Annotated in this window: 52 protein-coding genes and 1 pseudogene (1 of these 53 running past the window's edge); 22 read left to right on the top strand and 31 right to left on the bottom strand. The window is 44.7% G+C overall.

Annotated elements, in window-relative coordinates; all coding sequences use genetic code 11:
* Positions 1-220: 220 nt before the first annotated feature.
* The 3 genes and pseudogenes from K9J17_14940 (at position 221) to K9J17_14950 (ending at position 2,056) form a co-directional block, all read left to right on the top strand.
* Positions 221-421 (top strand): hypothetical protein, encoded by a 201-nt coding sequence (locus K9J17_14940; GenBank protein ID MCF8278028.1) that lies wholly within the window; start codon positions 221-223, stop codon positions 419-421.
* A gap of 244 nt (positions 422-665) precedes the next feature.
* Positions 666-1,352, top strand: a pseudogene (locus K9J17_14945) (16S rRNA (uracil(1498)-N(3))-methyltransferase).
* Between the two features lie 20 nt (positions 1,353-1,372).
* On the top strand, positions 1,373-2,056 hold the full coding sequence (locus K9J17_14950; GenBank protein MCF8278029.1) for a DUF4159 domain-containing protein: 684 nt from the start codon (positions 1,373-1,375) through the stop codon (positions 2,054-2,056).
* Here the strand turns inward: K9J17_14950 and hutH are convergent, their stop codons facing one another.
* The gene (gene hutH, locus K9J17_14955; protein MCF8278030.1) at positions 2,057-3,538 is read right to left on the bottom strand and encodes a histidine ammonia-lyase; all 1,482 of its coding nucleotides are present in this window, start codon (positions 3,536-3,538) and stop codon (positions 2,057-2,059) included.
* On the bottom strand, positions 3,528-5,072 hold the full coding sequence (locus tag K9J17_14960; protein ID MCF8278031.1) for a hypothetical protein: 1,545 nt from the start codon (positions 5,070-5,072) through the stop codon (positions 3,528-3,530). The genes hutH and K9J17_14960 overlap by 11 nt, the downstream gene beginning before the upstream one ends.
* A gap of 236 nt (positions 5,073-5,308) precedes the next feature.
* Here K9J17_14960 and K9J17_14965 point away from each other — a divergent pair, with 236 nt between their 5' ends.
* The 3 genes from K9J17_14965 to K9J17_14975 all read left to right on the top strand — a co-directional run bounded on the left by K9J17_14965 (position 5,309) and on the right by K9J17_14975 (position 13,706).
* A complete protein-coding gene (locus tag K9J17_14965) occupies positions 5,309-6,643 on the top strand; it encodes a tail fiber domain-containing protein (GenBank protein MCF8278032.1) in 1,335 nt (444 codons plus the stop codon).
* Between the two features lie 68 nt (positions 6,644-6,711).
* Positions 6,712-7,857 carry a hypothetical protein gene (locus tag K9J17_14970; protein MCF8278033.1) on the top strand — a complete coding sequence of 382 codons (1,146 nt, stop codon included), beginning with the start codon at positions 6,712-6,714 and terminating at the stop codon, positions 7,855-7,857.
* Complete coding sequence (locus tag K9J17_14975) at positions 7,854-13,706, top strand: DUF2341 domain-containing protein (protein MCF8278034.1); 5,853 nt, start codon at positions 7,854-7,856, stop codon at positions 13,704-13,706. Before K9J17_14970 ends, K9J17_14975 begins: the two co-directional genes overlap by 4 nt.
* Before the next feature lie 243 nt (positions 13,707-13,949).
* Here the strand turns inward: K9J17_14975 and K9J17_14980 are convergent, their stop codons facing one another.
* Both K9J17_14980 and K9J17_14985 read right to left on the bottom strand, forming a co-directional pair.
* A complete protein-coding gene (locus K9J17_14980) occupies positions 13,950-15,020 on the bottom strand; it encodes a hypothetical protein (GenBank protein MCF8278035.1) in 1,071 nt (356 codons plus the stop codon).
* A gap of 204 nt (positions 15,021-15,224) precedes the next feature.
* A complete protein-coding gene (locus K9J17_14985; protein ID MCF8278036.1) occupies positions 15,225-15,686 on the bottom strand; it encodes a redoxin family protein in 462 nt (153 codons plus the stop codon).
* 26 nt (positions 15,687-15,712) lie between these two features.
* Here K9J17_14985 and K9J17_14990 point away from each other — a divergent pair, with 26 nt between their 5' ends.
* Positions 15,713-17,062: a hypothetical protein gene (locus K9J17_14990; GenBank protein ID MCF8278037.1), complete on the top strand. Its 1,350-nt coding sequence runs from the start codon at positions 15,713-15,715 to the stop codon at positions 17,060-17,062.
* Positions 17,063-17,112: 50 nt separating this feature from the next.
* Here the strand turns inward: K9J17_14990 and K9J17_14995 are convergent, their stop codons facing one another.
* Positions 17,113-19,128, bottom strand: coding sequence for a ComEC family competence protein (locus K9J17_14995; GenBank protein MCF8278038.1), 2,016 nt, complete (start codon positions 19,126-19,128; stop codon positions 17,113-17,115).
* Positions 19,129-19,246: 118 nt separating this feature from the next.
* Between K9J17_14995 and K9J17_15000 the strand changes: the two genes are divergently transcribed.
* Positions 19,247-20,104, top strand: coding sequence for a transglutaminase-like domain-containing protein (locus K9J17_15000; protein MCF8278039.1), 858 nt, complete (start codon positions 19,247-19,249; stop codon positions 20,102-20,104).
* 48 nt (positions 20,105-20,152) lie between these two features.
* Positions 20,153-21,082, top strand: a complete 930-nt coding sequence (locus tag K9J17_15005; protein MCF8278040.1) for a GNAT family N-acetyltransferase — start codon at positions 20,153-20,155, stop codon at positions 21,080-21,082.
* 64 nt (positions 21,083-21,146) lie between these two features.
* Here the strand turns inward: K9J17_15005 and rny are convergent, their stop codons facing one another.
* The 3 genes from rny to K9J17_15020 form a co-directional block, all read right to left on the bottom strand.
* Positions 21,147-22,739, bottom strand: a complete 1,593-nt coding sequence (gene rny / locus K9J17_15010) for a ribonuclease Y (GenBank protein MCF8278041.1) — start codon at positions 22,737-22,739, stop codon at positions 21,147-21,149.
* A gap of 283 nt (positions 22,740-23,022) precedes the next feature.
* Positions 23,023-23,310 (bottom strand): cell division protein ZapA, encoded by a 288-nt coding sequence (locus K9J17_15015; GenBank protein ID MCF8278042.1) that lies wholly within the window; start codon positions 23,308-23,310, stop codon positions 23,023-23,025.
* A gap of 16 nt (positions 23,311-23,326) precedes the next feature.
* On the bottom strand, positions 23,327-23,617 hold the full coding sequence (locus K9J17_15020) for a hypothetical protein (protein MCF8278043.1): 291 nt from the start codon (positions 23,615-23,617) through the stop codon (positions 23,327-23,329).
* A 107-nt stretch (positions 23,618-23,724) separates the two neighbouring features.
* On the opposite strand from K9J17_15020, the gene K9J17_15025 reads away from it, so the two are divergent.
* Complete coding sequence (locus K9J17_15025) at positions 23,725-25,485, top strand: M23 family metallopeptidase (GenBank protein MCF8278044.1); 1,761 nt, start codon at positions 23,725-23,727, stop codon at positions 25,483-25,485.
* Here K9J17_15025 and K9J17_15030 read toward each other — a convergent pair.
* The 4 genes from K9J17_15030 to fabG all read right to left on the bottom strand — a co-directional run bounded on the left by K9J17_15030 (position 25,479) and on the right by fabG (position 29,028).
* Positions 25,479-25,775, bottom strand: coding sequence for a type II toxin-antitoxin system RelE/ParE family toxin (locus tag K9J17_15030; protein ID MCF8278045.1), 297 nt, complete (start codon positions 25,773-25,775; stop codon positions 25,479-25,481). The two genes, K9J17_15025 and K9J17_15030, sit on opposite strands and share 7 nt — an antisense overlap.
* Positions 25,760-25,999, bottom strand: coding sequence for a hypothetical protein (locus K9J17_15035; GenBank protein MCF8278046.1), 240 nt, complete (start codon positions 25,997-25,999; stop codon positions 25,760-25,762). The genes K9J17_15030 and K9J17_15035 overlap by 16 nt, the downstream gene beginning before the upstream one ends.
* A 55-nt stretch (positions 26,000-26,054) precedes the next feature.
* Positions 26,055-28,139 (bottom strand): hypothetical protein, encoded by a 2,085-nt coding sequence (locus K9J17_15040; protein MCF8278047.1) that lies wholly within the window; start codon positions 28,137-28,139, stop codon positions 26,055-26,057.
* Between the two features lie 142 nt (positions 28,140-28,281).
* Positions 28,282-29,028, bottom strand: a complete 747-nt coding sequence (gene fabG / locus K9J17_15045) for a 3-oxoacyl-[acyl-carrier-protein] reductase (protein ID MCF8278048.1) — start codon at positions 29,026-29,028, stop codon at positions 28,282-28,284.
* Between the two features lie 100 nt (positions 29,029-29,128).
* Here fabG and K9J17_15050 point away from each other — a divergent pair, with 100 nt between their 5' ends.
* From K9J17_15050 to K9J17_15075, 6 genes are all read left to right on the top strand, one after another.
* Positions 29,129-29,416 (top strand): hypothetical protein, encoded by a 288-nt coding sequence (locus K9J17_15050; protein ID MCF8278049.1) that lies wholly within the window; start codon positions 29,129-29,131, stop codon positions 29,414-29,416.
* Positions 29,417-29,490: 74 nt separating this feature from the next.
* A complete protein-coding gene (locus K9J17_15055) occupies positions 29,491-30,513 on the top strand; it encodes an endonuclease/exonuclease/phosphatase family protein (protein ID MCF8278050.1) in 1,023 nt (340 codons plus the stop codon).
* Positions 30,514-30,581: 68 nt separating this feature from the next.
* The gene (locus K9J17_15060; protein MCF8278051.1) at positions 30,582-31,223 is read left to right on the top strand and encodes a hypothetical protein; all 642 of its coding nucleotides are present in this window, start codon (positions 30,582-30,584) and stop codon (positions 31,221-31,223) included.
* 6 nt (positions 31,224-31,229) lie between these two features.
* On the top strand, positions 31,230-32,051 hold the full coding sequence (locus K9J17_15065) for a thymidylate synthase (protein MCF8278052.1): 822 nt from the start codon (positions 31,230-31,232) through the stop codon (positions 32,049-32,051).
* On the top strand, positions 32,048-32,527 hold the full coding sequence (locus tag K9J17_15070) for a dihydrofolate reductase (protein ID MCF8278053.1): 480 nt from the start codon (positions 32,048-32,050) through the stop codon (positions 32,525-32,527). The genes K9J17_15065 and K9J17_15070 overlap by 4 nt, the downstream gene beginning before the upstream one ends.
* A 37-nt stretch (positions 32,528-32,564) precedes the next feature.
* Positions 32,565-33,428 (top strand): hypothetical protein, encoded by an 864-nt coding sequence (locus tag K9J17_15075; GenBank protein ID MCF8278054.1) that lies wholly within the window; start codon positions 32,565-32,567, stop codon positions 33,426-33,428.
* Between the two features lie 27 nt (positions 33,429-33,455).
* On the opposite strand, the gene K9J17_15080 is transcribed toward K9J17_15075, so the two are convergent.
* Together K9J17_15080 and mqnB are read right to left on the bottom strand one after the other, a co-directional pair.
* Positions 33,456-34,286, bottom strand: a complete 831-nt coding sequence (locus K9J17_15080; GenBank protein ID MCF8278055.1) for a 1,4-dihydroxy-6-naphthoate synthase — start codon at positions 34,284-34,286, stop codon at positions 33,456-33,458.
* Entirely contained in the window at positions 34,276-34,896 is a 621-nt protein-coding gene (mqnB, locus tag K9J17_15085) for a futalosine hydrolase (GenBank protein MCF8278056.1), read from the bottom strand. Before mqnB ends, K9J17_15080 begins: the two co-directional genes overlap by 11 nt.
* A 121-nt stretch (positions 34,897-35,017) precedes the next feature.
* On the opposite strand from mqnB, the gene K9J17_15090 reads away from it, so the two are divergent.
* Positions 35,018-36,691: an AMP-binding protein gene (locus tag K9J17_15090; GenBank protein MCF8278057.1), complete on the top strand. Its 1,674-nt coding sequence runs from the start codon at positions 35,018-35,020 to the stop codon at positions 36,689-36,691.
* A 75-nt stretch (positions 36,692-36,766) separates the two neighbouring features.
* Here the strand turns inward: K9J17_15090 and K9J17_15095 are convergent, their stop codons facing one another.
* From K9J17_15095 to K9J17_15115, 5 genes are all read right to left on the bottom strand, one after another.
* Positions 36,767-37,216: a cold shock domain-containing protein gene (locus K9J17_15095; protein MCF8278058.1), complete on the bottom strand. Its 450-nt coding sequence runs from the start codon at positions 37,214-37,216 to the stop codon at positions 36,767-36,769.
* A 165-nt stretch (positions 37,217-37,381) separates the two neighbouring features.
* The gene (locus K9J17_15100; GenBank protein MCF8278059.1) at positions 37,382-38,422 is read right to left on the bottom strand and encodes a WG repeat-containing protein; all 1,041 of its coding nucleotides are present in this window, start codon (positions 38,420-38,422) and stop codon (positions 37,382-37,384) included.
* A 67-nt stretch (positions 38,423-38,489) separates the two neighbouring features.
* Positions 38,490-39,545 (bottom strand): hypothetical protein, encoded by a 1,056-nt coding sequence (locus K9J17_15105; protein MCF8278060.1) that lies wholly within the window; start codon positions 39,543-39,545, stop codon positions 38,490-38,492.
* 4 nt (positions 39,546-39,549) lie between these two features.
* Entirely contained in the window at positions 39,550-40,524 is a 975-nt protein-coding gene (locus tag K9J17_15110; protein MCF8278061.1) for a WYL domain-containing protein, read from the bottom strand.
* Positions 40,525-40,605: 81 nt separating this feature from the next.
* Positions 40,606-41,502, bottom strand: a complete 897-nt coding sequence (locus tag K9J17_15115) for an NTP transferase domain-containing protein (GenBank protein ID MCF8278062.1) — start codon at positions 41,500-41,502, stop codon at positions 40,606-40,608.
* A gap of 134 nt (positions 41,503-41,636) precedes the next feature.
* Here K9J17_15115 and K9J17_15120 point away from each other — a divergent pair, with 134 nt between their 5' ends.
* Positions 41,637-42,941, top strand: a complete 1,305-nt coding sequence (locus tag K9J17_15120; protein ID MCF8278063.1) for a DNA photolyase family protein — start codon at positions 41,637-41,639, stop codon at positions 42,939-42,941.
* 55 nt (positions 42,942-42,996) lie between these two features.
* Here the strand turns inward: K9J17_15120 and K9J17_15125 are convergent, their stop codons facing one another.
* The 3 genes from K9J17_15125 to K9J17_15135 all read right to left on the bottom strand — a co-directional run bounded on the left by K9J17_15125 (position 42,997) and on the right by K9J17_15135 (position 44,327).
* Complete coding sequence (locus tag K9J17_15125) at positions 42,997-43,359, bottom strand: hypothetical protein (protein ID MCF8278064.1); 363 nt, start codon at positions 43,357-43,359, stop codon at positions 42,997-42,999.
* Positions 43,360-43,489: 130 nt separating this feature from the next.
* Positions 43,490-43,867, bottom strand: coding sequence for a hypothetical protein (locus K9J17_15130; protein MCF8278065.1), 378 nt, complete (start codon positions 43,865-43,867; stop codon positions 43,490-43,492).
* Positions 43,857-44,327: a hypothetical protein gene (locus tag K9J17_15135; GenBank protein MCF8278066.1), complete on the bottom strand. Its 471-nt coding sequence runs from the start codon at positions 44,325-44,327 to the stop codon at positions 43,857-43,859. Before K9J17_15135 ends, K9J17_15130 begins: the two co-directional genes overlap by 11 nt.
* Positions 44,328-44,524: 197 nt before the next feature.
* Between K9J17_15135 and K9J17_15140 the strand changes: the two genes are divergently transcribed.
* The 3 genes from K9J17_15140 (at position 44,525) to K9J17_15150 (ending at position 47,629) form a co-directional block, all read left to right on the top strand.
* Positions 44,525-44,944, top strand: a complete 420-nt coding sequence (locus K9J17_15140; GenBank protein MCF8278067.1) for a nucleoside-diphosphate kinase — start codon at positions 44,525-44,527, stop codon at positions 44,942-44,944.
* Positions 44,945-44,995: 51 nt separating this feature from the next.
* A complete protein-coding gene (locus tag K9J17_15145; GenBank protein MCF8278068.1) occupies positions 44,996-45,184 on the top strand; it encodes a hypothetical protein in 189 nt (62 codons plus the stop codon).
* 273 nt (positions 45,185-45,457) lie between these two features.
* Positions 45,458-47,629, top strand: a complete 2,172-nt coding sequence (locus tag K9J17_15150; GenBank protein MCF8278069.1) for a T9SS type A sorting domain-containing protein — start codon at positions 45,458-45,460, stop codon at positions 47,627-47,629.
* Between the two features lie 148 nt (positions 47,630-47,777).
* Here the strand turns inward: K9J17_15150 and K9J17_15155 are convergent, their stop codons facing one another.
* The 9 genes from K9J17_15155 to K9J17_15195 form a co-directional block, all read right to left on the bottom strand.
* The gene (locus K9J17_15155) at positions 47,778-50,615 is read right to left on the bottom strand and encodes a TonB-dependent receptor (GenBank protein MCF8278070.1); all 2,838 of its coding nucleotides are present in this window, start codon (positions 50,613-50,615) and stop codon (positions 47,778-47,780) included.
* Positions 50,616-50,708: 93 nt separating this feature from the next.
* Entirely contained in the window at positions 50,709-52,055 is a 1,347-nt protein-coding gene (locus K9J17_15160) for a hypothetical protein (GenBank protein ID MCF8278071.1), read from the bottom strand.
* Between the two features lie 217 nt (positions 52,056-52,272).
* Positions 52,273-52,569, bottom strand: coding sequence for a thioredoxin (trxA, locus tag K9J17_15165; GenBank protein MCF8278072.1), 297 nt, complete (start codon positions 52,567-52,569; stop codon positions 52,273-52,275).
* A 2-nt stretch (positions 52,570-52,571) separates the two neighbouring features.
* Positions 52,572-53,183 (bottom strand): DUF3365 domain-containing protein, encoded by a 612-nt coding sequence (locus K9J17_15170; GenBank protein ID MCF8278073.1) that lies wholly within the window; start codon positions 53,181-53,183, stop codon positions 52,572-52,574.
* Between the two features lies 1 nt (position 53,184).
* Complete coding sequence (locus tag K9J17_15175; GenBank protein MCF8278074.1) at positions 53,185-53,595, bottom strand: rhodanese-like domain-containing protein; 411 nt, start codon at positions 53,593-53,595, stop codon at positions 53,185-53,187.
* Between the two features lie 39 nt (positions 53,596-53,634).
* Positions 53,635-54,426, bottom strand: a complete 792-nt coding sequence (locus K9J17_15180) for a sulfite exporter TauE/SafE family protein (protein MCF8278075.1) — start codon at positions 54,424-54,426, stop codon at positions 53,635-53,637.
* Positions 54,427-54,503: 77 nt separating this feature from the next.
* Positions 54,504-55,526 carry a c-type cytochrome gene (locus K9J17_15185; protein MCF8278076.1) on the bottom strand — a complete coding sequence of 341 codons (1,023 nt, stop codon included), beginning with the start codon at positions 55,524-55,526 and terminating at the stop codon, positions 54,504-54,506.
* Between the two features lie 9 nt (positions 55,527-55,535).
* Positions 55,536-56,336, bottom strand: a complete 801-nt coding sequence (locus K9J17_15190) for a hypothetical protein (GenBank protein MCF8278077.1) — start codon at positions 56,334-56,336, stop codon at positions 55,536-55,538.
* A 62-nt stretch (positions 56,337-56,398) separates the two neighbouring features.
* On the bottom strand, positions 56,399-57,463 hold the full coding sequence (locus tag K9J17_15195; GenBank protein ID MCF8278078.1) for a cytochrome-c peroxidase: 1,065 nt from the start codon (positions 57,461-57,463) through the stop codon (positions 56,399-56,401).
* 38 nt (positions 57,464-57,501) lie between these two features.
* Between K9J17_15195 and K9J17_15200 the strand changes: the two genes are divergently transcribed.
* A protein-coding gene (locus tag K9J17_15200; GenBank protein ID MCF8278079.1) for a glycoside hydrolase crosses the window boundary here: on the top strand, positions 57,502-57,671 show its 5' end (the start). The gene runs 1,027 nt beyond the window's last position; only the first 170 of its 1,197 coding nucleotides appear in the window; it begins with the start codon at positions 57,502-57,504; its stop codon lies beyond the right edge, outside the window.

Consider the following 57,671-nt stretch of genomic DNA (forward strand, 5'->3'; position numbering starts at 1 on the left):
AAAACCCCATGAGCGAAGCGAATCCTTTGCGTCTTAGTGTCTTTGCGTGAAAAACCCTTGAGCGAAGCGAATCCTCTGCTTCTCTATACCTCCGCGTGCAACAAACAGGAGCGCCTGTGCTGAGCCCAGTCGAAGTATAGCGAGTGCCCTTTGCGTCCTCAGCGCTTCCTTTGCGTCATGGCGGTTAAAAAACCCATGAGCGAAGCGAACCCTTTGCGTCTTGGCGGTTAAAAAAACCATGAGCGCCCGTGCTGAGCCCAGTCGAAGTATAGCGAATGCCCTTTGCGTCTTGGCGGTTGCCCCCCTCGTGAACATCATCCTGAAACGCGTGAATTTTATCTCCCAAGGCGTGAACATCATCCTGAAAGCAATGAAAATCATTCTGAAGATCCCGCTCAATCATCTTGAAACGAATCCATAGCCTCTCCCAAGGAGTCCAGATCATCCTGACCTTCGTGAAACTCATCTCCCAACAAATCCACAGCATCCTGACCCTCGTGAAACTATTCTCTCAAAGAATCCATTGCCCTTGCTAAGAAACTCAACGAGCCAAAGACCAAGCACAAGGCAGATTCAATTCAATAGCATCCACAACCTTCGCCACAGAACAGCAGTCTCTACCATAACCTTCACTACACTTCAAAAGGGTTTCTTACTTTTCGGCCATGCACCTTTTTTATCAACCAGATCTGCAGAATGGGTCACTTCAATTGAGTGACGAAGAAACCAAACATGCCACCCGTGTGTTGAGACTTAGCGTTGGAGATAGCATTCAGTTATCGGATGGCAAGGGCATGAGGGCATCAGCACAGATCACAGACATCTCTAAACGGAATTGCAGTTTTCAAATTCTAGAACAGGTAATAGAGCCTATGGTGAAATTGCCCAAAGTGGCCATTGCACCAACCAAAAGCATTGACCGTTTTGAATGGTTTCTGGAAAAAGCAGTGGAGATCGGTGTGGCTGAGGTCTGTCCGATTCTGTGTGCCAATTCCGAAAGGAGGATTTTAAAACAAGACCGTTCTGAAAAAGTGCTTTTGGCTGCCATGAAGCAGAGTCAGCGCAATTGGCTACCGAAATTACATGAGCTTACCCCCTATTCAACATTCATACAACAGGCAGATTCGCCTTTGCTGATTGCCCATTGCAGAAATGGCAACAAGTCGGCTTTAACGCAAAAGATGGAACAGGATTCGTGGATCATGATCGGCCCTGAAGGCGATTTTACGCAGGAAGAAATTGAAAAGGCACTGATTAAAAACGCCACTGAAATAGATCTTGGAAAAAGCCGTTTACGCACCGAAACCGCTGGATTATTCGCTCTGTCGGTGATAAATTATTTGAACACATGAAAAACAGGAAAAGCAAGAGAATGGCTTGGCATAAAGGAATCTCTCTGGCAGTCTTAATGTTGTTTGCTGTGTCAATGGCCGGCTCTGCCCAGAACTTTAAGCTGGCGGTGCTGAAATACAATGGCGGAGGCGATTGGTATGCGAACCTCACCACATCAGTTCCGAACCTTATTCAGTTCTGCAACCAACAGCTTAAAACAGATATTGATGTTGAACAGGAAGTGGTAGAGGTCGGCTCTAAAGAGCTTTTCAACTACGCTTTCGTACACATGACCGGTCATGGAAATGTGATCTTTTCCGATACGGAAGTTCAGAACCTGCGCAAATATTTGCTTTCTGGAGGATTCCTACACATAGATGACAATTACGGAATGGATCAATTCATTCGAAGTGAGATCAAGAAAGTATTTCCAGAATATGAATTGACGGAACTTCCATTCTCGCATCCCATCTATCATCAGAAATTTGATTTCAAGAATGGTCTACCGAAGGTTCATGAACACGATAACAAGCGCCCCGAAGGTTTAGGGATTGTTCACAACGGCCGTTTGGTCTTATTCTATTCGTACGAATGTGACCTTGGCGATGGCTGGGAAAGTCCGGAAGTGCACGGTGACGGAAGTGAAACGCACACCAAAGCATTGCAAATGGGCGCGAATCTGATTCAATACGTGCTGATGGGAAACGACCCTGACAGACTCTGATCAGAGCGAAGGCAACTCCACTTTCATCAGGAACTCTTTGGTGTTCACCATATGCGGATGCATTTGTTCGTCTTCATGAAGGAATGGAACGATCTTTCGATATTCAACCATGAACGATTCAATAATGGAAGAACTTGTTTCTGGACGTCTGAACTCAAGCGCCTGCGCGGCTGTAAAAAGTTCGATGGCCAATACCTGATACACGTTCTGCACCACTTCATATAGCTTGGTAGCGGCATTTGCTCCCATGCTCACGTGGTCTTCCTGACCGTTGGAACTGACAATGCTATCTACGGATGCTGGAGTGCACAATTGTTTGTTCTGACTTACAATGCTTGCTGATGTGTACTGCGGGATCATGAACCCGGAATGCAATCCTGGCTTTTTGACGAGATACACAGGCAATCCATTTTTCCCCATGATCAACTGAAAAGTCCTTCGTTCGGAAATATTGGCTAATTCGGCCAGAGCTATGGCCAAATAATCGAAGGAAAGCGCTAGCGGTTGTCCATGGAAATTCCCAGCCGAAATCACCTTGTCTTCATCAGGAAAAACCAATGGATTATCTGAAACGGAATTCAATTCGCGCTCAACCATTTCCCTCACATGATCAATAGCGTCAATGCTAGCACCATGTACCTGCGGAATGCATCTGAAAGAATATGGGTCTTGGGTCTGCAGTTTCTCTTCATTGGCCAATTTACTATCTGCCAAAATGGCCCTTATTCTCCGCGCAGAAGTAATCTGTCCTGGATGAGGCCGTACCTGATGAACCAAGGCATCGAACGGAGCAATCAAACCTCCATAAGCATCGAGTGCAATTGCACCAATGAGATCTGCTAGTAAACTGATACGTTCGGCATGAAAAACAGCATATGCACCATATGAAGACATGAACTGTGTGCCATTGAGCAAAGCCAAGCCTTCCTTCATTTTAAGTTGAAGCGGCTCCCAACCTTTTTCCGCTAGTACATCAGATGCGGGCCTTAATTTGCCATTCACAACAACCTCTCCTTCACCGATCAACGGAAGACTGAGATGCGCCAATGGTGATAGATCGCCACTTGCACCTAAAGATCCCTGCGTGTAAACAACAGGAAGCACATCTTCATTGAAAAGGTCTATCATTCTGAGCACCGTGGTCTTTTGCACTCCACTATGTCCAAAAAGCATATTCCAAACCTTAAGACATAGCATTGCCCGAACAATGTCATCTGGAACACGCTTTCCCGTTCCGCAAGCATGCGACAAGATCAAATTCTTCTGAAGTTCCTCAAGCTCATGATTTTCAATTCGGATGTTGCTCAAAGACCCAAAACCTGTGTTGACACCATAAACGGCTTTATCAGAGGTCTTCACCTTATTCAGCAAATAGTCGGCAGACCGTTGAATGACATCCAAGGTTGAATCGTCCACGCTGAGCTTGCCGCTACCCAATAGCTCAGACAGCTTAGCCACTGTCAACTTAGATCTAAGCACTATGTTTCTCTTTTAGGATTTGACGAACTGGAATGTCCATTATCTTAGAATCGACCCATGCCTGAATATCCAAAGTAGACAATGCATTTCGGTCTCCTGGCTCATACCCTACCGTTTGTAGCTCTTCCTTGAGTTCCCTGAACGCCTCCTTTTTGTCGGAAATTGACTTTTTCTTCGATGCCTTTTTCATAAACATCAATAGGATTTCTTCGAATGCATAAATTCCTTCCAACTTATTTAGAAAGCGATAGGTTGAACGTGCGAGATATTCCAATAACTCACTCCTTCCAAGTTCATATTGCAATATCATCGTCAATATTCTGGTTGATGAGTGAAGGTCTTCAGCAGATTTGATATCCGTATCGTTCAGCACTTTATTCAACCATCTGATTGAAGGAGAATACTGACCAATTGTAAAAAGGAAATAGGCGATATTGTAATAGAGATGAAGTACTACATACTTACGATGATAATTCACGAATTCTCCTTTTCTAAGATCGATCTCAGCAACAATCGCCAATCCCTTTTCCATCTCACCGATTCTCGTGTATAGGGCTAATCGCCCAATGGCAGATTGAATCAGTATACGATGCTTCAATTCTTCGGAAAAATGAGATTTCAAGGACCGCTCCTCAATTGAATCCATTAGGTCCAATAAAGACTTTGTTTCTTCCCATTTTTTCAGCTTGATACAAATGGGAATCAAGTTGTTCAATGCCACGAAATATCGCTTAAGAATATCACCACTATAGTTGGTACCGAAATGTTCGTCTACCAATTCAAACAGTTCTTTCCGATAGCGATAAGCTTCTTCCCAATTTCCGTTTATCTTGTTGTATTGCGCATGAATATTGAGGAAACAGCATTGTGACTTGAATGTGAGCGCACGATTTCTGTCCTTCAGGGCAAATTGGTTTACAATTTGATCGTTGGTTTTGTAATCGTCATTCTTGCGCTCTATTCCTATCTTATAATAGTTGTTGAAAATCTTCGACTGCAGGTCGGTGTACTCGCGCTCATTCTGCAGAAAACCTAAGTTCTCATAGAATTCTTCAGATACTGAATCTATGTCAAATTCATCTTTTCCGACATAAAAACCTTCGGCCAGCATTCGTGCTTCCCACTCTAAGGCGCTAAGCACAATCAGAAACCGATCGTTTTTGACTGCTACTTTGTGCACTTTTCGTAAAAGTTCGGTCGATTGCTCAAAAAGCCCTTTTTCGTATAGAAATTGGACATCCTGAAGCATTCCTTGCAAACTGAAGTCTATACTGCGCTTCAAATGATAAGAGCGCATCGACTTTAAAATGAGTTCGTACAGATGGTTCTGAGTTACAGCCAACTGGTCCAAGAATTTCTCTCCGTCAAATCGCAATCTGAGTTCATCTTCATCAAACTCTTTCGATTCGACATAGAAATCAAATAACCTCGCCAAGTTGCTTTCCCTCTTCTGTAAAGAAGCTTGAAGCTTGAAATATCGCTTTTCATTGAGTTCCAAAGAATGGACCAACCGGAATAACTTATCTCCTTTAGACATGGCTGCTTATTGCATTGACGGCTGAAATTAAGACAATTTTAAGATTTGAAATTTAAATAATATAAATCTGTAGTTCTAAAAAAGAACCAATTTAGTTGCACGAATCATTACATTTGTTTCAATTCAAATTCAAAATTAATTTATTGAAGATTCAACAATCCACCACACCGAGAATGAAGCATTATTACTTGACGTTTATTCGCTTAGCTTGCTTGCTACTGTTAATCACCAGCTCAATGGCTTCTTTGGGTCAGGCTGTTTCAATAAATTCAACAGGAGCAGCACCGGACGCACAGTCAATATTGGATATTTCTTCGACAACAAGAGGTGTGTTTCTTCCAAGAATGACCACTGCTCAAAGAGAATCGCTTATTGCTCCGTTGACTACCCCAGCGGATAATCACGGCCTTACTGTATATGATACATCCACTAAATCCTACTGGTACTGGGATGGATTGGTTTGGAGGGAAATTCCAAACACATCAGTTGCGGGAATAACCGCTAGTAACGGTCTTTCTGAAGTAAGCAATGACGTTCAACTTGGAGGAACGCCATTAAGTCATAATACGACTGTTGACCAAGGCGCTTACACCTTGGACTTCGCCTCAACTGCAGTCGATGGTTTTAGTATAGATGGCACCACATTTTCTATTGATGCGGCCAACAACAGAGTAGGCATGGGAACGAGTATTCCGTATACCAATTTACACTTAGAAGTAAGTAGCACGGGGTTCAATATTCCATTGGTGCTTCGTAATAAGAATGGTGGAGGAACCACAAGTGGAGCTACTGTTGGAATCGGATTCGCAAATGAACCTTCGAACTACGGAAACTTCTTCAAAGCTGCAATCGTTCATGAAAGACTTGGAAACTTTGGCGTTGGATCAATGCATTTCCTTCTAGATAATGTTGGAAATGGGACTTCAGCCACCATGGCTTCCGCAAGAATGACAATTCAGTCAGATGGAAATGTTGGAATAGGCGATCAAACACCTGATGCCAAACTTGATGTTGATGCTGCAAGTGGCAATCTGCTGATCTTAGCGCAAACTGGCACTACTAAAGCAATTGTTGACATCAACGGAAACCTCACTATTACAGGAAAATTCAATTCAAATGGCATTCAAGAGGTTTCTGATGCTCGGTACAAAAAAAATATAGAAAAATTAAATGGCGCTCTATCAAAAGTGATGAGAATTGAAGGTGTGACATACAATTGGAGACAAGATGAATTCCCTGAAAGAGCCTTTGGGCCTCGCACAGAAATTGGGTTTATCGCACAAGAATTGGAGAAAATATATCCAGAATTGGTAAATACAAATACTGATGGCTACAAATCAGTCCAGTACAGTCATATGGTACCAGTCCTATTGGAAGCAATGAAAGAACAACAACAATTGATAGAAACTTTAATGGCAAATGTTTCTACTTTGAATAGTGACTTGAAAGCATCAAACGAAAGAACAAATGAAGCTAACGGAAAAATTCTTTACCTCACCGCCAAGTTGGAGTCTATTGCCGAGAAATTTGACGAAATCGCTTCACCATCTACACTAACTTTGAAATATTAATAAGAATAATAAATTTGGCAATACATATTTACTTGCTCTAAATTACATTCTCGAAACCCAATCAAATGATGAATAAACTCTCACCATACTTCAAGCAATTATTGGTTTTGCTGCTGTTCTACACATTTCACACGACCTCTGAAGCTCAGACTAGGGTAAGTAGTCAATCTGAAGAACCATCTCTAGACGTGATTTGGACCTCGCTACTTGATTATGCTGGAATTTCGGAATCTGAGTTGCTTTCAGAATTTCCTTCTTTCCCAATCCGAGGAAAACAGGTTACGGGAATAGGAACTTGGTTACAGAAGAACAGGAATGAATCTGAAAACTTGCTAGCCCTTTTAGAAAAACATAAGATCACTCCCTCCAGAATACAGTTGGGACTCGGGGAGCGAGCCCTGCGATATACTGATGTTGTTCCATATTGGAGCAATGCTTTTGGTGCTTACGGGTCTGAAGCCGAGATTAGAAAACAACTGATTCATATGCCTGACCCTAAAGACTATTGCGAAGTAGGTGCATACTCAGCTGACATGAAGAAATTCGAAAGCTGGCGAGATGAGTTCGGTTTCGGTCCAGGTGCAAATGAGAGAATTGTAATTGAAAAAGCTCCTGACCCTCAATCGCTTTACGATGAAGACATTTATCCTTGCATTGGAAAATATTATGTTGCGATTGAAAAGTGGATCTGGGAATACCCAAAAGAGTATCATACAATGATGGCTGCATGTAATTGCAGTGATGTAAATTGGGTTGACATGCCTGTCATGCCCGATTCCCTTAGACAACCTTACTTGACGCCCAAAGAGAGAATTGCCTCAGCCATTCCTGTAGGATTTGACCCTGGTAGCGATGATCATGCATCAACCGAAACTATAACAATTGTCACATCTAACAACCCAATTGATGTTCTTAGCAAGGTCAATTCTAAACTAATAAGATCTGACTTGGAAACTACACTGATGAGCTCAGGTGATCAAGCGTTTGGAGATGCGCTAGTGGAAATAGTAGCAAATGAAGGCGAATTCTGGTTTATTTATCATTCATCATTGATTTGGTATTTCGAGCATGACCGCAGATTGTTTGATCTATTGTCTCCTATTGAGACGAAACATGGATATGACCTTAGTGGCATGCTAATTCGAGGTAATGCGAGTATCACTACGGTTGACGACAACGAGTTAATTGCGAAATTCAAATTGATATCACAATGAGAAATTACAGACTTTTATTCTTTTTAGCATCACTAATCACTGTCTTTTCTGCTACAGCTCAGACAGATTCTGATGGGGCTATGCGTGTATTCATGTACACCGTTTACATTTATACGGATAATAATGATGAATGGGGAACAGATGAGCACACTCATAAACTGTGGAGACAGGAATGGGGAGATGCCAGCGGTAACGGAACAGGCTGGGATCAATCTGCTTGTTGGGGAATGAACTGTGGTGGTGGATGTCAGGGTACTGTTAACTGGGGGCTTGATTACAACTACTATAACCAATCTACCGTGCCAACCCAAAACCGCATCTATTCTGAATATTGGGAAGATGATTGGGGAGATAGATGTACTTACGACACACCTTGGTATGCTGATAACGATGATGACCGCAACACGTGGGATCAAAATTACAATGTGCGTACTGGGTGCCCCTATGTATGGACGTATTTAGACTGGCAGGGAAGCTATTGGAGAAATGTACATTATTCCAGATTCTACTATTCATCGCCTAGACCAGACAACGCTTACGCAAATGGCACATCAGGTACTTTAGACCTCTGTGGCGCTCAGAATATTTCACTTACTTCAGCTGGTAAGCAATGTGGAAGCAGCACCTACTATTGGTATAAAGATGGTGTCTACATTGGTCAAAGCACAGGTACTTTAACATACTACGCAAGTACCAGTGGAACATACACGGTATACACCAATGATCAAAGCACTAACAGTATTTGGGGACGTGACGTTATTGTGAATATAGCATCTCCACCAACTGCCAATGCAGGTGCAGACGTCACTAACTGCGGCACCACTGGAATGATAACTGCTGGTGCAACTGGATCGGCAGGAACGGTAGCTTGGACCTGGTCTGGCACCGCTGCTACTCTAGGCAGCGCAAGCTCGCTCACAGGATGTACTATCAATCCTACCTCTTCAACAACTGCAGGTACGGGCACACTTACATTAACTATTAGCAGCGCAGGTTGCCCAAATGCCACATCCACTCGTACCGTTACTTGGCACGTGAAGCCAACAGGTACTGCGGGCTCCAATATTTCGCAATGCTTTGATTCTACTCCATTGGCTGCTATTGCCATGACAGGAGCCACTATGAATGGCAATGGTCAGACTTCAACTGGCACTTGGTCAACTACCAGTGGTACTGGAACTGGAACATGGTCGCAGAATACTGCAAATCCGGCAGCTGCAACTTTCACACCCACTTCTGAAAGTGGTTCATTAACTGTTCGTTTAAGGTTACAAGCTACAAGTGGATATTGTAATGGCCAGTTTAACGATTACACAAGAACAATTACTTGGAGCAGAATAGGCGGCTCTGCAGGATCGGCTGTAAGCCAATGTGCCACAACGAATATAACTACCGCAGACGCTTCTATATATGGAGCGGGAACAAGTGTTAGCTGGCAGTGGCTACCAGCAACAGGCTCTGCGACATTAAATAGCAATACTTCACTTACAGGTTGTTTCCTCAGTGGTCTTTCGGCAAGTGGCTCTGGAACACTAAGGTTAAGAATTATTGGCGTGGCTCCATGTAATGACAAATATTTGGATAAAGCTATTTCTTGGTCCTCTACCCCGCTTGGTAACGCTGGATCTGCTATCTCAGTCTGTACAGGATCGGGAACACCAATACCAATGACCGGTGCCACCGGTGGTGGGCTTACTGGAACACCTACTTGGACAGGAGGGGCCGGACTAGGCACTTGGACAAACGGAGGCTCTGACCCCGCAGCTTGGACATTTACTCCAAATGGTACAAATCCATCAGGAACATTTACAGCAACATTAGATGTTGCAGGTATTTCGCCTTGCTCTGGTAGCGCTCCAACTACAACACGTACTGTAAGCTGGTCAACGCCACCGACTATCTCCATTGGCAGCGCAGTTAACTCTTGCAACGGAAGTGCTGCTGTCACACTTACAGGAGCGGCTGCAGGAGGCTCCATTAGTGGTTTCTCTTGGACCGTTCAATCTGGCGGTGGTTCAATTACTGGATCTGGTTCAAATCCTGCCACATATTCTTATGACACCCCAGGTGCTAACGGAACAGCAGTAGTGCGACTTACTGCCAATGCCAACGGAAATTGTACCGTAAGTCCTTACCTGGAACAAACCATACAATGGGGTTCAATTTCAGCATCTTCTCCAGCTACTATCACTTCTTGTGGTAATGTTGCCAACATTGCCATGTCTGGCACAGCTACTGGTCAAGTGGATCACGTAACTTGGTCTGGACAAACTGGTGGAAGCTGGGCCACAACACATGCTACCAATCCATCAGCTTGGGTATTTGACCCAACATCTACTTCGGGCAATTTCAATGCAACACTCACTGTTTACGGTGCTGGCGGATGTGTAGGACAGACCACTACGTCAGTAACAAATGTAGATTGGGATGTGTATCCTACGGTTGAAGCAGGCACTCCAATAGTGGTGTGTACAGGTGCTGGAGTTAATATTCCAATGGGCGCTTCTCCTAACGCTGCTGGTCAATACACTACAGTTCAGTGGACGACATTATCAGCTGCATATGGATCTGGAACTTGGAACAACGGAGGTACAAATCCTGATAACTGGACTTTTACTCCAAGTACAGACGAGGGAGCAATTGTTGCACAATTACAAGTGAATGGTAATGGAAGTTGCACAGGAACGAATGTTACGGACATTAGAACCATACAATGGTCCAAGGCCCCTGTAATAAGTTCAATTGCAACTACTTCAAATTCTAACTGTAATTACGCAAACGGTGCCATAGCTATAACCGCTACAGGTAATGGTCCATTAAGCTACTCATCTAACAATGGTGGACTTTATCAACCTCTTAGCACCATACCTGGGTTAGCTACAGGAAACTATACAGTAGTTGTACAGGACACGGTTGGTTGCTCTACACCTTACGCATCTAATCCTGTTAACGTTGGTGGACTTACTCCAATAACAGCCTCATCTGTTGTTGTTACTAGCGGTAATCTTTGCGCTGGTGGTTTTTCGGGTGTTATAACCGTTACTGGAATGAGCGGTGGTGGTGGTGGACCATTTACCTACGCCCTTGATGGTTTGGGGAGTTCCCGTACTTATGACGTAACCTCTGACCCTATGGTGATTGACAGTCTTCCGACAGGTGCTGTCAGCCTTGTGATACTTGATCAATTTGGTTGCGAATCAGTAGTTTATCCGAGAACGATAACGTCTCCATCCCAAATAAACATCAATACACTCAACGTGGTAGATGTGGTTGGTTGCGGATCTAGTGGAACAGGTTCCATTACAGCAGCAGCAACTGGTGGTTTTGGCACATTAGAGTACTACCTCAACGGAACTCCTAACTCACCAACTACTTCTGGATCTTTCAGCGCCTTACCTGGTGGTAGTTACGAAGTTATGGTGCAAGATGCTAACGGTTGCCAAACACTGGCGCAAACGCAGATAAATGCACCCTGGACCGTTACTGCTGGTAACGAACGTTACAAATGTGGGACAAGTAACACTCCATTGGCTGGGGAAATAATAGGGACACTCCCCGCTACATGTACTTCAACCAGTACTTGCTCTTCTGGTTGTGGTATGCCTAGTGGTTACTGTGCTTATGCTTCATCCAACAGTGGTGATGAACGAATAACATCTGTTACCTTCAATGGTGCGACACAAACTAGCGGTGCGAGTTTCTACACAGACTATAGTGGTTCGATGTTTACTACTGTTGACAAAGGCTCTACATACACAATATCTGTGAGTATGTCGGTTGGTGGTACCTACACAGAGTACTTCAGAGTTTGGATAGACTGGAACAGAGATGGTACTTTCGATGATACGGGAGAAAACATGCTGATATTTGGTGGGTCAACTGGGTCTTCTACAAGATCATTGAGCATTACCATCCCTTCGTATGCTGTTCTTGGTGAAACCAGAATGCGGGTAGGTGTAAGATATAATGGTGATATGAGTGCAAATGCCTGTGGAACACATGGTACCTATGGCGAGGTTGAAGATTATCGTATCAACATTATAGATGTAACAACAACCACTGCCACTCCAACCTATACTTGGTCGGTCGTATCAGGTCCTGGTACCCTTCCACTTGGTGCAAGCTCATTATCGGCAACAGCTAACGCTTCTGCAACCACAGACTACAGACTTACAGTAAATGATGGTTGTGGATGTGTACAAAGTGATGATGTACGTGTTAATGTAAGTGCTGCAACCACTAGCACCAGCCAAACAAACGTAGATTGCTTTGGAAATACAAATGGTTGTGTAACACTTAATCCAAGCAGCGGTGTTCAGCCTTATCTATTGTTCGGACCATCAAGTCAGGTTCAAGTTTTTGGTGGCAGCATGAGACCTTTCACTGTCAACAATACATCTGGAACGGCATACACAAATCATCCGGTTAAAATGACCATTCCATATTCTGCTGGAATGCGTGCAGATTTCGGAGATATACGGTTCTTCAATTCCAGCCAAGCTAAACTCAGCTATTGGGTAGAATCGTATACCTTAAGTTCAAGTGCAGTTGTTTGGGTTAAGATGCCATCCTTACCAACAGGAAACTCTACCATTTACATGACATTTGGTAATGTGAGCCTTAGTTCAGAATCTGAAGGAGATGATGTCTTCCAATTCTTCGATGACTTCAATTCTTACAACGTAGCCAAATGGCAGCGAGGTGTAATTGCAGCAACAGGCGGAACTGACTGGTCATACTATGGTGGAAGACTTGTTGGAGGAAATACCAATCGCTATCAGCAGACTGTAAATACCTTCAGTGGCAACTTAATCAACGAGGCAAGAACCTATGAGACAGCATCTGCCGGAAACGGATATACGAGTGCGGGTTTCTTCTCAACAACAACTAATTGCCTGAACATTCTGAACCATGCCGGCACTAACTATTGCAGGAATGATGGTACGTGGCCTAACTTCACAGGTGGTGGTGCTGGTCAACTAAACGTGTGGATAAGAGAATACGTTCGAGCCAATGGAACCTCTGCATACGTAAGTAGAACAATTGAGGGTGGTTCGACCTACGGTTCGGCTTACACTAACTCTGGTATATCAGCAGAAAGAATCCGCTTAGGATCACGTGGCGATAACTCTGCTTACGACCAGAATTTCACAGGTCAGTGGGACTGGATGTTCGTACGACCATACATTTCTGTAGAACCAACGGTAAGTGCGGGAACGGTTCAAATATCTGACAATGAGTTTTGCGGGTTTGGAAGTGGTGCTTACAACTTCAATATTGTTGATGTTGCAGGGTGCAATAATCTGAAGAATGTAACGATTACTGCTCCGGCAGCAGCCTTGACTTTATCTACTGCCGCAACTACTGTAAATTGCTACCCTCCAGTAGATGGAACAATCAATCTTACCGTTACTGGAGGGACTCAGATTACACCTGCTCCACCTTACTTCTATAATTGGACAGGTCCGAGTGGCTACTCGAATAATATTGAGGATCTGTCGGGATTGGGTGCTGGCTTGTATAACGTTACGGTTGCTGACGATAATGCATGTACAGCCAGTACATCCGTGACTTTGTCACAACTGGTTCCAATAACGAGTGGTTATTACACCTTTACAGGTAATGTAAGCCGCCTTTGGGAAGTTGCAGACAACTGGGATTGCAATGTTCCGGATGCCGCATCTCAAGTGATCATACCTGCTGTTCCAATTGGCAATAGAACCCCTCTAATACAGCTTGGAGTTACAGCGCAGTGTTTGAACATCCAAATACAAGGAGGTACGGCAGACTTACTTGAAATTCAATCACTGCCTACCCCTGGAGGAGGGGTGTTGATCGTGAATCAATAGGATTGAGTCTCACGAACAGGTACTTAAAGGCCACCATTGCATATACAATGGTGGCCTTTTTTCTTATTGCTGACTGAATCAACCAGTAACTGTTAAGATAAACTATACTCGTGCATTGATTAGTGAGTGTTCAAGCTTATCCCGTCAAACTGCCTGCATACGGCCAAGAAAATCGCTTCCAACCCAGATTAGGGACGGCATAAAAAAGCACTATAGCTTATAGTACCAAAGCCTACAACTGAATTAATAATTCTCCCAACTAAAGCTTTCACCAAACGGATCTGAATAATCTGGATTGTTCAAGAACAAAGGGTCATCGAATAAAGCAAAAAGCTCTTCGGCATGATCAATATCATACTGTCTTATACCCTGATTAAAATTAAACTCTAGTTGAGGATTTAGCTTCCCCAGATCTACTAGATGCTCATCATAATGCTCCATTACCTCGCATATTGTAGCAAACCTCCCATCGTGCATGTATGGGGCCGTTTTTAATATATTGAGCAGGCTAGGAACCTTAAACATAATTGTGTCTTCATCTATTGCATTCGTTGCCATTAGTTCGCCACCATAAACATTGCCACCATGGCACTGATTACAATTTTCCGACAACCTTATGAAGCTACCTTTCAACGTATTGCGGTTGGAAACCGGGCCTTCCGTCCAAAAACTTTTATCGTTAGGATCACTCGTTACTTCAAAATATTCTTCTGGTTCAAGCCCCATACTCACTAGCGTTCTCATAAACTGTGCTAGAGCTTTTGAAACAGCTGACATAGTAAGCTCCTCATTAGGAAACGCTTTGGAAAACAGACTTGGATAATAGGTGTGCCTTTGCAATTCTATGATCAACTCAATTGTGTCTTGATCCATTTCGAATTCATTGGTGAGCGGCTCTCTAACCAACCTTTCCAGAGATTTGGATCTGCCATCCCAAAAAAAGAAATTAGCCCATGCCAGATTCACCAAGGTCATGGTGTTTCGCGCAATAGTATCCCCATAAGTCCCAACAGCCGTTCTTCTTCCATCAGTAAAACCTTTGGATTGAATGTGGCAGGAACCACAAGACATCTGGTTGTTCGCAGAAAGCATCGGGTCATAAAATAGAAGCCGACCTAAACGAACTCCCTCTTGTGTCATAGGATTGCCAGGTGGAATATACGGTGGACTAAACTCTTCATTGAACCTAATAATATACGGAGTAGGCTCAGAATACTCCAACTTACGATTCGTAAGGCTTATTGCCCCGATCGCAACAACTCCAAGAGAAAAAACTCTCAGGTATTTGAAATTTCCACTTAAATCAATACTCATTTACAAATATTACAACAACTATACGAGGACCAACAATCATGACAATAAAATCATGTACTAATCTTAAAAAAAAATGTGAATCAATAAATTCATTTTCCCTGCTCCTCACTCACGATGAAAAACATAGAATTTGATTGCTACCAACATTTACAATACCAACAGAGGTTTGTAAGAATAGTTAAGCAGAACAAAACAAATTCAATCCTACTCAAGTACACAGCCAACTGGATTGGTCTTTTTGTGCACAATCTCCCTGTTTCCAATCATCGATTGAATCGCATCAAGCAGATAATGTGAAGTTGTCTTATTTGAAGACTTACCTATTTCATAAAACCAGTCATCAATTAAACCTCGGTAGTAAACTGAATCACCAATAGACAATACAGCTTCTGGCGTAACTGTTGCATTCCATCTGTCTCTCTGAACGTAATTTGAATCAATAAGAATGTTGTATTCTATATTAAACTTCGACACAAACCTATCAACCATATCTTGATTGTAGTAGGTACCCGAAACAACACCAATCATCTTAATATCATGACTGTTTGTAAGTTTATTAATGTCATTCAAAATCACACTATATTGCTGACAAATAGGGCAATGTGGAGAGATAAACACGGTCAAGACCGTATCAACTTTACCGGTTTTAATTATGATATTGTCCATCTCCCCTGCAATCAAAGAATACTGAAATGCAAAAAATGCAACTAAAATCGACAATAAATTTCCCCGTATCATTTCGACTGTTTTGCTTATTTCTTTTTTTCTCGAGTCCTACCAGTGCTCAAGTTAAATATTATCCTGATGTTGCTGATGTATTGGAGCTTAAATGTGGCATTTGTCATGTAGAAAATGGCGTTGCGCCATTTACCATAAATTCGTTTGAAGATGTCATGGGACACTTAAAGACCATAGACAAAGTAATTCGAATAGGATACATGCCTCCTTGGTATGCAATTGAAGAGAAAATTGAGTACTCAAATTCGCTAAGACTTTCAGAAGATGAAACAATGTTAATTCAAAAATGGATCAGCGATGGGTGTATCAAAGGATCCCTTTCCAAACATTTAGCTAAAAAAAAGGATGACACCAAAAGAGAAGACTACCCGTATTATAGGGATTATACCGTTTTCCAGTCATCAACGGTAGTTGCTTCAAATCAAGACAGGTACTTTCGTGTAAGTCTAATTCCAGTGTTTGGAATACATGAAGAAATGGATATTGTAGGAATAGACATTATTCCTGACAACACCAACATAGTTCATCACGCTGAGGTATACGCAGTATTATCAAGAGATTTTGATAGCGAGATCTACCTTGAATCGGATTACTTCTTTATGAAAGGCCAACAGACCATGCCTGGAAGTTACTACCGATTCGTGTCTTCTTGGCTACCGGGACAGGACATGGACTTATTCCCTGAAGGAACGATTAAAAAAATCACTCAGGATGAACTCCCAGTACTACTTCTACATTATAGCGCGTTTCCGTTGCTCCAGAAAGACAGCACAACTGTTCGATTCTATTTGAATGATCCAGCAAAACAGAATAGTGTAGAACAGTGCAAGGAGTATACCGTCATTGATTCTCGAGCATGGAATCCTGACCGAGTCTTCATACCAGCTGGAAGGGTCGTAACTAAAACCCTTTTACGTAATTTGGAAGATGATGACGATGTATCCATTTTTGCCATAAGACCACACGCTCATCAACTTTGTGTGGCAATGAAAGTTGAACTGATTACACCTCTCCAAGACACCATTCTATTACTCGATTTACCGAAATGGGATTTTGATTGGCAACATATTTATCGTTTGAAAAATTACGTCAAAGCACCAAAAGGGAGTACAATCCTCTTTAAAGCCACCTATGATAATTCAGCTAGTAATCCAGAAAACCCCAATAATCCGCCTGAAGATGTTTATAGCTCATTTAGAGCTAATGACGAAATGATGGTGTGTTTCATTCTTGGGAAAAAGTATGTAACTGATGATGAGAATCAACTTGTCAAATATCCTTCGTTGAACTTTACTCGACACTAACCTGCTTACGGTTCTTTAACGCTTATACAAGTATCAATAGAAGGCTACTTTCAATGAATTTTCACGTAGCTAACGCTTCCTGTTGTTTCACCGTTTATTCTAAGCGATACACTACGATTACGCAGAGGTTCAAGAATTCCTTTATTCCGCCAATGAACTTGATGAACCACCACGAAGTCTAAGGAGTCTAAATTATTCAGATTAACTTTTTTACCGAGCCGCTGCGGAAGGTTTACGATTGAATATCGGAATTCTCCGAACTCCATCTTCCTATTGAAAACCGAATCATCCAACGCTACAAACTGCTCGTTTTCAATTCCTTTGCACCACCAGTGATGGCGGATGTGGAAAAGCATGGAGCTCTCATTATTCCAAAGTTCTTCGCTTGAGAGAAATGTCACATCTGTTCCGTTAACAAGGGCGATGGCCGTTTCATTTCTGACGTTATAGACGGTAAGGAACTGTTGGTTTTTCTGCTGATAGACCTCCACCGTTTGCATAACCATAAAAATCACTGCCAGGATCAAACTGGAATAAAAACCAAGGCGCTGTTTCTGCAACACGAAAATGAGGAAACATGATATTACTCCATAGATAATCAATGCTTCCAAGGTTGAAATATCAATTCCAGAAAGAACAGAGTATGGAATCTGTTCAATCCATACTACTACTTGGTTGAGAATGGAAATGACGGTTTTAAGGAACCATCCGAACAAAAGCAACGCTTGTTGCCACAAACAGACAACGAAAAGCGAAAATCCGAGATATAGAATCAGAGTCGCTGCGGGGATAACCAGAAGATTCGAAATCGGGAACAGAATTGGGAACTGGTGGAAGTACAAAAGGCCTAAAGGGAAAGTGCCAATTTGTGCTGCAACCGAAACACAGGTAATAGACCATGCCCAATCAAGAATCCTGTTCTCAAACACGATCAACTCCACCAATTTCGGCTGGATCAATACAATACCGATAACGGCTGCGTACGACAATTGAAAACCAACCTGCATCACGATCATCGGGTCGTAAAGAACCAATCCAAACACTGACACCGCAAGCGTGTTGAAAATATTGGAATCTCGGTTCATCGCTTTGCCAATGGCTACAAACGAGAACATGGTGGCAGCTCGTGCTACGGAAGGCGAAAATCCTGTAAGTGCCGCATAACTGAACAGCAGAAAAACAAGCAAAACGGTTTTCAGAATGCGACCATTCCTGTACCTATCCATGAACAACAGAAGCTTGCTAAGTATAATGTAAACAATTCCCACGTGCAGTCCAGAAACGGCCAGCACATGCGTTGCCCCTGCCCCTGCGTAGGCGTTCATCAATTCCCTATCCAATTCGGCCCGAAAACCTAGAATAAGCGCTGAAGCCACGGAAAGCTCGTTTCCCTGAAGACCAGCCTCCTTTAGTTTGCCAATAAGAATGGAGCGCAGATCCAGAAACCATCCATAGATACTCGGATTTCCGGCTGAAAGCCATTTCCAATCGGAAGATTGTACATACCCGCGATGGCTGATATAATGGAACCGTAGATAGCGTGGGTAATTGAATTCATTCGGATTACCCAAAGCCTCAACTTCTTGAATGTTTGTCCTTAGCAATAGTTCATCACCATACTTGATCTGTTTACTTGCCGAATCAGTCTTAAAATAGAGAATCACCTTGCCGAATTGTTGTTGATCAACATCGGTCACATTTGCTACAACCTCTATAGATTTTTGCTTTTGTCGAGGCTGATCGTCCACAACTGCGATGAATGATTGAACCCCATTTGTTTCAAATGATTTTAAATGATCCGGAAAAATGCGATCAGAAACCGAGATGGTGAGCATTGACCCGATAAGGTAGGATGCTGGCCAAAGAGCCATCCCGAACCTGTGCGTGATGCGCTTTTCGGAGCCAAAAAGGACAGTTGCCAGCGCAATCAAACCAGCTGCGACTGAACCGAAGATCAACTGCGTAGAGGTAATTTCAATTTCCTCTAGCAGGAACGCCCACGATACGATACCCCCTAAAAAAGGGATAAGCACTCGGAGCATGGGAAATGAGTTCCAAACCTTCATGAGACAAGTTCATTCCTTGTTATGAATTTAGAGATTTATCAATAATTAACAAGTGGGTGATGAAAACTGTGATTTCCAATCAATTAACGGGGCTTACGCTTAGCGTAATTTGCATCAAATGCGATTCTCATTGGCCGACACCGAAGTACAGGCACTCATCCGATTACTGGATGACCCTGATGACCATGTGTTCAAAAGTGTTAGTCAGAAGCTTGTTTCGTACGGTAAAACAGTGATTCCGCACCTCGAAACTGAATGGGAGGTGAACGCGCAGAACGGAATTCAAGACCGGATAGAAGAGATTATTGATCAGATTGAATTTGACGCCTGCAAAACGGCATTGACCATTTGGAAAGACAACGGGGCAAAAGATCTATTGGAAGGAGCCATTATTGCCTCCATGTTTCAATATCCGGACCAACCGATCGAGTTTATTAAGGCGCGCATCGAATTGCTGCGAAGAGATGTTTGGATTGAGCTCAACGACCATCTTACTTCGTTAGAGAAGGTTCGTGTGATAAACCACATACTCTATGATGTCTATCATTTCGGACCATTTCTAAAGTATCATTCATCTGACCAATCTTGGTTCATCGCCAACGTGCTGGAGCACCTTAAGGGAAGTCCAACAACGATGGCAATTCTGTACAAGGCAATTGCTGACAGATTAGAACTTCCGATTGTTGGCATCAATCTTCCTGATCATTTCATTCTCGGATACTTGGACATGAACAATGCCACAGGAAACGACCTGTTGTTTTACATCAACCCTTTCAGCAAGGGCGCTGTTTTCGGCAAAGGCGAATTGGAACGCTATATTGAGAAAATGGGAATTGAAATGCATGCGGATGACCTTAAACCGCAAACCAACGACCAGATCATCAAACGGCTACTGACCGATCTGAAAGCTTGCTATCGCAGACTAGGGAAATATCGTAAACTTGACCAGATCGATCAGTTGCTGAGCATCTTTTGAACGCGCAATAACTTGAACTTTCCACCGTAGTAAACGCGGAAACCCACCATGAGCAACAAGGACATTTTCAAGCAATGGTGTAAAAATCACCCTGAAATTCCATTGTTCCTGCAGTATGACTGGATGGAAATTGTGGCCAAACCCCAGCAATGGGATGTGGCTCTGGTCGGTTCCGAAAATGACGTTCAGGCCTTTATGGCTTACTTCAAAAAGCGTAAACTACAATTCGACATCATAACTGTTCCGCCACTTACACCTTACATGGGACCGTGGCTGCATTATCCCGAAGGACAGAAGGAAGCAACGCGCCTTTCGTTTGAGAAAAAGATGATGGAACAACTGATTGCTCAGTTACCGAAAACCGACAAATTCATCCAATATTTCCATCCAGAGATCACCAATTGGTTGCCCTTCTTTTGGAAAGGATTTGAGCAATCAACCCGTTACACATACATCATTGATGATCTTTCCGATCCATCCGTTCTGTATGAAAATCTTCAAAGCAATGCGCGAAGAGAGATTTCCAAAGCGCAGAAAACACTCAGCATTTCAGAATGCAAGGATGCGAACATACTTCACGAATTGAAGACGAAAGATTACAAAGCGAAAGGCGAAGAAATCAACTATTCGGCCGCTTATTTCAATAGCGTTTTCGAAAAACTCAATACAAAACAAGCATGCAAGGTTTGGCTTGCCTCCGATGCTGATGGAAATCCTGTAGCTTCTCTCCTACTCGTTTGGGATGATGAATCTGCTTATTACTTGGCTGGCGCGGCAGACCCGAATAACAGAAGTACTGGCGCCATGAGCCTACTGCTGTGGACTGCCATTCTGTTTTCCTCAAGCGTAACAAACGCCTTTAATTTCGAGGGCAGCATGATTGAACCCGTAGAGCGCTTCTTCCGATCCTTTGGAGCTAAGCAAACGCCTTATTTCGAGATAAGGAAAACGGATTCTAAACTCCTCAAATTGCTCTAAACAAAAAGCGTCCGACCAAGGTCAGACGCTTTTCCTAATTAGCAACGAACTAATTCCAATCGCCTTATTTAGCGTAAGCTACAGCTCTCTTCTCACGAATTACTGTTACTCTCACCTGACCCGGATAAGTCATTTCATCCTGAATCTTCATCGAGATATCCAGTGCCAACTGATCTGACTGTGCGTCAGTTACTTGCTCACTTTCTACGATAACGCGCAACTCACGACCAGCCTGAATAGCATACGTTTTTGTAACTCCTGGATAAGCTAAAGCCAAGGCTTCCAACTCGTTGATACGCTTGATGTAGCTCTCAACGATCTCGCGTCTTGCTCCTGGCCTTGCACCAGAAATCGCATCGCACACCTGAATGATAGGAGAGATCATCGTGGTCATTTCTATCTCATCATGGTGAGCTCCAATAGCGTTGCAGATGTCTGGCTTCTCGCCATATTTCTCAGCCAATTTCATCCCAAGAATAGCATGTGGCAATTCTGGTTCCTCATCTGGCACTTTACCAATATCATGCAATAGACCAGCACGTTTCGCCTTCTTCGGATCCAAGCCCAATTCGGCCGCCATGATCGAACACATGTTTGCAACCTCACGGCTGTGTTGAAGCAAATTCTGTCCGTAAGAAGAACGATACTTCATTCTTCCCACCATTCGGGTCAATTCTGGATGCAGACCGTGAATTCCAAGGTCGATGGCAGTTCGTTTACCGATCTCCACAATTTCTTCCTCCAATCGTTTTTTGGTCTTAGCCACCACTTCCTCAATACGAGCTGGGTGAATTCGTCCATCAGTTACCAATTGGTGCAAAGCCAATCGGGCCGTTTCACGTTTAACTGGATCGAAACCAGAAAGAATGATTGCTTCTGGTGTATCATCTACAATGATCTCAATGCCTGTAGCAGCTTCCAATGCTCTGATATTCCTTCCTTCACGACCGATGATGCGACCTTTAACCTCATCACTTTCTATTCGGAAAATTGAAACGGCATTCTCGATGGTGTGCTCCGTAGCCACTCGCTGAATGGTCTGAATCACAATCTTTTTCGCTTGTTTATCAGCTTGAAGTTTGGCCTCTTCAACTGTTTCATTGATAGCAGCCATGGCAGCAGTCTTAGCTTCAGCAGTTAACGCCTCAACCAATTGAGCTTTGGCCTCTTCCGCCTTCATTCCTGCCACTTTCTCCAAACGCTCCACTTGCTTCTGTCGGTCGCGTTCCACTTCTTCAATCTTCTTATTGAAGATCTCTAACTGTCCATCAAGCTTTTCTTGCTTGCGTTTGGCCTCATCCACCTCACGTCTGGCAGCTTCTCTTTCGCGTTTTACCTCTTCAAATTTCTGATTGAGTGAACCTTCTTTCTGCTTAATTCGGTTTTCGCCCTCTACCATCTTCTGGTTACGTAGGTTCATCTCTTCAGCCAATTTCTGGTTACGCTGATTCACTTCCTTCTCATAGCTATCCTTCAGATCATGGAACTTTTCCTTTGCCTGAAGAATTCGTTTCTCTCTGATCACCTCTGCCTTTTCTGTGGCCTCCTCAATGATCTTATTGGCCTGCGCATGCAAGGCTTTCTTGTTGTAGGCCATCATGCCTGCACCTCCAAGAATCACCCCGACCAAAGCGGCCATCAATCCTACTATTACCATCTTCTTACTTCGTTTTGGTTAAAAAAAAACCCGCACAGATCCTTGGTCTAATTAAACTCCAATATGACATGATTGGGACTGCCGAGCGCATCAGAGGTCCACTGTCCACTCCAGCAAGCTGGAACGAAACCATGTCGAAACATGGTTGAGGCCTTTCTTTAACACCCTTGAGCTTAATCCCAATTTTTTAAACGTTGAGTTTAACAAACATCGATCTATGCGGGAAATCGTTGCAACGCCTTACAGCGTTGTGTATACTTATATAAAGAACGAACTAATTAAATCAAGTGGTGGCATCGAGCAATTGCTCCACTGCCTTAAGCTTACTGAGTACATTCTGCTCTACACTACAGGCTTTCTCCTCAAACTCCATCGCCTCTGTAGCAAACTGCAAAACACACATGCTCAATAAATCCCTAATATCTGTAACGGCATACTTGTCCTCATACATCTTCAGCCTCTCCCGTATCTGCCGCTCAGCCTTTCTTATGGTTTCTTCTTCCTGTGGTGTTTCCACCGTCATCGGGTAACTCTTACCTGCTATCCTTACCGTTATTGCCTGAGTTCCCATTCAAAAAGAATGTGCCTTAATTATTAAGAAGTGCTATACACTTGTCAACCTCCCGCACCAATTCATTCAACCTCTTTCTTTGCTCCTTACGGTCCTCATCATCTTCGGTTACCGCATTTGCAATTTTAACAACTTTATTCTTTTCCTCCAGTTTGCTCAACACATTTTTTTGATCACTTATCACCTGAACCAATTCCTCATTCCGAGTCTTTAATTTCAGATTCTCCGACTTCAATTCAGCTTGCATTCTGGCCAGTTTTTCAACTTTGGCTGCAAGTCCGCTTATGTATGTGTCCAAGTTCTCCATCCGGAAATTTGAATATACAAACATACCGTTTTAAGTGCTGAGATTTCAGCTACAAAAACGTAGAATCGATGATTATTCACTTTCCAGTCTACGATATTGAAGTTTAGATGATTGATCGTGTTTATCCGTTGCCGATTTCGGTCCGATCATTGTTCTTTGCTCCCATCATGCGACCACTCATTTTCATCTGTCTTCTGCTTCTAAACTTTTCGGTCGTGGCGCAGGAAACCACCTACGCCAACCCACTTGATGGCGAATTGATTCTCTCCGGAAATTTCGGAGAAGTACGCACCAACCATTTTCACTCTGGCTTGGATATTAAAACAGGCGGGGTTGAAGGAAAATCGGTCTATGCGGTGGCAGATGGTTTCGTTACACGGATTTCGGTTGGCGGTGGCGGTTTCGGAAAGGCCATTTACCTGGAACATCCCAACGGGAAGACAACCGTTTACGGCCATTTGAGTGCTTTTGCTCCAGAAATTGCCAAATACGTGAAAGAGCAGCAATATGCCAAGCGGAGTTTTGAAGTTGACCTTACCGTTCCTCCTGCCCTATTTCCTGTCCAAAAAGGAGCGGTGATCGCCAAGAGTGGGAACTCAGGCGGATCAGGTGGGCCGCATCTACATTTTGAGATTCGGGAAACGATAGGACAACATCCAGAAAACCCACTCAATTATGGTTTTGAGGTGAAGGACAACCGCAAACCTGAGTTGCAAAAGTTGTGGGTCTACGTCCACTCCAACAGCGGACATGTGGAAGGATTGGTGGCTGAGAAAGGATTTGCATTGAAACAGACTGGCGATAAGTACTCATTGACCACTGGTGATACGATAAGAGCAAGCGGCACGCTGAGTTTCGGGTTGGCAGCATTGGACCGATTTACTAGCGCCAGTAACGTCTGTGGCATTTATAGCATGAAGGTAAAAGTGGGTGATGCTGTCATTCATGAACAGAAAATTGACAAAATTCCTTTCGACAAGAAGCGAATGGTGAATTGCCATATCGACTATCAGAAGAATAAGACCGAAAGCCAAAAGGTCTATCGAACATACATTGCTCCTGGCAATACTCTTAGTTTATATTCATCTGTTATAAATGGTGGAACAGTTAAAATTGAAACTGGGAAATACTATGCGGTACAGATGGATGTTCGCGATCATGAAGGTAACCTGAGCAAACTCAATTTTACCATTCACGGTCACGACAGAACAATTACTGCGCTGTCCCCAACAGAAACGGTAACTGAACTCTTCTACCCGAAAAAAGAAAATTCGTTTTCGAACCATTCGCTTCAAATGACCATTCCTCCAGGATGCATTTACGACACACTGAAGTTCAAATACGACCTGAAGCCTGCATGCAAAGGCTGCGTTTCTGCTGTGCATTCCATCGGAAAAATCCTCGACACACCTTTAGACAATTACATGTCGCTCTCCATCAAGATGAATGAACTTTCGGAAGCCAAGATGCAGAAAGCGATAATGGTCTCATTCAATTCTAAAGGAAATCCGATCTCTGAAGGAGGAACAGCCAAACATGGTTGGATGAATGCAAAAACCCGAAGCTTTGGCGATCATGCCGTGATGCTTGATAGCGTTGCGCCCCGTCTCACTCCCAAGAACTTTAAAGATCAAACCTCAACCACAGGTCTTTCTAGATTGGAATTCACGCTTTCAGATAACCTTGCAGGTGTGAAAACTGTGACCGGGACCCTAAATGGTAAATGGGTATTATTGGAACAAGACCCGAAGAACAGCCTTCTTTATTACACGAAAGACGAACGCTTCATTAACGGACAGAATACCTTCCGAATCTCAGCAACCGATGCTGTAGGAAATGTGAGAGAGTTGAACGTGACGGTTCAGTAACGCTTCTTTTTCGTGTGTTGCCGATTATCAAACAAATTCAACACTACCAATCTGTTCTTTTCAACGCGATAGAATAATCGATTGTGTTTGGTCAATTTAAAACCACGAATGCCGTTTTCAGGATGCTCCAATGTTCCGAGTTCGGGGGTTCGGGCCAATAGTTGAAGAATCGCTTCTGTTTTCTGGACGAAGGCCCGAACCACCTTCTCGTTCCAGTCTGTTTCGAGATAATCGATAATCGCATCAAACTTGGCAGACGCCCTTTTGGTCCAGACTATTTCTTTAGCCACTTCAGGTGCTTTTCCATCACCACATTGTTGCCAACGATGTTTTCTTCATCAAGGCTTTCTTCGTAAGACGCAAGAAGTTCCGCCTTATCCGCGCCACTCAATGTGTTCCAAAGTTCACCTTCTTGATTTTCATTCAACTTGTTGATAAGTTGATAGTACGAATTCAGTGCATCTCCGTCTCCTATCTCATCAATCAGTTTGTGGAAGGCTTCTCTTGTTTTCATGAATTTGAAGTTAGCCAATTTTCATTTCACATTCGCTATAGCGCAAATTCATTCCTTAGTAAGCCCCATTCCGTTTCCTTACAAACCACTCAACACTGAGGAGGGCAAGGATCAAGAAGAATATCCATTTCAAATGAATGGCCTCTTTGAACCACGTTTGTTCGTAGACCACATTTCGAATGTCATCACGCGCTTTGATGGCTTGGGCTAAGTTCTCCAATTCTCGTGGGTAGAAAAGTTCACCTCCTGTACCATTCGCAATCTTGTGCATCAATGCGTGGTCGGCTGTGGTGCGCGTAGTTTCCAACTTCTGAGCTGCTACCATAAATTGACCACTGCTTTCCAGCACTTTTCCGCCATTGCTAACCTGTGCCTTGTAGCGATAGTTTCCTTCTTTGAAACTTCCGGCATTCAGTCGGTAAGAATTATCCGTTCGGTTGAATTTGTATTCGAAGACCTTTCCTGACTCGTCTGTGATCGTCAAATCGACTTCTGGTTCGTTGACGGGTTCGTAGGTCTCATTGTAAAGTTCCGCGTTGAAGACAATTGCCTCATCTTCGCTGTAACGGTTCTTAGTATTCACGCGGAAAAGGCTCTTGTCGGTTTTGAGTGCAAGGAACTGCACCACTTTCGAAAGCATCGCATCAAATATCTCGTGCGAACCATTTTCCTCAAAATCGCGGATGCGCCATTTCCAGATGCCATCGCCTACCAGCACGCCCGTCTTTCTGCCCGAAACATCGTTGAAAAGCAAGAGCGGATTCTGCGTTTCCACATTTCCAATGCGCTGATTGAACAGCGTTTGTGCCGAACCACTTGCCGCATACTCCCCAAAAGGTGCATTGAGAGGCGGGAATCGTTGAAGCATTCTTCTTACGTTCTCATCCAAGGTGAAGAGTGAAAATCCTTTGGCAAATACAGGCAACACTTGATTCTTTGATTGTCGCGCTGCATTTATCTGTAATCCGAAGTTCATATCGTTGAACCAACGTAGGTCGGTCTTGCTGCCTACAATGCAAAAAACAGGCACCGTAGAAGCTCGAACCTTGTCCATTTCTGGCCGTCCAGCGCCACCTTGCTGTGGCAATTGATGCAAGATAATGAGGTCGTATTGCTCAGCATTGAATTCCCGTTCGCCAAGCACCATGGCATCCACTTCATAATTATCGTTGCCCGAAATGGAGCGTTTCAAGGCTGCGATGTCTGGATGCGGATTAGCTGCAAGGATGAGCACCTTTTGCCGTCCGTCCAGCACTTCCACAAAGAAATCTTGCGTGTTATTGCTGCGCGAAAGTTCTCCGCTCAGTACGCTGACGCTTGCTTTTATCCTGTTCAATCCAGGTGTTTCTGCTTTCAGTTTTGCAGAAAGCACCTTTCGGAATGAATTGCTGTTGATGCTTACTTTCTGTTCCCAAAGAATTCCTTTCTCAGCCGAAAGTTGAACGGTCACTTCCTTTCCTTGGAACTTCTCCGCTTCCAATGTTATCTCCACCGGGAATTCATTTCCGAGATATGCATAACGGTTATGATCTACTTTTTTCAGGATCACATCGCGTTTGATGGAGGTATCGCCCAAGGCAATGGAATAGATCGGTGCATTAAGGTGCAGCGGGCTATAGATCGGGTCGCGGCCACGGTTGTACAAACCATCGGAAGCGAGCACCACGGCTCCTACATTCCGATTGGCGTAAACGTTATCCAACTCTTCGAATAACTCTGACATATCGGTACGGCCATCAGCAAAATCAGGTGTTTCGGTTTCTTTTACGGCATTTCCGAAGGTGTAGCTGCGCACCTCGTATTCGTCCGAAAGCTCCTTTCTAAGTATCGCAAGCGCTTCTAGGTATTCTTTGCGGTAAAAAGCACTATCGCTGTTAAGCGGAATACTGGAAGAGTTATCCTGCGCAATCACCACAATCGGTTTTTCGGTTCGCTTGGTGACTGATTTGATCAACGGACCGATGAGTAATACCACCAAAATAAAAATGGTGATGCCACGCATCGCGGCCAAGCCACGCACCATCCAAATGGGCATTTCGGCAGTGCGCTTCTCGCGGAAATACATTCCGAGTGCATACGCTGCTCCGGCCAAAACGGCCAGCAGTAAGAACCACGTTGGATACTGAAATACGATGCTCAATTAATTTCCCTTAAAGCCTTAATAAAAACAATCCTCCGCCTCATTCCTCGGTACCTCCTTTCAAAGCAGGATCGCGCTCCTTCCCCCTTGTAAAGGGGGTGCCCGTAGGGCGGGGGATTTCTGTCAATGTCTAAATTCATTCTCACGTCAACAACCCTCCACAAACAGAGATCACCTGCCCTGTTACATAACTGGACATGTCGCTGGCAAGGAAAAGGGCCGCATTGGCCACGTCTTCGGGCGTGCCTCCGCGTTTGAGCGGAATGCTCTTGCGCCATTCCTCCACCACTTTCCCGTCCAAGGCATCTGTCATTTCTGTTTCAATGAACCCGGGTGTAATGGCGTTGCAACGGATGTTTCGCGAACCCAACTCCAAGGCAATGGACTTGGTAAAACCGATGATTCCCGCTTTGCTTGCCGCGTAATTGGCCTGCCCCGCGTTGCCTTTCACTCCTACAATGGAGCTTATATTGATGATGCTTCCGCTGCGCTGTTTAAGCATAGGGCGTTGCAGCGCCTTGGTGATGTTGAACACTGATTTCAAGTTGGTTTCCATCACTAGGTCCCAATCCTCCTCTTTCATGCGCATGAGTAGGTTATCGCGGGTAATGCCTGCGTTGTTCACCACCACATCCAACTTGCCGTATTTCTCTACTACTTGGTTCACTAAAGCTTCTGCCTGCTCAAAACTGGAAGCATCAGACCGCAGGGCCATCACCTCCACTCCATTCACGCTCAGTTCGGCAGCCAAGGCCTTGGCCTTCTCTTCCGAAGAAAGGTAGGTGAACACCACGGTGGCGCCTTCCTGTGCAAACTTCTCGCAAATGCCCTTGCCTATGCCGCGTGTGCCTCCTGTAACCAAGGCTATTTTCCCATCCAACAGACCCATAAATGAATTCGCTTTGGCGCCAAAGATAGGAAAGCGAAGTTGCGCTTGGGTGGTTGATGGCGCGAAGTGCATGCCTGATTGATGATTTGTAAAAGTGTGGTTGGGAAATAAGAAAATTGATGCTGGCGGTAAAGGAATTGATGCCGATGGTGAAGGAATTGAATCTGGTGATAAAGGAATCGGATCTGACGGTAAAGGAATCGGGTCTGAACATGACGGAATTTCAGTTGGAGGTGACGGAATTTCATCTGGAGGTGAAGGAATTTCAGCTGGAGGTGACGGAATTGATGCCGATGGTGAAGGAATTGAATCTGGATGTTGCGGAATTGAATCTGACGGTGTGGGACTGACCCTTTCTGAAAAAAAACCTTCCTTTTCATCCATCTGAAAACCGTAAATGCGCTGGCATGGTTCGTGGCAATGCGGCTTACATCCCTACCTTTGACGACAAACAAACACTATATGAATCGTTCTTCTTTTGGCATCTTATGGGCTTTGGCCCTCGGTCTTATTGCTTCGTCCATTTCTTCGGTAGCGCAAACGGTGCATCCGTTGGAAGTGGTGTTTTACAACGTGGAGAATCTGTATGACACGGAGGATGACCCATTGGTGGATGACAACGAGTTTCTGCCAGACAGCGCCAACAAGTGGACCATGGAGCGCTATGAGAAAAAACTGAGCGACCTGGCGAAGGTGTTGAAAGCGGCTTCGGAAGATGGTTTGCCAGAGGTAATTGGCCTTTGCGAAATTGAGAACCGAAAGGTGGTGGAAGACCTATTTGCCACCGCGCCTTTGAACGAAGCGAAATTTGTGGTGGTGCATGAAGATAGTCCGGACAAGCGCGGTATTGATGTGGCGCTGATCTACCACGCGGAGCGATTGAAGGAACTGTATCACGAAAAGATCCGTTATTCTTTTGATTTTGAACCTGAGACCACTACGCGCGACATCTTGTATGTGAAGCTGCTGAGCGGAATTGACACGCTGCATTTCTTTGTGAACCACTGGCCATCGAGACGAGGCGGACAGGAAGCAAGCCAACCAAAGCGATTGAAGGCTGCGAGTATGCTGCTTGCCAAAACGGATTCCATTTTAGCCATTGACCCAAAGGCGAAGATCGTTGCAATGGGCGATTTCAATGATTACCCGAACAACCGTTCGATGACGGAAGTGTTGAATTCCACACCCGGTGCCAACGGAGTACTAACGAACCTTACCTACGCTTTTCATGATCAAGGTTTGGGCACGTACAATTACAAAGGCGAATGGGGAATGCTCGATCAGTTCATTGTTTCGCAAGGTGTGATGAACAGCGAGCAAGGGTTGTCTACACTGGAGCATTCGATCTCTATCGTAAAGGAAGATTGGATGCTTTTTAAACAAGATGGAAAGGAGCCTGCGCCTAGCAGAACCTACGGTGGGCCTAATTATTATGGTGGTTACTCAGACCACTTGCCTATTAGGATGATCATGTTCGGCAAATGATGAAAAATTGTTGAAACTACAGACCGAACTTCCACAAAACCCGTTGTGAACGCCACTATCTTTGAATCATGAAATGGATTGCTTCGACTTCTTTGCTTGCCTTGTTTGCGATGATGTCTTTTACCGGCTGCAACACCAAAGACGAGCTTCCTCCGGGAGAAGATAATCTGTTCTACGTGAAGTTTGACGTTGGAAGCGATTCGGTGTATTACGAAGATGGCGTGGACAACTATGGAAATGGCCCTGGTGTTGACACCTACAGCGATTCGGTAGGAACCTTACACAGCCAATTCAGCACTTTTATACGAAGCGCGCTTGACCCCGATTATGAGCACAACATCATCACGTTTCAGATGGTGAAATTCCTGATAGACAGCAATGATCTTTCTTACAACACCCGTTTTCTGATGTTTGATGAAGGAACGTACAATTACGGGTCGTGGAGCGAAGACAGCACCATGGCCGGTGTGGATGGTGCCATTATCACCTATACAGACAATACAGGTAAGATTTGGAGCAGTGACAAACGTTTCGGACAGCAAGAAAGCTGGGCGCGTTTCGAGATCACTTCTCACACTGCTGTAGATGACGACCAATTCGGTGCGAAGACGAAAGGAACGTTCCATTGTCGTGTTTTTGATGGAACTGGTGGTTTTCTTGAACTGAGCAATGGCAGTTTTCATGCACGCACCATTTATCAACAACAATAGAAAAAGATGAAACAGTACCACGATCTGATGCGCCACGTAATGGAAACCGGAACCGATAAGGCAGACCGGACCGGAACAGGCACCAGAAGTGTTTTCGGTTATCAGATGCGATTCAATCTGAGCGAAGGGTTTCCCGTTGTGACGACCAAGAAGGTGCATCTACGCTCCATTATTCACGAACTGCTTTGGTTTTTGAAAGGCGAAAGCAACATCAAGTATCTGAAGGAGAATGGCGTTTCCATTTGGGATGAATGGGCCGATGAAAATGGCGAATTGGGTCCTGTTTATGGTGTTCAATGGCGATCGTGGCCAACCAGCGATGGGCAGAAGATCGATCAGATACAGAAATTGGTGGATGGCATTAAGAAGAATCCAGATTCTAGACGACATATTGTAAGCGCGTGGAATGTGGCAGAGGTAGAAAACATGGCCTTGCCTCCGTGTCATACCATGTTTCAGTTCTATGTAACCCCCCCCAACCTCCCCAAAGGAGAGGAGAAAGGGAAGCTTTCGTGCCAACTGTATCAGCGTAGTGCTGATATTTTCCTTGGTGTTCCCTTCAATATTGCCTCTTACGCATTGCTTACGATGATGATCGCTCAGGTGTGTGATCTGGAGCCGGGCGATTTTGTGCACACCTTTGGCGATGCACATCTGTATTCCAATCATTTTGAGCAGACAGCGCTTCAGTTGAGCAGGGAACTACGCCCGTTGCCACAGATGAAGATCAATCCGGAAGTGAAAGATCTTTTCGCGTTCACGATTGAGGATTTTGAGCTTGTCAATTATGATCCGCATCCACACATCAAAGCTGCGGTTGCCATATGATCAGTATGATTGTGGCTGCCGATGAGCAGAATGTGATCGGTAAGGACAACGACCTGATCTGGCATTTGCCTGACGACTTGAAATTCTTCAAGCAGAAGACAAGTGGGCACGCCATTATCATGGGAAGAAAAACCTATGAATCTGTTGGGCGACCGCTTCCGAACCGTACCAATATCATCATTACCAGAGACGAGAATTTTGTGGCAGATGGTTGTGTGGTGGTTCAATCGTTGGATGAAGCGCTGAAACTTGCTGCTGATGATGAAGAAGCATTCATTGTAGGTGGAGAACAGATCTACCGATTGGCCTTACCGCATGCCGACCGCATTTACCTGACCCGCGTACACCATACATTCGATGGCGACCGACACTTTCCTGCATTGGACGAAAGTTGGAAAGAAATTGAGCGCACTGAGCATCCGATTGATGACAAACACGCGTTTTCATTTACATTTACAACGTACGAAAAACCTTAGACCAATCTCCTTAATCCCATTTCAACAACCGATTTCAATGAACAATAGAACCTTCTACCCTCTTGCTCTTATCCTGATCGTTGGCGCTGTTTTCAGCTCTGGATGTAAGAAATTTGTTCATCAGAACATTCAGGCAGCCAGCAATAGCTCTGTGGCCATTGTTGTTTACAATGATGTTTTCGAACAGTTGAACTTGGCAGCCAATGGCGGCACTGCGCTTGACCAAATGACAGTAGCAACTTGGAATTTGAGCGGTTCGCTCTGTGCCACTGCTACCTTGGAACCGCTTGGTTCTGTTTTCCCAAAAACATTGACACTCGATTACGGAACTGACTGTGTAGGTCCGAACGGAACTTCAAGAGGTGGAATGATCGTAGCGGTTTTCAGCGGAAACTATGGTGATCAAGGAACAACGATCGATGTAAGCTTCGACAACTTCAATAAAGGTCAGTACACGCTAGCAGGCACTTACGCAGTAACCTGCGATGCTGCCAACGGTGCTGGTAATCCGGTTTTCAGCGAAGTAATTGCTGATGGCGCTATTTCTTGGGGAACACAACAAGTTCTTTGGAATGCCAATTTGAACAGAACTTGGACTGCAGGTTTTGCAACCAACTACAACACACCTGACACCACCAGCACCATGGGCATGGCCGGTGTAAATGACGATGTATATGAATTGACCGGAACGGCTACTGGAAACGATTCAAACACACATCCATTCACATGGGAAACGTCAACTGCACTTGTTCTTCAAACTGGATGTATGTACATCAACCAAGGAACCTTGGTCATCTCTCCAGCAAACTTCAACGATGGAACGGTTGATTACGGAACGGGAGAATGCGATAAGCAAGCCACTATTGAAGTGGATGGCGAAGTGTTCAATTTCACGCTTTGATCTGAGCGCTTTCGAGCGTTCAAGCTGCTAAACAAACACGGAATCTTCTACGCGAGGCATTCCGAACTTTCTGCCAACTTCATACATCTTTGTAATTGCCTCTTTGCCTTTTTCGCCTAGATCAAGCGAATAGTGATTGACGTATAGATCGATGTGCGAACGCATCACCGCCTCGTCCATTTCCTGTGCGTAGCACTTAACGTAATCTTTGGAAGCTTCGGGATGGTCGAATGCGAATTGAACGCTTTGACGAAGCAGCGCATCGAACTGTTTCCGCAAGTTTGGCTTTAACCTCCGGTGAATGGCAATTCCTCCCAACGGAATCGGGAAACCTGTTGTCTGCTCCCAGACCTCTCCGAGGTCGGCCAATTTAACCAAGCCTTTTTCCTGATACGTGAATCGGTTTTCGTGAATAATGACACCTGCTTCCACCGTGCCATCCAACACGGCTTTCTCAATATCAGAAAAGAGAAATTCCTGTTTGTTCTGCACATCGGGATAAGCAAAGGACATGAGAAAATTAGCCGTGGTATTCTTGCCTGGAATGGCAATTTTAGCCGTTTTCAAATCCTCTGCCGACAACGGTTGTTTGGCAATCAACAATGGGCCACAATTGTTGCCAAGCGCACTTCCAGCATTCAGCAATTGGTACATGTAATGAACCTGAGAAAATGCGTTGTAGCTGACCTTCGTGATGTCGAGTTTCCCAGCCAATGCCATGCGGTTCAGTTGCTCCACATCTGCTAGCACTACTTCCAATTCGATGTCGCCAAGGTCGATTCTTCCATTCACCAAGGCATCAAAAATGAAGGTGTCGTTTGGGCAGGGCGAAAAGCCGATGGTCAATTTACGCTTCATGCTGAAGTGTTTCTAAATAGCTAAGTACTGCGGCATGCAGATTTTTTATGGCCAATGGAATGTTCCAAGCATCTCTGTTTCTCGGTTCCACCCGATTGGAAATGGCCCGTATCTGAACCCAAGGCACACCGAATTGTTTGCAAACGTAGGCTAACGCTGCACCTTCCATGCTTTCCACATCTGGGTTGAATTGTGCCACGATCTTTCGAATCGAATCGGCAGAACCATGCACGCGGTTCACAGTAATTCCATTGGCCACTTCGAGTGATTGAACGCGAACCTCTGTTTCAAACAAAACATCTTCGGTTTTCATAAGCTTCATTTTATCCGCAGGAATAAACGAACCATTGTCTTCGGCTCCAAGTTCAACAATGCGATCAGAGAGAACTTGAAGCACCGAGCCGATTTCAAACTTATTCTGAAACGATCCTGCTATTCCCATGTTGACGACCAGATCGTAATTACCGTTCATCAACGTTTTGGTAAGTGCATGCGTAGTTGCAACCATGCCTATGCCAGCAACCAACTGATCTACGTTTAAGCTTTCAGCAGGCAACATCTCCATTTCGGTAGCAGACACTAATAGAACCTTGGTCGAACTAGGCAACATTCCGCAAAGGTAGTTGCTTCTTTCGGTGCAAATAAGCCATGTATATGAAGTGCAGAAAGGGATTTAAAAACCAACACAAACCTTAGTTTTGTTTCAATTACAAATCCCAAATAGAATACGAATGGCAGACCACGTTTGGTATCAGCACTACGGTGCACAGAATCCGAGAGACATAAACCCCGACAGTTACCCGTCAATTGTGGCGGCATTTGAAGAAAGTTGCCTGAAATATGGCGATAAGGTGGCCTTTGAGAACATGGGGGTTCCGATGACCTTCAAAGAACTGAAACAACGTTCGGAGAATTTTGCCGCTTGGATCCAGAACAACACCGATCTGAAACCTGGCGATAAGATTGCCATCCAAATGCCAAACCTACTGCAATACCCGATCTGTATTTACGGATCGCTGTTGGCCGGAATGGTGGTAGTGAATGTGAATCCGCTCTACACTTCGCGCGAGATGGAGCACCAATTCAACGATTCTGGCGCTAAGGCCGTTGTGATCGTTGCCAATTTCTGTAACGAGCTTGAGGAGTGTCTTTCAAAGACCGGACTGAAACACGTGATCGTGACGCGTATTCCTGATCTGTTTCCACAACCAAAGCAGTTCATTGTGAACTTGGTGCTGAACCACGTGAAAAAGATGGTTCCAAAATTCAACCTTCCGAACACCATCGATTTCAGAGATGTGGTGAAAGACAGAGGTTTGAAGCCAAAACCAGTAACCATCAAGAACACCGACACGGCCTTCTTGCAATACACTGGCGGAACAACTGGCGTTTCTAAAGGCGCAGTTCTTACCCACCGAAATGTGATTGCCAATATGGAGCAAATGCGTGGCCTGATGGGTGATATCATCAAAGAAGGTGAAGAAGTTGTGATCACTCCACTTCCGATGTATCATATCTTCTCGCTCACGGTCAACTGCTTGGCTTTCATCTGCATGGGAGGCAAAAACGTATTGATCACGAATCCGAGAGATATTCCTGCTTTTGTAAAAGAATTGCAGAAACAGAAATGGACCGTACTGACGGGGGTCAACACACTTTTCAACGGATTATTGAATAACGAGGAGTTCAAACAATTGAATTTCAGCTCAGTTAAACTGGTGATCGGTGGAGCCATGGCCATCCAACGTGTGGTTGCCGAAAAATGGAAAGACGTTACTGGAAACCTATTGGTTGAAGGTTATGGATTGACGGAAAGTTCGCCAGTTGCATCTGCCAATCCGATTGACGGAAGAGCACGAATCGGTACGATTGGAATTCCCGTGGCATCTACAGATATGAAACTGTGCGATGAGAACGGAAATGAGGTTCCTGTTGGCGAACGAGGCGAGATCAACATCAAAGGACCACAGGTGATGCAAGGCTACTACAACCGTCCGGAAGAAACGGCCAATGTGCTGAAAGATGGTTGGTTGAGAACAGGTGATGTGGCCGTAATGAGCGAAGATGGTTTCTTCACCATCGTTGACCGTATCAAAGACATGATCATCGTTTCCGGATTTAACGTGTATCCGAATGAAGTGGAAGACGTGATCGCTTCACATCCAAAGGTGTTGGAAGTGGCGGCTATCGGTGTTCCAGATGCCAAGTCGACCGAAGCGGTGAAGGTGTTCATTGTAAAGAAAGACCAAACATTGACCGAGCAGGAGATCAGAGATTTCTGCCACGAAGAAATGACCGGGTACAAACGCCCGAAACACATAGCGTTCCGCGATGAGTTGCCAAAAACGAATGTTGGCAAGATCTTGAGACGCGCTTTGCGTGAAGAAGAAGCTGCCAAGGCCTGATTCTTCAAATCAACCACAAATAAAAAGGGCGATTCTGAATTCAGAATCGCCCTTTTTTATGTTAATAAAGTGATATTATCTGATCACTTTCACTCTTACGGCAGATGGTCCTTTCAGACCTTTTTCCACCTCAAAAGAAACCTTATTACCTTCTTTAATGTCCTCAGACACATTATTTATGTGTACGAAAACGCTTTCTTGAGATTCAGAATCCTTGATGAATCCGTAGCCTTTATCATCATTGAAAAATGAAACTGTTCCGGTTCTTACTGGATCGAAATCAGAATCTTCTTTTTTCGGAACACCAAGTTCAATGTCTTCAGCTTTAAAGACCTTTTTCTTGGCAGTTGGATCTGGCGGAGTATCTGTGATCATGCCATTTTCGTCTACATAGGCGATCATGTCATCAAAACTGCTTGGGCCACCATCTTTTCTGGCCAAACGCTTTTCTTCCTTTTCCTTACGTTTCTTATCTCTCTTCTTCTCCCGCTCTTTTTTTCCGAATGTTTCCTGTGATCTACCCATAGATATTTGTATGCTCTTTTAAATTGCTTTGGTTTTTAATAAACCGAGGGATTACAAAGAAAGCACGGGGAAGGCCGAAACTCAGGATGCAATGTCGATGGCCGTTGAAAACCAAATTAATTCAACGGTTGCAGCTGCAAAGGTAGTAAACGAAACGCGGCTTTGTCAGCGCGCTGTAAGCTCGAAATCTTTTACTGCATCAAACTGCGCTTCTATCACCAAATTTCCCTTCGTGTCAATGAAACCCCACTTCTCGCCTAGTTTGACTGCTGCGAATCCGTTCTTAAAATCGCGAACTGCAGTGTAGGTTTGAGGAATCACCAATTTTCCTGTCTTATCGATAAAACCAACCTTGTCTGCTGATTTGCAGTAGGCCAAACCATCACAAAAATCACCGAACGAGTCTGCAGCCGGCACATCAATAGTTTTTCCTGTCTTATCCACGAAAATCCAAGTTCCTGATTTTACGCGAGCCATTCCGTTCGAGAACTCCTTGGCATTTTCGTATTTGGCCTCAATAACCCAAGCACCTTTTTTATCAATGAAACCAGTTTGTCCTGCTGCATTTTTTGCCCAAGCCAATCCTTCCGAAAAATAGCCTACTGACTTAAAACTCGGTTCAATTGCCACTGAACCATCCGTGGAAATAAAGCCCCACGTTTCGCCCACTTTTATTGGCGCGAAACCATCAGAAAAGTGACGAACGTCTACAACTCCCGCCACTTCCACCGCTTTTTCGGTTCCTTTTTTGTCGATGATGAAGAATTTTCCTCCTTTGGCTGCTACTCCGTAACCTCCGTTGAATTCCTGCATTTTTTCGTACGATGCTGGAACTGCCATTTTCCCATCCGAGCTCATATATCCCCAACTCTTATCTACCTGAACTGGACACATTCCGTTCTCGAAACCAAGTGTACCGAATCCAAAAACGTCCTTCAATCTGAACTTTGGAACTTCTGTGTTCAGCTTCTCCCCATTTGGCTTAATGAAGTAAGAAGTCTTGGCCTTCTTGTCAAAAATCGGAGCCAGACCGTCAGCAGAAAATGCATCGCAATCGGCAAATTGTGCCTCAATTACATAAACGCCTTTGGTGTTGATATAACCCCAATTGGAACTTCCAGCAGCTTTGGCCTGGGCCAATGGCGTTTGAGCAAAGATCTGCCCATTAGCGAGCACAGCAAAAAGAAGAGAAAATAGTGTTTTCATGGTTTTTAGTTTGATGGCGCAAATTTAGTGGAAGGAAATAAAGGAGCGGAAACTTGTTCCTTCATTGTCATTGAATGTCTACCATCACAATTTTCCCTTCCTGAGAAACAAGATCGAGTTGCAAACCACCTACAAAACGATCGCCTTCGGGACTGAACGAACCCAATCCTGCCCAAACGGCATGTCCCATATCTTGATCGTTGTTCCGCTCGTTGAAATACGTCAGGCGATGTTTGTCGCTTCCGTCTGCATTCATCATCCACCAATCCGTTCCGCCATACGTTGCGCTTTTATTACTCATCCACACGATCTGATTGCCACTCGGTGTATAGAATGCATGTTCGTTATAATCCTTTTCTGTAAGCGAGACGAACTCACCTGTGGTATAATCCAGTGTATATATCTGCTGGTCCCACGTGCTGGGTCTGTTCGCGCTGCTGCACAAGATCAGTTTTGTCCCATCAGGACTGAAACCATAACATTCGTAAAAGGCACTTCCTTCCGGCTCAAAGGTTTGAATGTTTGAGATGAATGGAATGCTGTCAACGTCCCAATTGAAATCGGCCATTTTAATGCGCCAGTAACCGAATGTTTCTGGTGGCCACAACACATTTGGAGCTGATTTCCGATCGGTCCAAACCATTTTTGTGCCGTCAGGCGAAAAGCGCGAGGCGATCACGCCATGCTCATAATCATTCGGAATATCGATGAGTTTGAAGGTCTTTTGACCATCACTGCTTATGATCCACACATCAGTATATGCTCCAAAACCAGGCAGCGCATCTGTGCTCGAACCTGGATGGTCTGCTTTCTCTGCTTCTATCATCAGCCATTTTCCGGAAGGATGCCAAGAAGCAGAACCAACGTGCCGATTAGGAAGATCGGGATGATCACAAGTGAGGCACGTATCGTTGGAACCATCTGGCAGCGCCAAATGAATGTCGTAGTAACCATCGCTTTCCTTGATGGAATACGCAATGCGATCACTTCCCGAACGGTCCCAATCTGTGGCCAATCCGCTTTCGCGAAAGGTGGTGACCGTTGTGGTAAGTACGATGGGGTCTTTTTGGCAGGACGACAGAATGAAGATTCCTACCAGTAGGAATAAGGATGGATTTCTCACCATGTCAGTTTAGTAGTTCAATTGGTTGCAGAACCTCAACCTTATCGCCAAACGAACGGATAGTCGCTTTTAGTTCGTAGCTCGGAATAACCTTCAGTTCTACCGTCAGTCCATCCGCATTTTCTTTAATGATCTTCTGCGTTGGATGTAAGGGTTGAGCTTTCACGTAGCGACCTTCTTGCGGAGCAAATCTCAGCACAACTTTCTCAGGTTTTCCGCCAGCCGTAATACCAAAACTGTACTTAAAAAGTACTTCGGGATCAAAGGTTTTATCTACCGTAAAATAATTCTCGCGGATGGATAGATCGTAGATGCGATCGAGACCGAAGGTTTTAACTTTTCCCGCTTCATCATCTTTCCCGATCACATACCAACGGTTTCGGTATTCCTTCAGTAAATAAGGATGCAACACGCGTTCGCTTTCACTTTCATCCAAAAACGAAACATATCTGAAACGCAATTCGCGGGTTTCTTTGATCGCCTGCAGCAAGATCGGAAGTAGATCGGTCCCTTTTGCCATAGGTGTGTTCTCAAACTGCACGAAGCGATCGATGGCATCGTCTTGAATTTCGGGCGAAATGCTCAATCGGTCCATGATCTTCTGAATGGCCGATCCGAATTGATCGAAGATGGCCAGATCCTTGAACTGAAACAACGTGGTGGCAGCAAAACGAATGGCTTCTTTGTCCTCTTCGCTCAGCGAAATTTCCTTGATCGTGTAATTCTCGTCTTCGTAGAAATAGCCTTTTTCGAGCTTAGAATAGGCAATGGGCGCATAATACCCGAGTTCGCCTTCATTCTTCATCGCCCACATGTCCTTTTCGATGGTACTGATGGAAATACGCTCGTCCGAACTTCCGTAAAGCGCTTGTTCGCAGGCATACTTCAGATCTTCCTTTGTTGGGAATTTGCGGCCTTTGTTGGTCAGGCAATCGTCAATAATGCGGTAGCGGAGTAATGCGTATTTATTTGCTGGCATACGGTAAAGTTAGAAGCCCCTCCCGACCTCCCCAAGGGGGAGGAGTAAAAAGTATCCCCTTTGGGGAGATTTAGATGGGTTTTACCAAAGTGGGCTCGGATATTTTCCTTCGTCCACCAGTTTTTGGAAGGCTTCAACTACCACAGGACGGTCTTCAATGTAAGTAACGCCATACCAACGGTCGTTACTGGTCAACACGGGGAATTTGGCTTCTCCTGCATTGATCAAGGTATCTGCTACTAACGGAATGAAGAATTCTGCCTTCGGATTTTCACGATTCTCTTTCACGAAATCGATGAACATCTTTCTGCTCACTTCAAAAATATTCGGATGGAATCCCCAGAAGTTCATAGAAACAACACTGTCAGGATTTACTTCAAAGGTCGCATCGCCTTCGTGATAAACCACTTTTTCGCCTTCCCAGTGGATTTTCGTACGCTCATCCACTTTTGCCAAGTTATTGTTGGCATCCGCAACGCAAACTCCACGACTTACTTGTCCGTGTTCGCTTAATGTGTTTCTCAACACGTAGCCAACCATCGCGTAGTTGTCCTCCGTGCATTGGTTCTTCAAGAAATCTGCCACCTGATGGAATCCATCGGCACCATAAAAATCATCTGCATTGATAACAGCAAAAGGCTCGTTGATCACGTCTTTGGCCACTAGTACCGCATGCATGGTTCCCCATGGTTTTTCGCGATGCGGAAGGTCAACAACGCCTTCTACTGGCGTGTTCACATCCTGATACGCGTAAGCTATCTCGATCTTATCTTCAAACTTACCTGTGAAACGCTCTTTGAAATCATCCGCAAAGCTCTCTCTGATCACAAACACCACTTTACCGAATCCAGCCTGAATGGCATCGTAAATAGAGTATTCGATGATGGTTTCTCCGTTCGGCCCAAGTGGGTCAATCTGCTTCAATCCTCCGTAACGGCTGCCCATTCCAGCGGCAAGTATCAATAGTGTCGGTTTCATTTATATCGGTTAGTTGCCGCGAAGATAGAAACCATCGTTATTTTGCCGCGGTCGGCAGCAAGTATTTGATGCTTACTTAAGCCACAAGGTATCCGCAGAACATCTTTCGACTGCCTGTGTTAAATGACGGTAAAATGAAACGAGACAGCATTTCAATAGTTTGGCTTCGCAGAGACCTGCGATTGGATGATAATGCAGCGTTGTACCACGCGCTTAGGTCTGGAAATCCGGTGTTGCCGATTTTCATTTTCGATAGGAACATCTTAGAAAAACTTGAAGATCGAGATGATAAACGGGTAGATTTCATTCATCGTCAGTTGACTGAATTGAAGAAAGAACTGCGTGCGTTTGATTCGGATCTGCTCGTGTTTCACAGCACTCCACAAGATGTTTTTACTGAATTGACCAGCACGTATGCTATCATTTCCGTTTTTACAAATCACGATTACGAACCCTACGCTTTGGAGCGCGACAAGCAGATCGGTCAGTTGCTGAACGATCAAGGCATCGATCTTAAGACGTTCAAAGACCAGTGTGTTTTTGAGAATGATGAGATTCTGAAGGATGATGGAAAGCCATACACGGTTTTCACGCCTTACAGCAAAAAATGGAAGGCGAAACTGAACGACTTTTACCTTTCATCCTACCCGACTGAGAAGTACTTCAGTAACTTTTACACGTTCAATGCTGATGATTTTCCTTCATTAGATGCGCTCGGATTCCGAAGGACAGAAGTTTCCATTCCATCTGCCGAAGCTGAATTAAGCATCATTAAAAACTATGAGAATACGCGCGACATTCCGAGTATTGAAGGCACTTCTAAACTGAGTATTCATCTTCGGTTTGGCACCATCAGCATACGGAAACTGGCACGCTTAGCTTACAAAACGAACGAAAAGTTCTTGAATGAACTCATCTGGCGCGATTTCTACATGATGATCCTTTGGCACTTTCCGCACGTGGTTGGCCATGCTTTTAAACCTGCTTACGACCGTATTGAATGGGAAAGGAATGACGCGCATTTTAAAGCGTGGTGCGCTGGACAGACCGGTTACCCGATAGTGGATGCAGGAATGCGGCAGCTGAATGAGACCGGATGGATGCACAACCGAGTACGAATGATCGTGGCAAGTTTTTTCACGAAACACCTATTACTCGACTGGCGATTAGGCGAAGCCTATTTTGCACAGAAGTTGCTGGATTTTGAGCTATCAAGCAACAATGGTGGCTGGCAGTGGGCAGCTGGAACGGGTTGCGATGCCGCTCCCTATTTCCGAGTGTTCAACCCACAGTTGCAGACGCAGAAATTCGACCCGCAGCTTAAATACATTCAGCGCTGGGTGCCTGAATTCCAAGAACTCACCTATGCAAGACCGATTGTGGAGCACACATTTGCCCGACAACGAGCGTTGGACCGATACAAGGAAGCCCTGAAATAAAAAACCCACCGAACCAAAAGGTGCGATGGGTTTCTCTAGTGAGATTGAGGAGAAACTACTTCACCTCGAAATCAGATTTGCTGGTATAAACACCGTTTTCACGAACGACTGCAACGTATGCGCCTTCTTCGAGCTCGCTTACATAAATCTTATTGAGGCCTAAACCTAGAACGCTTTCTAACACGATTTCGCCAACAGCGTTGAAAACAGATACAGTCACTTTTCCTCCAGCCAATTTATCGGCCACCTCAATGTTCAACTCGCTTGAAACAACAGTTGGGTAGATGTTGATACCTGTTTCTGATGTTGGATCATTTGCCCGTTTGTGCACATACGCCAACTCGCCAGAAAGAGTCGATTGCGCCTGAGCATTCAGGGTTACAGATAGAATCATCAAAAGAATAAAAATGCGTGTCATCAACAATGAGTTTTGTATTGGAATTTGGCGCGAAAGTAATTTCCGACTTCGAGGCTGAAAACACGCATGTTGCATGATTATTAACAAACGTGTGTTCATTGGTGAAATTGACCTATTGAAGCTACGTGTATCACGCAACATCTGCCAAAAAAGACGATTCGCACTCCAATTCTATCTCAATGGCGGTGGGCGGCAAATACTTTTCGCGAACTATATGCGAGATGGTCAAACGGTAGATTTTGCCCTCTGCTTCTAACTGTTGAACACGCTTGGCCAAGGAACTGCTCAGAATTCCCAGAAAGTAGGCGCCATAGTTTACACTGAACATGAGGTGACGCGCATCTGCCCCTGTGATGGTCTGCAACTGAAGAATGCATCCTTTGCGCAAGTGATGGTACACATAAGGAACTTCACCTTTGTCCATGGCGCCAAGCCAGGCGCGATGCTGATGCAAAAGGGAATTACGTTGCAGGTTTTCGGTATTCATTAAAGATCGATCATACAGCATAGCGGTATTTTTTAGAAGGGTTAGCAATCACTTTATCAACTTGAGTGGTGGGCTGCGCTAGTTTTCTCAACCATACACGAAGGCCTTCAGCTCTCTGATTGTTGGAAGAAAGCTGACGCGTGACCTCAGCCAACGATTGCTGCACCAAATCCTTGATATCGGCATGGATGAAAACCGGTTGCAGGTCTAACCATTCGTTTGCGGGCTGATGCCATACTGAACGGTTCAACACACCTTCGTTGGAAGTGTAAGCTGTAAGCGACCTCCAAAATGCCCGCTCGGTAAAGAACACGTTGAAATCGCCTGAGTCGGAAATGGGACGGGAAAAATCCTCTAGGTCGCTTTCTTCCAAAAACAGGGGACTTCCATCGCTGTTGTAGGTGCGATAGACCAACCTACGGAAGCCGTCTTTCACTACTTCCAGAACAAGTTCGTTGGTGTTGTTTGCATTGCTTTTCATGGTGTGATGTTTTAAGTACATCAGCAAAGCAACTGCCCCAGACCGTAAGCTATTTACGGAGTGAAACGAAGGATGAAAAAAGTTTTATGAAGTATTCCGGAAGGCGTGAAACAGAGCATGAAAGGATGGTCTGCTTTACGTTCGGTACGTGCTTGTTTTTTCTATTTTCGCGGCATAATTCAAACACACAAGATTTAATGGCAACTAACAGAACATTTACCATGGTTAAGCCTGATGCAGTTGAGAAAAACTACATCGGAGGAATCCTAGCTAAGATCAACGATGCCGGTTTCCGCATCGTTGCAATGAAATACACACGTCTTACTGCTGCACAGGCAGGAAAATTCTATGAGGTACACAGCGAGCGTCCTTTTTATGGCGAATTGGTGGAGTACATGAGCTCAGGACCTATTGTTGCTGCCATTTTGGAGAAAGAGAATGCGGTGGCCGATTTCAGAACACTTATTGGTGCTACTGACCCAGCTGAAGCTGCTGAAGGAACCATCCGTGCTGCATTTGCAGAAAGCAAAGCAAAGAATGCGGTTCATGGATCGGACAGCGATGAGAATGCGGAGATTGAAGGAAACTTTTTCTTCTCTCAGTTTGAGCGTCCATAGTATGTTGATGCGGTAAAACGCAAGACCTTGAATTGAAAAGGCCAGAAACGAATGTTCGTTTCTGGCCTTTTTGCATTAATGCGATTGAGCGGAAAAGGGAAATTGATGCTGGCGGTAAAGGAATTCCATCTTACAGTAAGGAAATTGAATCTTACATCGTGGAAATGGCATCTTACAGTAAGGAAATCGAATCTGGCAGGATGGAAATTCGGTTTTGGCGTGAAAGAAATTGAATCTTAGACAACGGAAACTCCATCTTACATGAACGAAATCGAATCTTACTGAGAAGAAATTCAATCTTACAGTTGGGAAATTGAAAGTGGAAATGGTACGAACCTCTCTTGATGGATGGAAATCGCACCTGGCAAGAAAGAAATTGAAGCTTACATCATGGAAATTGAAGCGTTGAGTCTGTTTTAGAATAAGCTATAGATCTGATTCATAGTTCGAAGAGGGTTTGTTGTTTTGTGAATCACAGACTATTACCGAAATTGACCGCATAAAATTTGCAATATGCCAAAGTTCAGACATTGTATTCTGCTGGTGGTTTTTATCGTTTCTATGTTAGGAAACGAAAGGGTAAAAGCCGCGCACATCATTGGAGGAGATATCTATTGGGAGTGTATCTCTGACGGACCGGATGCCGGGAAGACGGTATTTTACGTGTCGCTATACCGTGACTGTAGCGTGAACACATTCGTCACTTCTGAACAGGAAATACGGATCATCAACCATCCGAGCTTACTCATCTTGTCCATTCATCTAATAAGCCAAGAGGACGTAAGCAACTCGGCCTGTGGATATACTTGCGAAAGTGGGCAATTTGGCACCGTAGAAAAACTCACATACGCATCTGACCCGATTGCCATAACGGGAACACCACCTGCTGAAGGCTATCGAATTGAGTACGCCAAATGCTGCCGTGGGCAATCTGATAATATTACGAATGGCCCAAACGAAGAGGTCTATTTTTCTGCCACGATGTATCCATTTGAAGGCCGCGAAATGTATCCATGTTACGATTCGAGCCCTGCATTTGCAGAAAAACCAGCTTTTGCCGTATGTGCTAGAAGTCGATATCGATACTACTCCAATGCACTTGACCCAGATATGGATTCCTTAAGCTACGAACTTGTGCCTGCCATCAGGACCAACCAGATGCCACTGAATTATGAGTCTGGTTTTTCGGGCAGCTCTCCGCTGCCGGGAGCTGCTGTTAATCCATCGTATGCAGATGTTGTACTAAACCCATCAACAGGATTTTTAGCGTACGATTTCCCTATCGGTCTGCAAGGTAGATGGACAGTTGAAGTGGATGTGACTGCTTGGCGTTGCGGTCAGCGAATTGCCAGGGCATCAAGGGACATGATGATTACCGCTGGATTCTGTCAGGTATCGAACACCGCTCCGGTTATTTCTGAACCCAATTGGTTGCTACCGATGGGAAGTACTGGGTACCATGTGACGGTTGTGGCCGGTGACACGGTCAATTTTTCTGTAATGGCAGAAGACACCAACTATATTTCTGGCGTGTTTCAAGATATGGGTTTTAGAGCCGAGGGACTTCAATTTGGGACAGGGTTCACGGATGCTAACACTGGATGCCTGAATGCGCCATGTGCTACTCTTTCTGGAGCAGTGCCGCCTACAATTGCCAATGGTTCGGCACTTACGACCACATTCAATTGGGTTACTAGTTGCGATCATGTTGTTCAGCAGGGAGAGTGCGGAACCCCTTCGACCACGTACAATTTCTTGTTCAAATATGTGGACGACTTCTGTCCGTTCAGTGCTAGTGATGCGATGAATGTTTCGATAACCGTAGTGGCAGATTCGGTTTTAAACAGTCCACAGCCTCATTGCGTAAGTGTTCTTGAAAATGGAGATCTGAAATTGTGGTGGGAACCGGTGAGCGATCCTTTTTCTCCTTCCGTTTTTGATGCATACATTATTGAGCACGCTATAAATGCTGATGGTCCGTACCAAGAGGTTGGTAGTGTTGAGGATATCAATATCACGGAATTTGTACATGATGCTGCAAATCTGGTGTTGGCACCAAGTGCAATTGGACCGAATCATTATCGAATAAGAACTAGGTCTGGTTGTGACGGACGGGCAGTTTCGGCTGCTGTGCAAACAGTTTCGTACATTTTTCTTTCGGTGGCAAGCGTTGATACAATCGTTTCTCTATCGTGGACAACTTTGGCCGATCCACCTTTGGCTTCATCCAACGGGAATGGCCAAGTCCTGTATATGGTTTATCGCGAATATCCAGCCGGGAATTGGCAGATGATCGGAACTACTTTGGACACCCTCTTCTCTGATGTGCGAATAGATGGTCCGAGTGCGACCAATTATCGGATTGAGCTAAGCGATGCCCTTCCGTGTTCATCCATTTCCAATGTTGATGGATATGTTTTTGATGGTGTTTCGAGTGTTGAAAATCTGATCGGGTTGCATTTGCAGCCAAATCCTAATTCAGGCATGTTCTCCGTATCAACCAGCAGCACGGTGATACTTGGTTTCCGAATACTGGATGTTTCTGGAAGGGTGCTACGAGAAGAGCAGCTATCAAGAGCAACAGATAGGATGATGATTGAAAGTGACCTACCATCAGGAGCGTACATTCTTCATCTGAATACTGAAAGAGGTGTAGCGATGCAGAAGGTGACCATTATGAAGTGATCACTTCGGGCGATGTTTGTTTAAATGATTCCCTCGCCCTGATCCTTTCTGCTTGCAGGCGATCGAAGTGTGACGTCAGATGTGAGATACGAGACGTCAGGTATCAGACTTTGGGTGGGGAACGCTTCGGTTTGGTGGAGTGAAGTTTCTAGAACGTGTACTGATAGCCCAATCGGATGCTGACACCGGGTTTGAAGGATGTGAAGATCTGATCTTCTGCCTTGTAGGAGCGGTAAACGAGTGTTCTATCATCGTTCAACAGGTTCTGTACCCGAATAGAAATCTGTGACTTCCGTTTCTCTCCAAGATTGACATATGCATTGAAATTGAGGCTGTGAAAAGCCAGGGTATAAACGTCTGGCACACGGCCCGAACCGATGATACTCAACTGGTCGCCTTGTACGTTGTAGGCCAACGATACGGTTCCGCGATTTTCTCCGAACTCGTAGGAGATGCTTCCATTTACCGCGTAAGGCGATTGCCCCGACATGGTTCGGAAGCGGTTGATGGTCTCACCATCGCGTGCACTGCTCTGGCGAAGTTCCAATTCTGTTCCACCATCATTGTCGACCAATACACTGCTCATATCGACCATGGAATGTACAATGGAAGCATTTGCTGCAAAGAAGAAACCTTGCAAAAATTTGGATGAGGTGTGCTGGCGCAGTCCTTTTCTTATCTCAAACTCACCACCGAAAACCTGCGCAATTCCTGAGTTGCGCGGCTTGAGGTTATCTGGAGCTGTTTCGAAGGATACCAATTCAATATGACCATCAAAACGCTTGTAGAAACCGGAAACGGAGAGCATGTCTTTACCTCCAATGAAAAATTCGTAGCGCAGGTCGGCATTGTCGATGTTGGTGAGCTTAAGGTCGAGGTTACCGGAGAACGTACGCTTGGTGATGGGATCGTAGATCTCGGCCTCGGACTTTTCTTTGAAGGATGGTCGGGCAATTGTTCTGCTGTAACCTGCGCGGAGGTTCATCTTTGGTGTAACCTTGTAAACGATGTTCAGAGCAGGAAGAATGCTCAACGCGTTGAGGGTCTTCTCGTTGAGGTAACGAACCGTGTTGTTCTGGTTTACGCCATCGTAGAACATGAGGGTATGCTCCAATCGCACACCGTAGATCAGGTTCAGTTTCTTCTTTACCTGCTGCTCGGCCATTAAATAAGCTGCTGCAATGTTCTGAGTGGCCTCGTATTGGTTGGCCGGTTGAAAATTACCGATGGTGTATGTACCCTCTCTGTAATTTGTGCTTGATGGGTCTGAAGACCAGATATTGTCGTCTTGCAGGAACCAATCGGGATCTATGCTGATATCGCTCAGATTGGTAGGTCTATGTTTGTAGGAGTACACACTGAAGGTTCTGCTCTTATAGGTATCTGCCGCGCCAACTTTGACCGAAATGTTCTCGTGGAGCTTGATCTTGGCATCGAAACGGAAGGATTCGTTGAATTCGTTGAGATCTCTCCAAAAACGGTCAATTCCTGCACCATTTCCGGTTGAAAGGGCCGTATCTCCGTCTGTGATTGAAATTCTGGTCTCTCTGAAATCGGGGTCATAAACACGCGAAATGGAAAGTGAGTTGCCCCACTCCAATTCGGCTATTCCCACCCTGTGCGAACCTGTAAGCTGAAAATTGCCAAGGCTTCGCTGCGTATAGGTGAGAACGTCTTCGACCAGTGTGGACTGGTTCTGTTCAAAATCCTGATTGATTCGTTTTGCAGCTGTGGATTCGCTGCTCTGATTGTAAAGCAAGGTGGCGGTATAACTACTTTTCTTGCGTTTCATGCTTCCGGTGAGAAGTGCGTTCCACATGATGTTCTCCTTTCCAACATCGCCAACTCTAGTCCGTTGTCTGTCGAGTTCAATGCCGCTCAATTGTTGATCTTTGAGGTAATCGTTTGCTTGAAATCCTTCGTAGAAATTGCGTTCGTTTGAATATCGGAACACGAAATTGTACCCGAAGGTGGGGCCATCTTCCTTATTTATCTGATTGCCGTGATTTACAGTGAAGGAAGAATTCATGAAAGCGAACTGCCTTTTAGTGGCCAATTCTGAATTGAAGCTTCGGGTGATCCGTTCCAATTCTGGATTCACCAAAGATTCATTGGGAACATTTGCCTCTCCATTTATTGGGAGTTTTCGCAATCCATCATCAAAGCCCAGCCAATCGAGTTTTCCTTTGGTGTAAGAGATGTAATTGCTGTTGAAATGCTGTCCTGGAATGTAAGTGAAGTTGACACCGATCTGGGTAGTCTTCTCTTCTGGGAATTTCTTGGTGACCACATTCACCAATCCGCCCGTAAAATCTCCATCGAGGTCTGGTGAGAATGATTTTGAAACGGATACGTTCTCCAATACTGCCGTTGGAAAAATGTCGATCTGAACAGCGTTGACATCGGGATCCAATCCTGGCAAGGTCATTCCATTGAGAACAGATTTGGTGTATCTATCGCCCAAACCACGTACGTAAACGTATTTGCCATCCTGCACGGTAACACCTGTAACACGCCTGATGGCACCGGAAAGGTCTGAATCTCCCACCTTGCGGAACGATTGAGCAGAAAGACCATCTGTGACCACCGTGGCGTTCTTCATTTCCATGAGTACACCTGCTTCGGAATTCTTCCTAACGGTTGCCACCACTTCTACCATGGCCACTTGCTGTGTGGCCATTTCCAACACGGCATCGAGTTTGGTGACTTCGCCTTCTTTCACTTCTACATCCTTAAAGATCTGATCGGCAAAGGAGATGTATGAGACCTTTACCTCATATGTACCAGGTTCGATGGTAATGGAAAAATTACCGTCAAAATCGGTGGTGGCACCTACACCTGATAGTGCTGGAATGGTGACGTTGGCTCCGATAAGTGGCCCACCGAACTGTCCATCGCCAATATTTCCGCGGATAAAGCCTTTTTGCTGTCCGAAAGCGGCTAAACAAGCCACCGAAAAAAGCAAGGATAAGAACAGATTTTTCATTTTTCCCTAGGTTGAAAAGTTGCGCAAGAATAAAGCAAAGAAGCCCCGCAACTTTCGTTGCGAGGCATCCTTAACAATAACTTAAGCTAGGTATTAAAGCTCTCCTCTTGTACCTGCAGCTCCCCAAGAGAACTTGCTGGCGTAGTCGTAAGAAGCACCTGAACCTGAAGTAATGGCATCAGCAGCAGTTACCTGTGAAGCAGCCAATTCAGTTGGGCACAAAGATGGCACTGGTGGCGTAGCAGTAAGGTTTTCTAGCGCATCATACACCTTTACTCCGCTGAAGCTACAGTTTGTAAAAATCAAAGATTGAGCACCACTTGGGGCAGTAAGATACTTGTATGCATCGCTCTTGTGGCCACAAGAACCATCGAATCCAGTTCTGAACTTCACTGCTTTTCCGCCCAATGAAGAGTAATCGAATGTTACGTTGGTAACGTTTCCTTGAGCCTTTGATTTGAAATCTCCTGCAGAACCGTCTGAAGAGCCCATTGACTTGCAGATTCCGTTAGATACTGTAAACTGTCCGTTTACGTTGGTAGTTCCTTCTGGACCATCGATCTCAAGACCTTCATCCGTTCCGATTCCGTCTCCGTGAAGAACAGCGAATCCGTTGATCGTTCCTGAGTAGTTCATGTCAATATCAAGACCATCGTCTCCTTGGTAGAAAACAAGTGCATCGTCAATATCAACTGTTCCACCGAAACACTCGATACCGTCATCAAGCGTAGCGTAGATTTCGATATTGCTGATAGTTGTTCCTGTTCCAACACCGCCAAGTGTAAGACCGTTCAACTCGTTTCCTTCACCAATGGTGATTCCACCATGACGGATTGAAACGTAGTTCAAGATACCTGAGTCATCTCCGGCATTGCTTCCTCCGAAAAGACCGTAGCCTAAATTGGCAGGAATCCCTTCGATGTTTGCTTCCGTGTCACCATTCTCGGCAGAGATAGGCGCGCTTCCAAGAATGACAACTCCACCCCACTTTTCGTTATCTGTCTTAGTAAGGTTAGAACCTACTTTCTCTCCCAGTTGAATGTTATCCAACTCTGAAGTGAAAATGATTGGCGCAGCGGCAGTACCGTTAGCAATGATTCTTCCACCTCTTGCAACTACAAGTGCAGAAGCATTTGTTTCAATTCCTTCTTTCCCTTTGATGATGGCACCTGCTTCAATCGTAAGTGTTACACCACTTGGAACGACAACTCTACCTTGGAGGTAATAGATTCTGTTAGCATCCCAAGTTTCGTCTGCTGAAAGTTCACCGGATTTTACAGCATCGTCATAGGTACATGAGCCATCGCTCTTGTCAGCATCAGCATCATAGTTGCTGGCCGTTGGGTCAGTACATCCTTCCTTCTTTGTGCAAGAAGGCAAAAGCGCAATACTGGTAGCAAGACCAATTACTGCAACGAAATTCAGGTAACTTCTTTTCATTTTAAATGATTGTTTGGTTTTCGTTTTAAATCCGATGCAAATCAATCATTAGTATGTTACCACCACCCTTGTTGATCCTTACAATAGAATTATGGTTGTGTTACCTAAACATTAAGGGTTAGAAGAAGCACTTAACGATCATAGGACAATGGAAGAAAATGCCCAGTTTCAGGGCAAAAGAAATGGGATTTTTATTCCCAAAGAATGGGAAAACCGATCATGCGTTCTTTTCGAGCAGGCTGATGAGCTGCGGTGCAGCCACTACTCCACTTTGACGCCAAAGCATTTTACCTTTCTTGAATATCATCAAGGTCGGTACGCCTTGAATCTGATATTTGGCAGCCACTTTCGGGTTCTTATCCACATCCACTTTCAAGATGGTGGCTCTTCCACCGATTTTTTTGGAAACGTCTTGCAGGATAGGCCCCATCATTTTACATGGACCGCACCAGGTTGCATGAAAGTCGATAAGAACTGGCTTATCTGAATTGATGATCTCGTTGAAATTTGCCATCTCTAGCTGTTTTTGAATTTTATACTCCAAATGCCGCGGAGTTCGTCCACGGAATATCCTCTTGCCTTATCGTTCGGGTAAAGACTGTCTAACTCAGAAACAAGTTCTGGCTGCATGTTTTTGGGATTGCCGTGACAGGTAAGACACATTCCTCCCGTAAAAATGGGTGCGTAGAAGTTCTTGTGTCCTTCTGCATCTATGGCAACTTTGGGCAGCACCGGTTCTCCAGCTTCAAGCAAGCGTTTGAAATCTGCCAATACGTCCAACTCCTTTGCATTAGGCTCGTTTTTCGGATTTCGGTTCTTATCTGACACGCGTTTTACTTCCGTACTGTATTTGGTGGAATAGATATCGGTCAGTTCCATTGCCTGAGCGTTGCAGAATTTCACGGCATTCACAGGCCCACCTTCCTGCATCGCTTTCATCAGGTTTGCCTTCAGTGTTGATTGCACCGTATCCGAAATCTCCTTTCCCAATTTGAGGTAGGTGATCTCATCAGGTCCAGTTACGTACTGTACGTTTTTCACCACCTTTTCAGGTTGCTTTTCGGCACAGCTCTGCATCATTGCAGTAGCTATGCCCAGAACAAAAACTATCAGCCAAATACTTCTCATACTATGGTTTTACGGTTGGTTTCTTCGCACTTTTCCATGCGTCCATTCCTCCCTTCAGATTATATACTTCTTTAAAGCCCAATTCTTTCATTTTGGCCATGGCCTGTCCGCTTCTTCCGCCCACTTTGCAATAAACAGCCACTGGTTTTTCCTTATCCAATTTGGCAAGGTTTGTTTCAAATGAAGGTTCGTAAATATTGAACATGTTCGCTCCTTCCATGATGCCTTCGTTCCATTCTGCTGGAGTTCTCACATCTACTACTTGAGCGCCATCCAAATGTTTCGCAAATTCTTCTACGTTGACGTTTTCTGCAATCGAACCATCTGCCGATGCTTTATTCTGTCCGTTTGAACAAGAAACCATGACCAACGCCATGAAAAAAACTGTACTGATCTGTGCTATGTATTTCATTTTTCTATTGTTTGATGATTTTGTGAATTTCTGTTTGAATTAAAATAAAAGTTCTTTTCCGAGGATGTAAATGCCCATGATGAGTACGAACCAACCAAATGCAGGTTTTAGTTTATCTCCAGGCACGAAGCTGGAAAGTTTTGTTCCGATGAAAATACCTACAACCGACAGACCAGAGAAAATAAGTAAGAATTTCCAGTCGATGGCCTGATTCTGCACATCACCCAAAAATCCGATGAGTGAATTGACAGCAATGATGGTAAGAGAGGTCCCGATGGCGCTTTTCATTGGCAGATTGGACAGAATGACCAATGCCGGAATGATCAAAAAACCTCCACCAGCGCCAACCATTCCTACCAATACACCGATGATCAGACCTTCAATTAACAGTAACGGGTAGTTGTATTTGATACCGACAACCGCTTTGCTGGATTCGCTTCTTCCGCGAATCATGGAATACGATGCAGCCACCATCATAACGGCAAACAAGGCCATGATTCCCATGTTGCGCGTGAGAATAAAATCTCCGATCTGGAAAATCTCTTCTGGGATGGCAGGGACCAACACCTTTCGCGCGAAATAAACTGCCACAATGGATGAGGCCCCGAACACAAGTGCGGTTTTGAGATCGACAAATCCCTGTTTGAAATAGCCTCCGGCCCCAACTAGTGCCGTAAGTCCCACAATGAATAATGAATAACCGGTGGCAGCGACCGGATCGATGTCCAATAGGTAAACCAGTACAGGCACAGTAAGAATAGAACCACCTCCGCCCAACAAACCGAGAGTCATCCCAATTACCACTGCCATTATCCAACCTACTATTGTCATTATCGTCTACGTGTCAACGAAGGTAGCTTGGCTTGGTTCGGTTGGTTGTGACGGTTGTCACAAAATAGCATGTGACCTCAATTTGGATCACCGAACTGAGGATCAGATACGAATGACTGATCCGTGAGCGATCTGAGAAAAGCCACAAGATCGATCTTCTGTTGCTCGGTAAGATTCAATGGTTTGACATCAGGACTTTGATTCGGATGCCCCGCTCCACCCGAATTGAAATGGTGGACAACCTCCTCCAACGATTGCAAACTACCATCGTGCATGTATGGAGCCGTGAGTTCTACATTCCGCAAGCTCGGAACCTTGAACTTGCCTTTATCCTCTTCTAAATGAGATATGCGCGCTCGGCCAGAATCGGCATAATTCAAATAAAGGCCAATGTTCTCGTAAGCGTAATTCGTGAAAAGTGGCGGTTCATGGCAGCTCGTACAACTGGCCTCGTTGGAGAAAAAGATGTTCTTGCCTCTGATCTCTGATGCAGAAAGGGAATTGGCAATTCCTTGATATTCGTATTGGTCGAACCTAGAATTTCCGCTAAGCAAAGTCCGTTCAAAACTGGCAATTGCGCGTGAAATGCCAAAAGCATCTGGTTCTCGACCGTATGCTTCTGCAAACATGCGTTTGTATTCGTCATCATCCGCAATCCTTTCCAAAAAACCTGCAATGGTGAAGTTCATTTCGGTTGGAGAAAAAATGGGAGCTTGAGATTGCAATTCCAAGGTTGCCACTCCCCCATCGAAAAACAAATGCGGAGCATAACCTATGTTGGCAAGCGTTGGTGCATTGCGCATTCCAAGAGCGTCATTCACCCCTAAACTTATCGGGAATCCATCTGTAAATGCCTTTCCGATCTGATGACAGGAACTACAGGAAACCGAAGAATCGGACGATAGTAATGGTTCGTAAAAGAGTTTCCTCCCTAGATCGATTCTCGCCTGTGTGAGTTGGTTTTCGGCAGGAATTCCCAACTCTGGAAACCAATTTGGAATAGCTAGTTGGTACGGGACAGGCTCGTCTGTTTGGCACGATGCGACCAACAGAAAAAACACACCCCAAAGCCATTTCGGAATGCGCTTTCTGTAGTTCATCGCAAACTATTACTGTATGCTGAATGCCGCGTCAACATTGGAAACCATCAGCGTTGCCAAAGCCGGATTATTGGTTGTATGGGTAGAACGGGTGGCAATTTCACCCGTCATATTGGTGCCATCAAGTAGTTTCAACCAATCTACATTAATGTCTATGGTAACGCCCGAAGCAACCGAGTTGACCTCGGTTACAAAGTCCATATCCACCCGATGCATGTCTGTACCAACATGGAAAATGAACGGAGCATTTGCTGTACCGTCCATTGCAGCAGATGTATCTACTTGCCCTTCGAGCACGAAGAAGATATAGCCTGGATCCCAACCCCAATGCATGTGATCGGGATTATTGGATGAAAGTGCGCTAGTTCCAGCAAATGTTGCCGGATCGAGGTGATTCGAGACGCTATCAACCCCAGCACTGAAACTAATGGACGTGTAGGTGTCAATCGGTAGATATCCAAGATTGTAGTCCTGTACATCAGCTTTAAGCAAAATGTGAGCATCCAATGGTTTGTAGACGTTTCCCGTACCATTGAATGAAAAATTACTCATGTACATCTGCGCACGTGTGTATTTTATCTTTCGACCGCTGCTTGTGATAGCGACCAACCCAAACTCAAAATCTCTGTTCCCGAGTTTAGAATGAAATGCCAAATTCAGGTTGTCTGCCAGATAGACGCAACTTCCATCATCACTCTTGGCGTCCGGGTCGTAATTAATAGCAGTTGGATCAACACATCCATCCGAATTACAGGAGGAAAAACCCGCAGCAACAACACCAACTAACAGTAATAGAATCAGCTTTTTCATTTTCGTTTAGTTCTTATTCAAAGTTCATCAATTGGTGGCGAATAGACGTGCCTTTCATCACACTAAGGATTGGAGTCGCTGAAATCAGGATTCTGTATAAATCCTTGATCCGTAAACGTTTTCAAGAATGCGATCAAGTCCTGTTTATCCTGTACGGTTAGTTGAGCCCCACCATTTGCCACCAATTCCATTAAGGGGTCAATTGTTGCCGATTGCAGAATGTGTTCGCTGTAGTGATCCACCACTTGTTCCAAGGTAAAGAAACGACCATCGTGCATGTAAGGTGCGGTCATCTCAATATTCCGAAGCGTTGGCGTTCTGAAGTGACCTTTATCCGAATCATCTCCGGTTACCAGATAACGGCCTTCATCAGCGCTGAAATCAACGTCCATACCATTGTTGTGGAACTTATTATCCGTGATAAAGCCTCCCAAACCGTGACAATGGAAACAATCGGCTCCTTCACCATTATACAGCACAAAGCCATGTAGTTCCTGCTCTGTGAGCTGGATAGCCTGCTGATTATACCACTGATCGAATCTAGACCCGCCAGATATCAGCGTACGTTCGAACTGAGCAATTGCCTTTGCCACAGAGAGCGAATCGATGTTATCAATGTCATACGCCTGCTTGAATAGAAGTTTGTATTCCTCATTAGCATTCAATTTGGCCTCCACTTCAGGCCAAGTTGTATTCATTTCAATGGGGTTGGTAACGGGCTTCAAAGCCTGATCTTCCAGTGTTGCTTCCCTTCCGTCCCAAAAGAAACCAAACTGATTCCATCCCAGATTGATGATCGCCATTGCATTTCTGTTGCCTACACTGCCATCGATTCCAACGCTGAACTGTCGTGGGTCTGAAAATCCATGTTCCTGAGGATGACACGTGGCACAGGCCATGGTATTATCTCCTGAAAGCAGCGGATCATAGAACAACTTTCTGCCAAGCGCCACACCTTCTACTGTCATGGCATTATCAGCCGGAATGAATTGAGCCATGGGAGGAAGTCCCTGAGGGATCACTAATTCGTAGGGAGTGGTTACGTAAGGCTCATTCGGGTCGTCCTGATTACAGGCGCTGAGCACTAAGACAACAACACAAAAGAAGAGTATCTTCAACTTGAACATCAATTCGTAAACATGAATCAGGGCTGAATGGTTCTCAAATGTACTGTTCTGATCATATTAATAATGTAGAACAGTTATCAAAAACGGCCAATGGTCTTGATTATTCTTTCTCTCCGGAAAACTACTTTCACGCCATGCGAAATGTTCTGATCATTCTTTTGACCGTATCTTACTTTTCTGCAAGCGCCCAAACAGTTGTTGGCGTGTT

The sequence above is a fragment of the Flavobacteriales bacterium genome, assembly GCA_021739695.1.
Classification (GTDB): Bacteria; Bacteroidota; Bacteroidia; order UBA10329; family UBA10329; genus UBA10329.

What these genes read in the sequence shown, in the direction of transcription:
- K9J17_14950 (MCF8278029.1), top strand. Translation starts at nt 1,373, where the DNA reads ATGGCTTGGCATAAAGGAATCTCTCTGGCAGTCTTAATGTTGTTTGCT.
- K9J17_14960 (MCF8278031.1), bottom strand. Translation starts at nt 5,072, where the DNA reads ATGTCTAAAGGAGATAAGTTATTCCGGTTGGTCCATTCTTTGGAACTC.
- K9J17_14965 (MCF8278032.1), top strand. Translation starts at nt 5,309, where the DNA reads ATGGCTTCTTTGGGTCAGGCTGTTTCAATAAATTCAACAGGAGCAGCA.
- K9J17_14970 (MCF8278033.1), top strand. Translation starts at nt 6,712, where the DNA reads ATGAATAAACTCTCACCATACTTCAAGCAATTATTGGTTTTGCTGCTG.
- K9J17_14975 (MCF8278034.1), top strand. Translation starts at nt 7,854, where the DNA reads ATGAGAAATTACAGACTTTTATTCTTTTTAGCATCACTAATCACTGTC.
- K9J17_14980 (MCF8278035.1), bottom strand. Translation starts at nt 15,020, where the DNA reads ATGAGTATTGATTTAAGTGGAAATTTCAAATACCTGAGAGTTTTTTCT.
- K9J17_14985 (MCF8278036.1), bottom strand. Translation starts at nt 15,686, where the DNA reads ATGGACAATATCATAATTAAAACCGGTAAAGTTGATACGGTCTTGACC.
- K9J17_14990 (MCF8278037.1), top strand. Translation starts at nt 15,713, where the DNA reads ATGCAAAAAATGCAACTAAAATCGACAATAAATTTCCCCGTATCATTT.
- K9J17_14995 (MCF8278038.1), bottom strand. Translation starts at nt 19,128, where the DNA reads ATGAAGGTTTGGAACTCATTTCCCATGCTCCGAGTGCTTATCCCTTTT.
- K9J17_15000 (MCF8278039.1), top strand. Translation starts at nt 19,247, where the DNA reads ATGCGATTCTCATTGGCCGACACCGAAGTACAGGCACTCATCCGATTA.
- K9J17_15005 (MCF8278040.1), top strand. Translation starts at nt 20,153, where the DNA reads ATGAGCAACAAGGACATTTTCAAGCAATGGTGTAAAAATCACCCTGAA.
- rny (MCF8278041.1), bottom strand. Translation starts at nt 22,739, where the DNA reads ATGGTAATAGTAGGATTGATGGCCGCTTTGGTCGGGGTGATTCTTGGA.
- K9J17_15015 (MCF8278042.1), bottom strand. Translation starts at nt 23,310, where the DNA reads ATGGGAACTCAGGCAATAACGGTAAGGATAGCAGGTAAGAGTTACCCG.
- K9J17_15020 (MCF8278043.1), bottom strand. Translation starts at nt 23,617, where the DNA reads ATGGAGAACTTGGACACATACATAAGCGGACTTGCAGCCAAAGTTGAA.
- K9J17_15025 (MCF8278044.1), top strand. Translation starts at nt 23,725, where the DNA reads ATGATTGATCGTGTTTATCCGTTGCCGATTTCGGTCCGATCATTGTTC.
- K9J17_15035 (MCF8278046.1), bottom strand. Translation starts at nt 25,999, where the DNA reads ATGAAAACAAGAGAAGCCTTCCACAAACTGATTGATGAGATAGGAGAC.
- fabG (MCF8278048.1), bottom strand. Translation starts at nt 29,028, where the DNA reads ATGGGTCTGTTGGATGGGAAAATAGCCTTGGTTACAGGAGGCACACGC.
- K9J17_15055 (MCF8278050.1), top strand. Translation starts at nt 29,491, where the DNA reads ATGAATCGTTCTTCTTTTGGCATCTTATGGGCTTTGGCCCTCGGTCTT.
- K9J17_15060 (MCF8278051.1), top strand. Translation starts at nt 30,582, where the DNA reads ATGAAATGGATTGCTTCGACTTCTTTGCTTGCCTTGTTTGCGATGATG.
- K9J17_15065 (MCF8278052.1), top strand. Translation starts at nt 31,230, where the DNA reads ATGAAACAGTACCACGATCTGATGCGCCACGTAATGGAAACCGGAACC.
- K9J17_15070 (MCF8278053.1), top strand. Translation starts at nt 32,048, where the DNA reads ATGATCAGTATGATTGTGGCTGCCGATGAGCAGAATGTGATCGGTAAG.
- K9J17_15075 (MCF8278054.1), top strand. Translation starts at nt 32,565, where the DNA reads ATGAACAATAGAACCTTCTACCCTCTTGCTCTTATCCTGATCGTTGGC.
- K9J17_15080 (MCF8278055.1), bottom strand. Translation starts at nt 34,286, where the DNA reads ATGAAGCGTAAATTGACCATCGGCTTTTCGCCCTGCCCAAACGACACC.
- mqnB (MCF8278056.1), bottom strand. Translation starts at nt 34,896, where the DNA reads ATGTTGCCTAGTTCGACCAAGGTTCTATTAGTGTCTGCTACCGAAATG.
- K9J17_15090 (MCF8278057.1), top strand. Translation starts at nt 35,018, where the DNA reads ATGGCAGACCACGTTTGGTATCAGCACTACGGTGCACAGAATCCGAGA.
- K9J17_15095 (MCF8278058.1), bottom strand. Translation starts at nt 37,216, where the DNA reads ATGGGTAGATCACAGGAAACATTCGGAAAAAAAGAGCGGGAGAAGAAG.
- K9J17_15100 (MCF8278059.1), bottom strand. Translation starts at nt 38,422, where the DNA reads ATGAAAACACTATTTTCTCTTCTTTTTGCTGTGCTCGCTAATGGGCAG.
- K9J17_15110 (MCF8278061.1), bottom strand. Translation starts at nt 40,524, where the DNA reads ATGCCAGCAAATAAATACGCATTACTCCGCTACCGCATTATTGACGAT.
- K9J17_15115 (MCF8278062.1), bottom strand. Translation starts at nt 41,502, where the DNA reads ATGAAACCGACACTATTGATACTTGCCGCTGGAATGGGCAGCCGTTAC.
- K9J17_15120 (MCF8278063.1), top strand. Translation starts at nt 41,637, where the DNA reads ATGAAACGAGACAGCATTTCAATAGTTTGGCTTCGCAGAGACCTGCGA.
- K9J17_15125 (MCF8278064.1), bottom strand. Translation starts at nt 43,359, where the DNA reads ATGACACGCATTTTTATTCTTTTGATGATTCTATCTGTAACCCTGAAT.
- K9J17_15130 (MCF8278065.1), bottom strand. Translation starts at nt 43,867, where the DNA reads ATGCTGTATGATCGATCTTTAATGAATACCGAAAACCTGCAACGTAAT.
- K9J17_15135 (MCF8278066.1), bottom strand. Translation starts at nt 44,327, where the DNA reads ATGAAAAGCAATGCAAACAACACCAACGAACTTGTTCTGGAAGTAGTG.
- K9J17_15140 (MCF8278067.1), top strand. Translation starts at nt 44,525, where the DNA reads ATGGCAACTAACAGAACATTTACCATGGTTAAGCCTGATGCAGTTGAG.
- K9J17_15145 (MCF8278068.1), top strand. Translation starts at nt 44,996, where the DNA reads ATGTTCGTTTCTGGCCTTTTTGCATTAATGCGATTGAGCGGAAAAGGG.
- K9J17_15150 (MCF8278069.1), top strand. Translation starts at nt 45,458, where the DNA reads ATGCCAAAGTTCAGACATTGTATTCTGCTGGTGGTTTTTATCGTTTCT.
- K9J17_15155 (MCF8278070.1), bottom strand. Translation starts at nt 50,615, where the DNA reads ATGAAAAATCTGTTCTTATCCTTGCTTTTTTCGGTGGCTTGTTTAGCC.
- K9J17_15160 (MCF8278071.1), bottom strand. Translation starts at nt 52,055, where the DNA reads ATGAAAAGAAGTTACCTGAATTTCGTTGCAGTAATTGGTCTTGCTACC.
- trxA (MCF8278072.1), bottom strand. Translation starts at nt 52,569, where the DNA reads ATGGCAAATTTCAACGAGATCATCAATTCAGATAAGCCAGTTCTTATC.
- K9J17_15170 (MCF8278073.1), bottom strand. Translation starts at nt 53,183, where the DNA reads ATGAGAAGTATTTGGCTGATAGTTTTTGTTCTGGGCATAGCTACTGCA.
- K9J17_15175 (MCF8278074.1), bottom strand. Translation starts at nt 53,595, where the DNA reads ATGAAATACATAGCACAGATCAGTACAGTTTTTTTCATGGCGTTGGTC.
- K9J17_15180 (MCF8278075.1), bottom strand. Translation starts at nt 54,426, where the DNA reads ATGACAATAGTAGGTTGGATAATGGCAGTGGTAATTGGGATGACTCTC.
- K9J17_15185 (MCF8278076.1), bottom strand. Translation starts at nt 55,526, where the DNA reads ATGAACTACAGAAAGCGCATTCCGAAATGGCTTTGGGGTGTGTTTTTT.
- K9J17_15190 (MCF8278077.1), bottom strand. Translation starts at nt 56,336, where the DNA reads ATGAAAAAGCTGATTCTATTACTGTTAGTTGGTGTTGTTGCTGCGGGT.
- K9J17_15195 (MCF8278078.1), bottom strand. Translation starts at nt 57,463, where the DNA reads ATGTTCAAGTTGAAGATACTCTTCTTTTGTGTTGTTGTCTTAGTGCTC.